At 65.3% G+C, this 56,585-nt stretch carries 52 protein-coding genes (2 of these 52 only partly in view); 32 read left to right on the forward strand and 20 right to left on the reverse strand.

Features of this window, described 5'->3' with window-relative positions; translation table 11 throughout:
- From DC363_RS01135 to DC363_RS01145, 3 genes are all read right to left on the reverse strand, one after another.
- Positions 1-450, reverse strand: the 5' portion of a protein-coding gene (locus DC363_RS01135) for a retropepsin-like aspartic protease family protein (protein WP_108639285.1). It extends 114 nt beyond the left edge of the window; 450 of the gene's 564 nt are visible here — the first part of the coding sequence; its start codon is at positions 448-450; the stop codon falls past the left edge of the window.
- Positions 451-466: 16 nt separating this feature from the next.
- On the reverse strand, positions 467-1,090 hold the full coding sequence (locus tag DC363_RS01140; protein WP_108639286.1) for a MarC family protein: 624 nt from the start codon (positions 1,088-1,090) through the stop codon (positions 467-469).
- 86 nt (positions 1,091-1,176) lie between these two features.
- Positions 1,177-3,039 carry an ABC-F family ATP-binding cassette domain-containing protein gene (locus DC363_RS01145; RefSeq protein ID WP_108639528.1) on the reverse strand — a complete coding sequence of 621 codons (1,863 nt, stop codon included), beginning with the start codon at positions 3,037-3,039 and terminating at the stop codon, positions 1,177-1,179.
- A gap of 252 nt (positions 3,040-3,291) precedes the next feature.
- Between DC363_RS01145 and ndk the strand changes: the two genes are divergently transcribed.
- On the forward strand, positions 3,292-3,714 hold the full coding sequence (gene ndk, locus DC363_RS01150; protein ID WP_108639287.1) for a nucleoside-diphosphate kinase: 423 nt from the start codon (positions 3,292-3,294) through the stop codon (positions 3,712-3,714).
- A 70-nt stretch (positions 3,715-3,784) separates the two neighbouring features.
- Positions 3,785-4,615, forward strand: a complete 831-nt coding sequence (locus DC363_RS01155; protein WP_108639288.1) for a DMT family transporter — start codon at positions 3,785-3,787, stop codon at positions 4,613-4,615.
- On the opposite strand, the gene DC363_RS01160 is transcribed toward DC363_RS01155, so the two are convergent.
- Positions 4,612-5,100 carry a lytic transglycosylase domain-containing protein gene (locus DC363_RS01160; RefSeq protein ID WP_108639289.1) on the reverse strand — a complete coding sequence of 163 codons (489 nt, stop codon included), beginning with the start codon at positions 5,098-5,100 and terminating at the stop codon, positions 4,612-4,614. The two genes, DC363_RS01155 and DC363_RS01160, sit on opposite strands and share 4 nt — an antisense overlap.
- 461 nt (positions 5,101-5,561) lie before the next feature.
- Here DC363_RS01160 and DC363_RS01165 point away from each other — a divergent pair, with 461 nt between their 5' ends.
- From DC363_RS01165 to DC363_RS01195, 7 genes are all read left to right on the forward strand, one after another.
- Complete coding sequence (locus DC363_RS01165; RefSeq protein WP_108639290.1) at positions 5,562-8,072, forward strand: heavy metal translocating P-type ATPase; 2,511 nt, start codon at positions 5,562-5,564, stop codon at positions 8,070-8,072.
- A 12-nt stretch (positions 8,073-8,084) separates the two neighbouring features.
- Complete coding sequence (cueR, locus tag DC363_RS01170) at positions 8,085-8,474, forward strand: Cu(I)-responsive transcriptional regulator (protein ID WP_108639291.1); 390 nt, start codon at positions 8,085-8,087, stop codon at positions 8,472-8,474.
- 66 nt (positions 8,475-8,540) lie between these two features.
- Positions 8,541-9,485 carry a DUF305 domain-containing protein gene (locus DC363_RS01175; protein ID WP_108639292.1) on the forward strand — a complete coding sequence of 315 codons (945 nt, stop codon included), beginning with the start codon at positions 8,541-8,543 and terminating at the stop codon, positions 9,483-9,485.
- A 14-nt stretch (positions 9,486-9,499) separates the two neighbouring features.
- The gene (locus tag DC363_RS01180) at positions 9,500-10,261 is read left to right on the forward strand and encodes a MauE/DoxX family redox-associated membrane protein (RefSeq protein WP_108639293.1); all 762 of its coding nucleotides are present in this window, start codon (positions 9,500-9,502) and stop codon (positions 10,259-10,261) included.
- A 177-nt stretch (positions 10,262-10,438) separates the two neighbouring features.
- Positions 10,439-12,394 (forward strand): bifunctional 2',3'-cyclic-nucleotide 2'-phosphodiesterase/3'-nucleotidase, encoded by a 1,956-nt coding sequence (locus tag DC363_RS01185; protein WP_108639294.1) that lies wholly within the window; start codon positions 10,439-10,441, stop codon positions 12,392-12,394.
- 204 nt (positions 12,395-12,598) lie between these two features.
- The gene (locus DC363_RS01190; RefSeq protein ID WP_108639295.1) at positions 12,599-12,985 is read left to right on the forward strand and encodes a hypothetical protein; all 387 of its coding nucleotides are present in this window, start codon (positions 12,599-12,601) and stop codon (positions 12,983-12,985) included.
- A gap of 127 nt (positions 12,986-13,112) precedes the next feature.
- Positions 13,113-14,351, forward strand: coding sequence for a PqqD family peptide modification chaperone (locus DC363_RS01195; RefSeq protein WP_146180723.1), 1,239 nt, complete (start codon positions 13,113-13,115; stop codon positions 14,349-14,351).
- Between the two features lie 64 nt (positions 14,352-14,415).
- On the opposite strand, the gene DC363_RS16780 is transcribed toward DC363_RS01195, so the two are convergent.
- Positions 14,416-14,559, reverse strand: a complete 144-nt coding sequence (locus tag DC363_RS16780; protein WP_158270813.1) for a hypothetical protein — start codon at positions 14,557-14,559, stop codon at positions 14,416-14,418.
- Between the two features lie 145 nt (positions 14,560-14,704).
- Between DC363_RS16780 and DC363_RS16785 the strand changes: the two genes are divergently transcribed.
- Genes DC363_RS16785 through DC363_RS01210 form a run of 3 tightly spaced genes read left to right on the forward strand, consistent with a single transcriptional unit; the run spans position 14,705 to position 16,952 of the window.
- Positions 14,705-14,938, forward strand: a complete 234-nt coding sequence (locus DC363_RS16785; RefSeq protein WP_108639297.1) for a PepSY domain-containing protein — start codon at positions 14,705-14,707, stop codon at positions 14,936-14,938.
- Complete coding sequence (locus DC363_RS01205; protein WP_108639298.1) at positions 14,938-15,603, forward strand: response regulator transcription factor; 666 nt, start codon at positions 14,938-14,940, stop codon at positions 15,601-15,603. The genes DC363_RS16785 and DC363_RS01205 overlap by 1 nt, the downstream gene beginning before the upstream one ends.
- Positions 15,600-16,952, forward strand: coding sequence for a sensor histidine kinase (locus DC363_RS01210; RefSeq protein WP_108639299.1), 1,353 nt, complete (start codon positions 15,600-15,602; stop codon positions 16,950-16,952). Before DC363_RS01205 ends, DC363_RS01210 begins: the two co-directional genes overlap by 4 nt.
- A 2-nt stretch (positions 16,953-16,954) precedes the next feature.
- On the opposite strand, the gene DC363_RS01215 is transcribed toward DC363_RS01210, so the two are convergent.
- Genes DC363_RS01215 through hutI form a run of 6 tightly spaced genes read right to left on the reverse strand, consistent with a single transcriptional unit; the run spans position 16,955 to position 24,234 of the window.
- On the reverse strand, positions 16,955-17,968 hold the full coding sequence (locus tag DC363_RS01215; RefSeq protein ID WP_241962888.1) for a GlxA family transcriptional regulator: 1,014 nt from the start codon (positions 17,966-17,968) through the stop codon (positions 16,955-16,957).
- 20 nt (positions 17,969-17,988) lie between these two features.
- Positions 17,989-19,029: an aromatic ring-hydroxylating dioxygenase subunit alpha gene (locus DC363_RS01220; RefSeq protein ID WP_108639301.1), complete on the reverse strand. Its 1,041-nt coding sequence runs from the start codon at positions 19,027-19,029 to the stop codon at positions 17,989-17,991.
- 3 nt (positions 19,030-19,032) lie between these two features.
- Positions 19,033-20,703 (reverse strand): urocanate hydratase, encoded by a 1,671-nt coding sequence (gene hutU, locus DC363_RS01225; protein ID WP_108639302.1) that lies wholly within the window; start codon positions 20,701-20,703, stop codon positions 19,033-19,035.
- Entirely contained in the window at positions 20,700-21,506 is an 807-nt protein-coding gene (gene hutG, locus DC363_RS01230) for an N-formylglutamate deformylase (RefSeq protein ID WP_108639303.1), read from the reverse strand. Before hutG ends, hutU begins: the two co-directional genes overlap by 4 nt.
- Complete coding sequence (hutH, locus tag DC363_RS01235) at positions 21,503-23,044, reverse strand: histidine ammonia-lyase (RefSeq protein WP_108639304.1); 1,542 nt, start codon at positions 23,042-23,044, stop codon at positions 21,503-21,505. The genes hutG and hutH overlap by 4 nt, the downstream gene beginning before the upstream one ends.
- Positions 23,041-24,234: an imidazolonepropionase gene (gene hutI, locus DC363_RS01240; RefSeq protein ID WP_108639305.1), complete on the reverse strand. Its 1,194-nt coding sequence runs from the start codon at positions 24,232-24,234 to the stop codon at positions 23,041-23,043. The genes hutH and hutI overlap by 4 nt, the downstream gene beginning before the upstream one ends.
- Before the next feature lie 76 nt (positions 24,235-24,310).
- Between hutI and DC363_RS01245 the strand changes: the two genes are divergently transcribed.
- A complete protein-coding gene (locus tag DC363_RS01245) occupies positions 24,311-25,681 on the forward strand; it encodes a formimidoylglutamate deiminase (RefSeq protein ID WP_108639306.1) in 1,371 nt (456 codons plus the stop codon).
- A complete protein-coding gene (locus DC363_RS01250) occupies positions 25,678-26,379 on the forward strand; it encodes a UTRA domain-containing protein (protein ID WP_108639307.1) in 702 nt (233 codons plus the stop codon). The genes DC363_RS01245 and DC363_RS01250 overlap by 4 nt, the downstream gene beginning before the upstream one ends.
- Before the next feature lie 22 nt (positions 26,380-26,401).
- Here DC363_RS01250 and DC363_RS01255 read toward each other — a convergent pair whose 3' ends face one another.
- Positions 26,402-27,106 (reverse strand): sugar transferase, encoded by a 705-nt coding sequence (locus tag DC363_RS01255; RefSeq protein WP_108639308.1) that lies wholly within the window; start codon positions 27,104-27,106, stop codon positions 26,402-26,404.
- A 185-nt stretch (positions 27,107-27,291) separates the two neighbouring features.
- Here DC363_RS01255 and DC363_RS01260 point away from each other — a divergent pair, with 185 nt between their 5' ends.
- Together DC363_RS01260 and DC363_RS01265 are read left to right on the forward strand one after the other, a co-directional pair.
- Positions 27,292-27,558 carry a spike base protein, RCAP_Rcc01079 family gene (locus DC363_RS01260; RefSeq protein ID WP_108639309.1) on the forward strand — a complete coding sequence of 89 codons (267 nt, stop codon included), beginning with the start codon at positions 27,292-27,294 and terminating at the stop codon, positions 27,556-27,558.
- Between the two features lie 180 nt (positions 27,559-27,738).
- Positions 27,739-29,391 carry a Na/Pi cotransporter family protein gene (locus DC363_RS01265; protein ID WP_108639310.1) on the forward strand — a complete coding sequence of 551 codons (1,653 nt, stop codon included), beginning with the start codon at positions 27,739-27,741 and terminating at the stop codon, positions 29,389-29,391.
- Positions 29,392-29,407: 16 nt separating this feature from the next.
- On the opposite strand, the gene DC363_RS01270 is transcribed toward DC363_RS01265, so the two are convergent.
- The gene (locus DC363_RS01270; protein ID WP_108639311.1) at positions 29,408-29,992 is read right to left on the reverse strand and encodes an exopolysaccharide biosynthesis protein; all 585 of its coding nucleotides are present in this window, start codon (positions 29,990-29,992) and stop codon (positions 29,408-29,410) included.
- Positions 29,993-30,109: 117 nt separating this feature from the next.
- On the reverse strand, positions 30,110-32,584 hold the full coding sequence (locus DC363_RS01275; RefSeq protein ID WP_108639312.1) for a vitamin K epoxide reductase family protein: 2,475 nt from the start codon (positions 32,582-32,584) through the stop codon (positions 30,110-30,112).
- Between the two features lie 297 nt (positions 32,585-32,881).
- Between DC363_RS01275 and DC363_RS01280 the strand changes: the two genes are divergently transcribed.
- From DC363_RS01280 to DC363_RS01315, 8 genes are all read left to right on the forward strand, one after another.
- Complete coding sequence (locus tag DC363_RS01280) at positions 32,882-33,688, forward strand: SDR family oxidoreductase (RefSeq protein WP_108639529.1); 807 nt, start codon at positions 32,882-32,884, stop codon at positions 33,686-33,688.
- Positions 33,688-35,568: a glycoside hydrolase family 15 protein gene (locus tag DC363_RS01285; protein WP_158270814.1), complete on the forward strand. Its 1,881-nt coding sequence runs from the start codon at positions 33,688-33,690 to the stop codon at positions 35,566-35,568. Before DC363_RS01280 ends, DC363_RS01285 begins: the two co-directional genes overlap by 1 nt.
- Positions 35,569-35,658: 90 nt before the next feature.
- Positions 35,659-36,165: a 2Fe-2S iron-sulfur cluster-binding protein gene (locus tag DC363_RS01290; protein WP_108639314.1), complete on the forward strand. Its 507-nt coding sequence runs from the start codon at positions 35,659-35,661 to the stop codon at positions 36,163-36,165.
- The gene (locus tag DC363_RS01295) at positions 36,162-37,145 is read left to right on the forward strand and encodes an FAD binding domain-containing protein (RefSeq protein ID WP_108639315.1); all 984 of its coding nucleotides are present in this window, start codon (positions 36,162-36,164) and stop codon (positions 37,143-37,145) included. The genes DC363_RS01290 and DC363_RS01295 overlap by 4 nt, the downstream gene beginning before the upstream one ends.
- Entirely contained in the window at positions 37,142-39,334 is a 2,193-nt protein-coding gene (locus DC363_RS01300) for a xanthine dehydrogenase family protein molybdopterin-binding subunit (RefSeq protein ID WP_108639316.1), read from the forward strand. The genes DC363_RS01295 and DC363_RS01300 overlap by 4 nt, the downstream gene beginning before the upstream one ends.
- A 340-nt stretch (positions 39,335-39,674) precedes the next feature.
- On the forward strand, positions 39,675-40,691 hold the full coding sequence (gene dusA / locus DC363_RS01305) for a tRNA dihydrouridine(20/20a) synthase DusA (protein WP_108639317.1): 1,017 nt from the start codon (positions 39,675-39,677) through the stop codon (positions 40,689-40,691).
- 42 nt (positions 40,692-40,733) lie between these two features.
- Positions 40,734-41,552: a sulfite exporter TauE/SafE family protein gene (locus DC363_RS01310; RefSeq protein WP_108639318.1), complete on the forward strand. Its 819-nt coding sequence runs from the start codon at positions 40,734-40,736 to the stop codon at positions 41,550-41,552.
- Positions 41,545-42,300 (forward strand): hypothetical protein, encoded by a 756-nt coding sequence (locus DC363_RS01315; protein WP_108639319.1) that lies wholly within the window; start codon positions 41,545-41,547, stop codon positions 42,298-42,300. Before DC363_RS01310 ends, DC363_RS01315 begins: the two co-directional genes overlap by 8 nt.
- A 227-nt stretch (positions 42,301-42,527) precedes the next feature.
- Here the strand turns inward: DC363_RS01315 and DC363_RS01320 are convergent, their stop codons facing one another.
- From DC363_RS01320 to ccmI, 3 genes are read right to left on the reverse strand one after another with little or no spacing between them, the layout of a single operon-like run.
- Entirely contained in the window at positions 42,528-42,791 is a 264-nt protein-coding gene (locus DC363_RS01320) for a DUF1289 domain-containing protein (protein WP_108639320.1), read from the reverse strand.
- The gene (gene ruvX, locus DC363_RS01325) at positions 42,792-43,265 is read right to left on the reverse strand and encodes a Holliday junction resolvase RuvX (RefSeq protein WP_108639321.1); all 474 of its coding nucleotides are present in this window, start codon (positions 43,263-43,265) and stop codon (positions 42,792-42,794) included.
- Complete coding sequence (gene ccmI / locus DC363_RS01330; protein ID WP_241962889.1) at positions 43,262-44,485, reverse strand: c-type cytochrome biogenesis protein CcmI; 1,224 nt, start codon at positions 44,483-44,485, stop codon at positions 43,262-43,264. The genes ruvX and ccmI overlap by 4 nt, the downstream gene beginning before the upstream one ends.
- Before the next feature lie 168 nt (positions 44,486-44,653).
- Here ccmI and DC363_RS01335 point away from each other — a divergent pair, with 168 nt between their 5' ends.
- From DC363_RS01335 to DC363_RS01360, 6 genes are all read left to right on the forward strand, one after another.
- On the forward strand, positions 44,654-45,898 hold the full coding sequence (locus DC363_RS01335) for a sarcosine oxidase subunit beta family protein (RefSeq protein ID WP_108639322.1): 1,245 nt from the start codon (positions 44,654-44,656) through the stop codon (positions 45,896-45,898).
- A gap of 193 nt (positions 45,899-46,091) precedes the next feature.
- Positions 46,092-46,301, forward strand: coding sequence for a hypothetical protein (locus tag DC363_RS01340; protein WP_108639323.1), 210 nt, complete (start codon positions 46,092-46,094; stop codon positions 46,299-46,301).
- Between the two features lie 93 nt (positions 46,302-46,394).
- Entirely contained in the window at positions 46,395-46,652 is a 258-nt protein-coding gene (locus DC363_RS01345; RefSeq protein ID WP_146180725.1) for a hypothetical protein, read from the forward strand.
- 105 nt (positions 46,653-46,757) lie between these two features.
- On the forward strand, positions 46,758-47,114 hold the full coding sequence (locus DC363_RS01350) for a sarcosine oxidase subunit delta (RefSeq protein ID WP_108639325.1): 357 nt from the start codon (positions 46,758-46,760) through the stop codon (positions 47,112-47,114).
- On the forward strand, positions 47,111-50,119 hold the full coding sequence (locus DC363_RS01355; protein WP_108639326.1) for a sarcosine oxidase subunit alpha family protein: 3,009 nt from the start codon (positions 47,111-47,113) through the stop codon (positions 50,117-50,119). Before DC363_RS01350 ends, DC363_RS01355 begins: the two co-directional genes overlap by 4 nt.
- On the forward strand, positions 50,112-50,639 hold the full coding sequence (locus DC363_RS01360; protein ID WP_108639327.1) for a sarcosine oxidase subunit gamma: 528 nt from the start codon (positions 50,112-50,114) through the stop codon (positions 50,637-50,639). The genes DC363_RS01355 and DC363_RS01360 overlap by 8 nt, the downstream gene beginning before the upstream one ends.
- Positions 50,640-50,862: 223 nt before the next feature.
- Here the strand turns inward: DC363_RS01360 and DC363_RS01365 are convergent, their stop codons facing one another.
- Together DC363_RS01365 and DC363_RS01370 are read right to left on the reverse strand one after the other, a co-directional pair.
- Positions 50,863-51,885: a glycosyltransferase family 2 protein gene (locus tag DC363_RS01365; protein ID WP_108639328.1), complete on the reverse strand. Its 1,023-nt coding sequence runs from the start codon at positions 51,883-51,885 to the stop codon at positions 50,863-50,865.
- A complete protein-coding gene (locus DC363_RS01370; protein WP_241962890.1) occupies positions 51,882-53,510 on the reverse strand; it encodes a glycosyltransferase family 2 protein in 1,629 nt (542 codons plus the stop codon). The genes DC363_RS01365 and DC363_RS01370 overlap by 4 nt, the downstream gene beginning before the upstream one ends.
- 238 nt (positions 53,511-53,748) lie before the next feature.
- On the opposite strand from DC363_RS01370, the gene DC363_RS01375 reads away from it, so the two are divergent.
- Positions 53,749-54,348 (forward strand): superoxide dismutase, encoded by a 600-nt coding sequence (locus DC363_RS01375; RefSeq protein WP_108639329.1) that lies wholly within the window; start codon positions 53,749-53,751, stop codon positions 54,346-54,348.
- Positions 54,349-54,411: 63 nt separating this feature from the next.
- On the opposite strand, the gene DC363_RS01380 is transcribed toward DC363_RS01375, so the two are convergent.
- Positions 54,412-54,972 carry an LOG family protein gene (locus DC363_RS01380; protein ID WP_108639330.1) on the reverse strand — a complete coding sequence of 187 codons (561 nt, stop codon included), beginning with the start codon at positions 54,970-54,972 and terminating at the stop codon, positions 54,412-54,414.
- 112 nt (positions 54,973-55,084) lie between these two features.
- On the opposite strand from DC363_RS01380, the gene DC363_RS01385 reads away from it, so the two are divergent.
- Positions 55,085-56,585, forward strand: partial view of a LysM peptidoglycan-binding domain-containing protein gene (locus DC363_RS01385; protein ID WP_146180726.1) — the 5' portion only. The gene runs 164 nt beyond the window's last position; the window shows 1,501 of its 1,665 coding nt (coding positions 1-1,501); its start codon is at positions 55,085-55,087; its stop codon lies off the right edge, out of view.

Here is a 56,585-nt window from a genome sequence, read left to right on the forward strand (position 1 = left end):
GCGGGTGTCACGGATGTCACCCAAGGTCACAGAATCGAGCCGCACCGGCGCGGTCGCAACCTCGCCATTCGCAGTGAACGCCGTGCCGATATAGGCCAGATTGCGCGGATCAAGGCCAATCCGCTCGGCGTCACGGGTCGAGAGCACGACCTGACTTGCGCCGGTGTCCACAAGGAACTCGACCGGCACGTCGTTGACCTGCAACGTCAGGCGGAAGTGGTTGTCGAAGCCTTTCGGCACCTCGATCCGGCTGTCGGTGATCACCGCCTGTTGCGGCAAAAAGCCCGCACGGACCGTGTCCCAGTTGTCGGCAATCGTATAGGCGCCTACGAAAATCACGCCCCACAGCAGCAGGTTGCGCAATTGGGTGACGTTGACGAAGAGCGACACCAGCAGCGGCAGAAAAACGATGCCCACAAGGGCGAGGATGATGAACTGGGACGGCTCCATGCCCCTCGATATAGGGTTAATTTCCCAAACCGAAAGAGCTGAGACCGTCGAGGACGAATTGCACCGAAAGCGCGGCCAGCAACATGCCCAGCAAGCGGGTGATGATGGTGATCCCGGTCTTGCCCAGCATCCGTTCGATGCGGGTCGAGGCAAGGAACATCACGAAAACCATCGCCATGATCCCCAAAAGCACCCCCATGACCGCCGCATAGCCCACGGTGTTGTCGGTCTGACCCACCAGAAGGATGATGGTGGTGATCGATCCGGGTCCCGCGATCAGCGGAATGGCCAGCGGGAAGACCGAAGGGTCATCCTCGTCCAGATCGTCTTCCTCCGCCCGGTCTTCGCGGCGTTTCTGGCGCCGCTCGAACAGCATGTCGAGCGCGGTCAGGAACAGCAGGATGCCCCCGGCGATGCGGAAGGCGGGCATGGAAATGCCCGCAAATTCAAGGATGTCGCTGCCCGCGAGCGAGAAGACAAACAGGATCGCGATGGAGACGGCGCAGGCGCGGATGCCGATGGCGCGGCGCTTGGCCGGGGACATGCCCGCCGTCAGGGCCACGTAAAGCGGGGCAAGGCCGATGGGGTCGATCACCACGAACAGGGCGACGAAAGCGGTGATGAGGAAAGACGGATCCATTGGGCAAACCCTAGCTCAGGTCGGTGCGGGCGGAAAGGGCGGATGCCTCCGGCGGGGATATTTGCGAAGCAAAGATGGGGCGGGGGTTAGCCCTTCTCTGCCTTGTCGAGCCGCTCAAGCGCGGCCATCCAGAGGCCTTCGGCCTTCTCGAGCGCGTCGCGCACCTCGGCGTATTTGCGGTTCCAGGTTTCCAGCTCACCCTTGCGGGTATCCTCGTACAGCACCGGATCGGCGAGCTTCTGGCTCAGCTTGTCGGCCATCTCGTTGATCTTGTTGACGCGGTCTTCGCATTTGCGCACGTCGGCGCGCATGGCCAGAAGCTGGTCGCGGGTGATTTTCGGCTTTTCCGGCTTGGGTTTGGCGGCGCGGGCCTTGTCCGCCTTGCGCGTGTCCGGCGCGAGCAACATGCGGCGATAGGCCTGCAAGTCATCCTCATAGGGTTTCACGCGCCCGTCCTTCACCAGCCACAGCCGGTCGGCCACGAGGGACAGCAGGTGCATGTCGTGGGACACAAGGATCACCGCGCCGGTGTAGCGGGTGAGCGCTTCAACCAGCGCTTCGCGGCTTTCGATGTCCAGGTGGTTGGTCGGCTCGTCCAGGATCAGCAGGTGCGGCGCGTCGATGGTGGCCAGAAGCAACGACAGACGGGCCTTTTGCCCGCCCGACAGGCGCCCGACCTCAGTCTCGGCCTGATCGGCGCCAAGGCCGAACCCCGCCAGCCGCGCGCGCAGTTTCGCCCCGCCTTCGTGACCCCGCAGCCGGAACAGATGGTCAAGGGGTGTCTCGTCCACGCGCAGCTCATCTACCTGATGTTGCGCGAAAAATCCGATGCGGAGTTTGTTGGAGGCGGTGAACTTCCCGCCCATCTTCTCAAGCCGGCCCGACAGCAGTTTCGACAGGGTGGATTTGCCTTCGCCGTTGCGCCCCAGCAGCGCGATGCGGTCGTCCTGATCGATGCGCAGGTCAAGCTGGCCCAGTACCGGCGTGCCGTCGTAGCCGACGCTGACGCCTTCGGTCGCGATGATCGGTGGCGGCAGCTCTTCGGGCTTGGGAAAGGTGAAGACCGTGCGCGCCGCGTCTTCGGGGGCGCGGATCGTCTCCATCTTTTCCAGCATCTTCACGCGGGATTGCGCCTGCTTCGCCTTCGACGCCTTGGCCTTGAAGCGGTCGACAAAGGCTTGCAGATGGGCGCGCTTGGCGTCCTGTTTCTTGGCCGCCGCGCTGAGGAGGGCGCGTTTCTCGGCCCGCTGGCGCACGAACTGTTCATAGTTGCCGGTGTAATAGGTCAGCGACTTGTCCTCGAGGTGTAGGATGCCGCCGACCGAGCGGTTGAGCAGTTCGCGGTCGTGACTGACGATCAGCACCGTATGCGGATAGCGCACGAGGTAGGATTCCAGCCAGAGCGCGCCTTCAAGGTCGAGGTAGTTCGTCGGTTCGTCCAGCAGCAGCAGGTCCGGTTCGGAGAACAGCACCGCCGCCAGCGCGACGCGCATTCGCCAGCCGCCCGAGAAGGCGGAGCAGGGTTGCAATTGCTCTTCTGCGGTAAAGCCCAGCCCCTTGAGGATCGATGAGGCGCGGGCCTCGGCCGACCAGGCGTCAATGTCCGTCAGGCGGGTCTGGATGTCGGCGATGCGGCCGGGATCGGTGGCGGTCTCCGCTTCGGCCAGCAGGGCCACCCGTTCCGTATCGGCCGCGAGCACCGTATCGATCAAAGAGACCTCATTGCCCGGCACCTCCTGGCTGACGCCGCCGATCTTCCAGCCCTTGGGGATGGAGATGTCGCCGGTGTCGAGCACCATTTCGCCGCGAATGATGCGGAAGAGCGTGGTCTTGCCCGTGCCATTGCGCCCCACAAGCCCGACCTTGTGGCCGGTGGGAATGGTGACCGAGGTGTTTTCCAGAAGGGTGCGCCCTTCGACGGAATAGGTGATATCCTGAATGCGTAACATGAAGGGGCAGTGCCACGGGGGGCAGGCAGGGTCAATCGCCGCTTTGGGGGGCAGCGCTGAGGATCGGTGGGCGCGGATGGTTTCGGGCACGGCGATCAGCAACAGCAAAGCGGCCGCGATGATGAACAACGGCCACGCGGGCACAACCGCTATTGCGCGCAGGGCAGGGCGCAAAGGCGCAGAAGGTGGCTTTTCAACGCCGCACCCCCGTGCTAGCAGGCGCGCAATTCATTCAACCCCTATGAGGTCCCCATGGCTATCCAGCGCACATTCTCGATCATCAAGCCCGACGCCACCAAGCGCAACCTGACCGGCAAGATCATTGCCAAGTTCGAAGAGGCCGGTCTGCGGATCGTCGCCTCCAAGCGCATCCAGCTGACGCTGGCGCAGGCGCAGCAGTTCTACGGTGTGCACAAGGACCGCCCCTTCTTTGACGAGCTGTGCGAGTTCATGATCTCCGAGCCGATCGTCGTGCAGGTTCTCGAAGGCGAAGACGCCATCGCGAAGAACCGCGAAGTCATGGGTGCGACGAACCCTGCCGACGCCGCCGAGGGCACGATCCGCAAGGAATTCGCCCTGTCGATCGGTGAGAACTCGGTCCACGGCTCCGACGCTCCGGAAACCGCAGCAGAAGAGATCGCGTTCTTCTTCTCGGGTCTTGAGCTGGTCGGCTAAGCCGTTTGATCCTGTCAGATTATAGCCCCGTCGGAGTGATCCGGCGGGGCTTTTTCGTGCCGGAGGGGCGATGAGGACGTTTTTGCTGGTCGCGGCAGCCATGGTCGCTTTTGCGGCCAATTCGGTGCTCAATCGTCTGGGCGTGAGCCAATTCGGGATGGACCCGCTGGCCTTCGCGGGCCTGCGTCTTGTGGCGGGGGCCGGTACCTTGCTGGCACTGATGCTGTGGCGCGGCGGCTGGCCCCGGTTCAGCCGCGCCCGGATCGCGGCCGCGCTCGCGTTGCTGATGTATATGGCGCCGTTTTCCATCGCCTATGTGATCCTGCCCGCTGGCGCGGGGGCGCTGATCCTGTTCGGAGCGGTGCAATGCACCATGTTTGCCGGGGCCGCACTGATGGGGCAAAGCACCACGGGCCGGCAATGGGGCGGCATGGTGGTGGCGATGGCAGGGCTCGCGTGGCTCATGTGGCCGCACCCCGGGGCACCCTCGGTCCAACTGGCCAGTGCGCTGGTGATGGGGATTGCGGGCCTGTCCTGGGGTCTGTTTTCGTTGATCGGACGCGGGTCGCGTGATCCCTTGGGGGATATGGCGGTGAGCTTTTTGCTGGTCTTGCCGTTCGCGCTGGGGCTTCTGGGGCTGGCCCCGACGCTGGCAACCCCGTGGGGCGGATATGCCGCGGCCCTGACCAGCGGCGCGGTGATGTCGGGGCTGGGTTATGCGCTTTGGTATCACGTCTTGCCGAGGATACCGGCGACCACGGCAGCGGTCGCGCAGTTGAGCGTGCCGGTGATCGCCGTGCTGGCCGGCGCATTGCTGCTGGACGAGGCGCTGACCTTGGAGGTGCTGGTCACATCGGCGGTCGTGCTGGGCGGGATCGCCGTGGCGGTGGCGGGGCGCTAGCAGTCGCGGCGCACCTCGCGGTCGCGCAGGCCGGTTTCGACCAACATGCAGCGGTTGCGGGCTTCGTAATAGTAGCCGCGCGCATACCATTGCACTGCGCGGTCGATGCTGCCGTTGGAGAGTAGCCAGGCCCCGCGCAGGTAGCGGCCCGCGTAAAGCAGGTTGGTTTCCGCATCCAGAAGGTCACTGGGCGCGCCGGAAAAGCCCATGCCGCGCGCGGTGGCGGGCAGGATCTGCATCAGACCGTAATAGGGGCCATTGCGGGCGCGGGGGCGATAGTCGCTTTCGCGCTGGATCACCGCGTGCAGCAGTTCTTCGGGGATGCCGTGATGGGCGGCGTATTTCCGCACCAGCTTGCGCATCTGCGGCGTCTCACCGGGATTGAGCGGGGCTTGCACCTCAACCGGCGGCGTTGCGACGGGGGCAGGGGCGGCGCAGGCTGCGAGCAGGGGCAGGAGCGGCAAAAGCAGGGCGTAAGGTTTCATGACCGCCGTTTTAAACCCGCCGCGAGTGTCACGCCAGCGCGTGGGTTTGCCCCGCGCGGGTTGCCGCCGATGGGGCGGCGCACGCCTTTGGCAGCCTTCCGTGTCGCTTGCGTCAGCCGCGCGGTATCAAATGCCTGCGAAGTCTTTGAAGACGACAGGCTTCGGCGGTCCGGGGCGCCGTTTGGTGCCATTGGGCGCAGGCCGGGGAGGGCCGGGAATGGGGGTTGGTGTCTGGGTCGGCATGGGGCCGCTCCTTCGCTCTGGTTGCCTCTGACGGTCGGTCCGCCCTGCGGATTGCCTGTTTCATCAGGCTTATATGAAACCTAGAACGTAAAATTTGGTTCCATGAGGGCCGGATTGTGGCGCAATCAGGGCGCAGCGGCGGGAAAGGCAGAAAACCCCTTGAGCTTCCAGTGACTGGAAGGGTTATCTCGGCAATAACTGGAACGAGGAGTCGCGTGATGGCTGAGTCGCAAACAATCACTCTGGCCGTTGAGGGCATGAACTGTGCCTCTTGCGTGGGCCGTGTCGAGAAGGCGTTGAACGGGGCCGAGGGGGTCGCGCAGGCGCGGGTCAATCTGGCCTCGGAAACCGCAACATTCGAGGTTTCGGACACCCACGCAGTCGCGCGGGCGCAAGAGGCATTGGCGCAGGCGGGCTACCCTGCACGCAGCGAACAGGTCACCATGAGCATCGACGCGATGAGCTGCGCGTCCTGCGTGGGCCGGGTTGAAGCGGCGCTGGCAGCGGTGCCCGGCGTGATGAATGTCGCGGTCAATCTGGCGGCCGAGACGGCGACGGTGGATTATCTGCAAGGGGCCACAACGGGCGCCGATCTGGTGCAAGTCAGCACCGACGCGGGCTATCCCGCCACGGTCGCGGGGGCCACGGCACAGGCCGACCGGGTGGACCGCAAGGACGCCGAAGCGCGACAGTTGCGCCGCCGGACGATGCTGGCCGCAGCACTCACGCTGCCGGTCTTCGTGCTTGAAATGGGCGCGCACATGATCCCCGGCTTCCATATGCTGATCGAGCGGACCATCGGGGTGCCGACCACGTGGCTGATCCAGCTTGTGCTGACGACGGTGGTGCTCTTCGGGCCAGGGCGCGCGTTCTTTGCCAAGGGCGTTCCCGCCCTGACGAAGGGTGCGCCGGACATGAACAGCCTTGTGGCGCTGGGCACCGGCGCGGCCTGGGGCTATTCCGTGGTGGCGACCCTGCTGCCGCAGGTCCTGCCCGAAGGCGTGCGCGCGGTCTATTTCGAGGCGGCGGCGGTGATCGTGGTGCTGATCCTGATCGGCCGCTGGCTGGAAGCCCGCGCCAAGGGGCGCACGGGCGCGGCCATTCAGGCGCTGCTGGGGCTGCAGGTCCGCACCGCGCGGGTGATCGCGGACGGGGACACGCGAGAGGTGGACATCGACAGCCTGCAGGTGGGCGATGTGATCCTCGTGCGGCCGGGCGAGCGGGTGCCGGTGGACGGGGAGGTGCTCGACGGCACCAGCAACGTGGACGAAAGCATGATCACCGGTGAGCCTTTGGCGGTCGGCAAGGCGGCCGGAGACGCGGTCACCGGCGGCACGGTAAACGGCACCGGCAGTCTGACATTCCGGGCCACGCGGGTGGGGGCGGACACGACACTGGCGCAGATCATCCGCATGGTGGAAGAGGCGCAGGGCGCGAAACTGCCCATTCAGGGACTCGTGGACCGGGTGACGATGTGGTTCGTCCCCGCGGTTCTGGGACTCGCGCTGCTGACCGTGGCGGTGTGGCTGCTGGTGGGCCCCGATCCGGCATTGACGCTGGCGCTGGTGGCCGGGGTCTCGGTGCTGATCATTGCCTGCCCCTGCGCCATGGGGTTGGCGACGCCGACCTCGATCATGGTGGGCACGGGGCGCGCGGCTGAGATGGGCGTGCTGTTCCGCAAGGGCGATGCGCTGCAACGGCTGAGCGAGGTCGATGTGATCGCCGTGGACAAGACCGGCACCGTCACCGAAGGGCGCCCGACGCTGACGGATTTCGTGACCGCGAACGACTGGACCCGCGCGGCGGCTTTGCCCCTTGTGGCGGCGGTCGAGGCGCAGTCGGAGCATCCGGTGGCCGAGGCCATTGTCAGCACCGCCCGCAGCGAGGCCCTGACCCTGCCCGAGGTGACAGCGTTCCAATCTGTGACGGGCTACGGCGTGCAGGGCAAGGTCGCGGGCCGTACCGTTCTGGTGGGCGCGGACCGCTTCATGGCGCGCGAAGGGATCGACACCACCGTGTTGCAAATGCAGGAGCGCGCTTTGGCGGCCCGGGGGCGGACCGCGCTTTACGCCGCCATCGACGGGCAGATCGCGGCGGTGATCGCCGTGGCCGATCCGGTCAAGACCTCTTCGGCGGCCGTGGTCACTGCGCTTCATGCGCGGGGGATCGAGGTGGCGATGATTACCGGCGACAAACAGGAAACCGCTGATGCCATCGCCCGCGAGGTCGGGATCGATCAGGTCGTGGCGGGCGTCTTGCCCGACGGCAAAGTCGCGGCGCTGGACGAATTGCGGCAGGGCGGGCGAACCGTGGCCTTTGTGGGCGACGGGATCAACGATGCGCCCGCGCTGGCCCATGCGGATGTGGGCATTGCCATCGGCACCGGCACCGACGTGGCCATCGAAAGCGCCGATGTGGTGCTCATGTCGGGGGACCTGCGCGGCGTCGTCAACGCGGTGACGGTGTCGCGGGCCACCCTGCGCAACATCCGCCAGAACCTCGGCTGGGCCTTCGGCTACAACGCCGCGCTGATCCCGGTGGCGGCGGGGGTGCTTTATCCGGTGTTCGGCGTGCTCTTGTCGCCGGTCTTCGCTGCGGGTGCCATGGCGCTGTCGTCGGTCTCGGTCCTGACCAACGCGTTGCGGCTGCGGCGGCTGTCACCGGCCATGGACGAGCGGCGCGAGGTTGGCGCCGCCCGTCCGTTTTCCACCACGCAACCGGCAGAATAGGAGGGGCCGCACATGAATATCGGAGAAGTCGCCAAACGCGCCGGACTGCCGCCCAAGACGATCCGCTATTATGAGGATATCGACCTGATCCGCCCCCAGCGCAGCGCCAACGGCTACAGGTCGTTCCGTGAAAGCGATGTGCACAAGCTGACCTTTCTGGGCCGCGCCCGTGCGCTGGGCTTTACCATCGAGGATTGCCGCATCCTGCTGGGCCTTTACGAGGATGAGACCCGCGAGAGCGCGCAGGTGAAAGAGATTGCCGCCCAGCATCTGGTGTCCATCGACGAGAAGATCGCGCAGCTTCGGTCCATGCGCGACACGCTGGCCGAACTGGTGCGCGCCTGTCACGGGGATGACCGGCCCGACTGCCCGATCCTGTCGGACCTGTCGGGGCAGGGATAATTTTCGGAACCCTCCTGCGCTGGAAACCCGTTGAGTCGGTAAATATGGCCAACACAGGAGGGGGACATGCCCGACGAGACCGACACAAACGCCCACGACAAGACCAGTCACGGCAAGACTGGTCACGACGGGGGCGGCGGGCACGGATCGTCCTATGGGCGGTTCTTCGCGATGGTCGGCACATCGACCGCGCTGATGTTCGTGCTGATGTATCTCAACACTTATGCCATCGAACACGTCTTCTGGAGTGAGACACGGTTCTACATGACCTTCGTCATGGGCGCGACCATGGCGGTGGTGATGCTGTTGTTCATGTGGAGCATGTATAAGAATAAGACCGTGAACGCGGTGATCATTGCCGCGTCAGTCGTCGTGTTTGGCGGTGCGCTCTGGCTGGTGCGGTCGCAAGCCACCATCGCGGACGAAGCCTGGATGAGCGCGATGATCCCGCATCACTCCATTGCCATCATGACCAGTGAACGGGCCGAAACCTCGGACCCGCGTGTCCATAAGCTCGCGCAGGAAATCATCGACGCGCAGAACCGCGAGATTTCCGAGATGCGGTTTCTGTTGAACGACATTGAGGCCCGTGGCGAAGCGGGTGCGGACTGGCCACTGGGTGAGGCCGAGGGGCCAACCCCGATCGCGGCGCTGTCCGACGCCCTTGCCACGCCGGTCATCGCGGGCATCCGCCCCGCACCCCTGTCGCGCGACGAGATCACCCGCGGGTTGGACGCAGCGGAGGCCTGCACTTTCGTCCGAGCGGTGAACGCACGGCCGATCCTTGCGACGGACGCCGAAGGCACCGGGCTTGCCAAGATCTCGGGCGCTTTGGTGCGGTTCGAAGCCGGTGGCGATCTGCGGGACGGCGGCGTGCTTGAAGCAGACGGCGGCCGCCTGACGCTTGAGCCCGGCGACGCGGACGGAGAGGGGGCCACCCTGCTGTTCGAGCTGACCGAAGAGACACCGCTGGCCGTGGGCTTTGACGGCTATTGGACCTGCAACGGCTAGGAAGGGACGCACCCATGGCGACGGATACAGCACACAAGACGGCGCGGCTTTACCGGATGGTGATGCCGGAGCATACCTGCCCTTACGGCCTGAAATCCAAGGACCTCCTTGAGCGCAACGGCTACACCGTTGAGGATCACCACCTCACCACGCGCGAGGAGACCGACGCCTTCAAGGCCAAGCACAAGGTCGAGACCACGCCCCAGACCTTTATCAGGGACGAGCGGATCGGCGGGCACGACGCCTTGCGCGAATACTTCGGGGAAGAGGTCAAGGACGAGGACGCGACAAGCTACCAGCCGGTGATCGCGATCTTCGCGGTCGCCGCCCTGATGGCGCTGGGCCTGAGCTGGGCGTTCTTCGAAGACCTCTTCACGCTACGGGCGTTCGAATGGTTCCTTGCGATTTCCATGTGTTTTCTGGCCACCCAGAAGTTGCAGGACATCGAGAGCTTCTCGACCATGTTCCTCAACTATGACCTGCTGGCGCAACGCTGGGTGCGCTACGGCTATCTCTACCCCTTCGGAGAGGCCACGTCGGGCATTCTGATGGTCGCCGGAGCGCTGGTCTGGATCAGCGCCCCCATCGCGCTGTTCATCGGGACGATCGGCGCGGTCTCGGTGTTCAAGGCGGTCTATATCGACAAGCGGGAATTGAAATGCGCCTGCGTGGGCGGCAATTCGAACGTGCCTTTGGGGTTCGTCTCACTCACCGAGAACCTGATGATGATCTTCATGGGCCTGTGGATGCCCGCGCGGGCGCTGGGCTGGTTCTAGCCGGACGGGCGGTGGTGTCGCCCGCTGCCGGGCGCCGTGGTGTCGCCCGCTGCCGGGCGCGGTGGTGTCGCCCGCCACCGGGCGCGGTGGTGTCGCCCGCCACCGGGCGCGGTGTTGTCGCAGAATGGTTAACCTGTAAACTGAACGCAGAGTTCACCTCACAGGGAGACAATAAAAATGACACTCACACTCAACCGGCGCGGCTTTCTGGCCAGCACCGCAGGCTTCATCGCCCTGCATCCGTTTTCCGCCAACGCCGCTGCAAATCAGGCGCATTTGCGCATCATGGAGACGACGGACCTGCACGTGCACGTCTTTCCCTACGACTATTACGCCGACAAGGAGAGCGACACTGTAGGTCTTGCCCGCACCGCAAGCCTGATCCAGCAGGTGCGCGACGAGGCGTCCAACTCGCTGCTGATCGACAACGGCGATTTCCTGCAGGGCAACCCGATGGGCGATTACATCGCCTATGAGCGGGGCATGGCCGAAGGCGACAAACACCCCGTCATTCAAGCGATGAACACGCTGGGCTTCGACGCCTCGACCCTAGGCAACCATGAGTTCAACTACGGCCTTGATTTCCTGATGAAGTCCGTGGCCGGGGCCGAGTTCCCCATCGTCACGGCCAACGTCGCGCTTGAAACAGGCAGCGATCCGACCAAGGACAAGACGCTGATCCAGCCCTTCGTGATCCTTGATCATACCGTGACGGACGGGGACGGAACCGAGCATCCGATCAAGGTGGGGCTCATCGGCTTTGTGCCGCCGCAGATCATGAACTGGGACCGCCGCCATCTCGAAGGCAATGTGCAGGCCCGCGACATCATCGAAACGGCGAAAGCCTATATTCCGCTGATGAAAGAGCAGGGGGCCGATATCATCGTGGCCCTGTCGCACTCGGGCATCGGTGAAGCGGACGCCCACGACGGGATGGAGAATGCTGCCGTGCCGCTGGCGGGGCTTGACGGGGTGGATGCGGTGCTCACGGGGCACAGCCATCTGGTGTTCCCGTCGCCGACCTATGCCGATTTCGCCGGCGCCGACGTGGATGCGGGCACCCTGATGGAGACGCCCGCCGTGATGGCCGGCTTCTGGGGCAGCCACATGGGTCTGATCGACCTGCTGCTGGAACGGGACGGCAACGCATGGCGCGTGATCTCGGCGGAAACCGAGGCGCGGCCGATCTCCATGCGGGGCGAGGATCGCTCGATCACGCCGCTGGTCGAAAGCGATCCGGAGGTGCTGGCCTCGGTGCAGCAGGAACACGACGAGACACTAGCCTATGTGCGCCGCGCCGTGGGCAAGACCGACGCGCCGCTGCACAGCTATTTCGCGCTGGTCGCCGATGATCCGTCGGTGCAGGTCGTCTCGAACGCGCAGCGGTGGTATATTGAACAGATGCTGCAAGGGACCGAGCATGAGGGTCTGCCGATCCTCTCCGCTGCCGCGCCGTTCAAGGCTGGTGGCCGTGGCGGGCCCGAGTATTACACGGACGTGCCCGTGGGCGATGTGGCGATCAAGAACGTCTCGGACCTCTATCTTTATCCCAACACCGCCCGCGCGGTCCGGGTGACGGGGGCGCAGGTCAAGGACTGGCTGGAACGCTCGGCGGGGATGTTCAATCAGGTCGAGAAGGGCGCGCAGGATGCCGTCCTGCTCAACCCTGAATTCCCCAGCTACAACTTCGATGTGATCGACGGGGTCGAATACCAGATCGACCTCTCGCAGCCGTCGAAATATGACCGCGAGGGGGAGGTGATCAACCCCGACGCCAACCGCATCGTCAACCTCACTTACGAGGGAGAACCCGTTGACATGGATGCGGAATTTATCATCGCGACCAACAACTACCGCGCCAGCGGTGGCGGAAATTTCCAGGGTGCCACGCCCGAGACCACGGTTTTTGAAGGGCCCGACACCAACCGCGACGTGATCGTGCGCTACATCGTCGAGAAGGGCACCATCAACCCCAAGGCCGACAACAACTGGTCCTTCGCGCCGCTGGACGGCACGACGGTTCTGTTCGACACCGGCCCCGCGGCCTCGGCCTATCTCGATCAGGTGGACATGGACATCGAGGAAGCAGGCGACGGGCCGGACGGCTTCGCGCGGTTCCGCATCACGCTCTAGGGTGGCGCGCCGGTTGGTCCGGCGCTGCACGCAACGACCCACAAGGCCACGGCGCAGGCGCGTCGTGGCCTTTTTGCGCGTCCCCCCGCGCGAACCTGACAATTCGCTGACAATCGGATTCAGGTCCGTGACGGGGGCCTGCGGTAGATACGATTCGAACCCGGGCCACAGGTATGCGCCTACACAACAAAAAAGGAGACAGACATGACCGATCAGACCGACAAGAGCCTTTCGCGCCGCAAGGCCATCGCCCGCCTCGGCGGGGCCGCCCTTCTGGCCTATACCGTGCCCACGTTCGCCGCCCTCTCTGCGGCTGAAGCGGCCTCCTCTGCCAGCCCTGCCTCCGACCCCAGCCCCGCATCGGACCCGAGCCCCGCATCCACGCCCAGCCCCGCGTCCGACCCCAGCGCAGCCTCGACCCCGAGCGAGCCTTCGGCGGCCAGCGATCCGTCCACGCCGTCGACTCCAAGCACGCCAAGCACCGCGAGCGGCCCCAGCGGCCCGCGCGTGATGACGCAGGACGAATGCGAATCCGCCGGTGGTTCGGTCGTCACCCGCGCTGACGGCGTCCGTATTTGCGATTTGCCCTAGGGACACCCCCAACTCACGGAACTAGGGAAAACGAGGGCCGGGCGGTGCCACAGGTATCGCCCGGTCAGCGGCCTTTGCAGTGGGCCGAAAGTTCACTATGCATCAGACGACGCAAGGTAGGGCTATGGTGACCGAGACGACTTTCGTGCAATTCGACGGGCTGGATCATCCGGTGGCGCTGAACGGCGCATCGGACCTTCTGCCCTTGATCGCGGACATCGCGACGGCCTGTCCGCACCGGCACAGCCGCTCGGCCCGCGCCGCCCCGTTCGCCACGCTGGCCCCGGCCGAAGGCGGCGACTGGACGCTGACCCCGGCCGACGCCCCGGACGCGCCGCGCCGCTGGGATGGGGTCAATGCGGTGTGCGATCTGGTGGCCGAAATGGCGTGGGAACGCATCCGCTCGCACCCCGACATGCTGTGCCTGCACGCGGGCGGGGTGGCCTTTGGCGGGCGCCTGGTGGCCTTTCCCAACGGGCGGCGCGCGGGCAAAAGCACGCTGACCGCCGCGCTTGCGCATCTGGAGCATGAGGTCTTTACCGACGACGTGCTGCCCGTGCGCAAGGACATCGACAGCGGCACGTTCCACGGCATCGCCAATGGCGTCGCCCCACGGGTGCGTCTTCCGGTGCCCGACAGCTTCGACGCCGCGCTCTCGCAGTGGGTTGCGCAGGATTTCGGGCCGTCGAACCGGCAATACAAATATGTGACCACCGCGCCCATCGCGCGGGCGGGGGCCACCATGCCGCTGGGGGCGATCGTGCTGCTGGACCGGCAGGAGACGCCCTGCGCGCCGCGGCTTGATCCGGTGACCGAGGATGAAGCGCTCGCCACCCTGATCACCCAGAATTTCGCCCGTACCCTGCACGCCAGCATCATCCTGTCTTCGGCCGAGGTGTTGGCGCGGCACTTGCCAGTCTACCGCTTGACCTATGCTTGCGGTCAACAGGCGGCGGCATATTTGTCGGCGCATGAGGCCCTGCAGGACTTGCCCGTGGCGCGGCACGACGCAACCGCGCCCGAGGTCCGGCAGGCCCCGTTGGAAGAGCGGAACCGCCCCGCGCCCGCCTTCGATCCCGCCGCGTCCTATGTCCGCCGCGACGGCGTCACCGAAACCCGCGCCGGAGAGGCCTGGTTTCTGGCCGACAGCAGCGGGATCGCGATCTATCACCTCAATGGCAGTTCGGCGGCGATCTGGCGGCTTCTGGCCGAGCCGATCACTTTGGCTGAGGTCTGCGAGGTGCTGTGCGCGGCCTATCCGCAGGTTGATCCGGCGGCGATCCGCACGGACAGCGAAGCGCTGCTGCAAAACCTCGCCGCTGCCCGCCTGATCGAGACCGTCCCCGCGCAGGAGCCTGTGGAATGAGCGGTCGTAACCCCCTTACACGGCGCGCGGCACTGGCGCGGCTGGGGCTCGGACTGGCGGCGGCCTATGTCGCGCCGACCGTCACGGGGCTGAGCGTGGCCCATGCCTCGACCCCCTCGGACGCCTCGGCCGCAAGCCGCGCCTCGCCCGCGTCGAAGCCCAGCCCGGTCAGCCCGCCAAGTCCAGCAAGCCCGCCGACGGCGCCCACCGCGGCCAGCCGTCCGTCGCCCGTCAGCGGGCCCTCGCGCCCCGGGACGGGGTCGACACATTCGGCGCCTTCGGCCCCCTCAGCCGCATCGGGCCCCAGCGGTCCGGGGAGCTGTTCTGGCGCGCGCCTGCCCGATGGCGGCCAGATGTCCCGGCGCGATTACGAACGCGCGCAACAGGCGATCCAGCGCGGGCAGGCGCGCCCCCTGCGCGAGGTGCTGACCCGTGTGCAAGCCAGCCATCCCGGTACGGTGATCCGCGTCGGCTTCTCAAGCGATGGCGGATCGTTCCGGGTGCTCACGGTCAACAACTCCGGCGCTGTGGTCTCCGTGCGGGTGGACGCGGCCTCGGGCCGGATCACCGGAGCGCAGGCCTGTTGATGCGCATTTTGATTGTCGAAGACGAGCGCAAGATCGCCGAACTGGTGGCCGATGTGTTGACCGCCGAAGGCATGATCCCCGAGATCGCCTCGGACGGGGAGGAGGGCTGGTTTCTGGGCAGCACGGAAAGCTATGCCGCAGCTATTCTGGACATCGGCCTGCCCAAGCGCGACGGGCTGTCGGTGCTGCGCAACTGGCGCGAAGAAGGGCTGGACCTGCCAGTGATCCTGCTCACGGCGCGCGCCAACTGGAGCGAACGGGTCGAGGGGATCGACGCGGGCGCTGACGATTATCTGGGCAAGCCCTTCCAGATGGAAGAACTGATCGCCCGTCTGCGCGCCTTGTTGCGGCGCGCCAGCGGCCAGAAGACGACGACTTTCGAGGCCGGACCCCTGCGCATGGACCTGCGCCAGATGCGTGTCTCGGTCGATGGCAAGCCGCTGAAGGTCACGCCGCTGGAATACCGGCTGCTCAATTACCTGATGCACCAGCGCGGCAAGGTCGTCAGTCAGGAAGAGCTGATCGAGAATGTCTATTTTCGCGACCATGAGCCCGACAGCAACGCGGTCGAGGTCTTGATCGGGCGTCTGCGGCGCAAGATCGGCGGCGGCGTGATCGAGACGCGGCGGGGCTTCGGCTATCTGATTGCCGAGGACCTGTCGTGAGGACCGCGCTGAACCTGCGGCTGTTTCTTGCGGCGGTGATCGCCACAGCGGTGGCGCTGGTGGCGACGGCGGTGGTGCTGAACTTCCTGTTCCGGCTGTATTTCGAGGACCGCCTGCGCGACGAGCTTGAGACCTATCTCATCCAGCTCAGCGGCAATGTCGCCGTCACCGACAGCGGCGAGGTCGAGGTTGGCCCGCTCGCCGATCCGCGGTTCAACAATCCGTTGTCGGGCTATTACTGGCAGATCGAGGTCGCAGGTGCCGATCCGGTCCTCTCGCCGTCGTTCTGGGGCGCGCCCATGGCGTTGGAGCGGCCCGAGCAGCCCGGTGTGATCCGCGTTCAGGACATCAACATCGGCACCGAAGAGCCTCTTGCCGTAGCCCATTGGGTGATCCTTACTGGTCAGGACGCAGCACAGCGCAGCCTGCATCTGGCGGTGGCGCTGGACCGGACGGATCTCGACGTTTCGGTCGCAGGTTTCCGTTTGAACTCAACGCTTTGGCTGGCGGTTCTGGGGGCCTTCCTGCTGATCGCGAGCGCCGTGCAGATCCGGCTGGGCCTGCGCCCGCTTGAGAAGGTCCGCTCGGAGGTGAACCGCGTCAGCCGCTCGCCCGCGGGGCGTTTGTCCGACGACTATCCGACCGAGGTGCTGCCGCTGGTGGAAGAGGTCAACCAGTTGCTTGACACCAACGCCGCCACGCTTGAGCGGGTGCGGGCGGGGGCGGGCAATCTGGCCCACGGGCTCAAGACCCCGCTGACGATCCTGCACGGGGTAGAGCGCAAGCTGCGCAAGGCGGGGCAAGACCTTCTGGCCGACGAGTTGCAGACCGAGATCGCCAGCATCGAACACATCGTCGAACGGGAATTGGCGCGGCACCGCGACAGCGGCCAGTCTCGACAGGTCTGCGAGGTTGCCCCGGTGGTGAGGCGGCTGAGTGACGCGCTGAGCCAGCAGCCCGGGTCCGAGCAGATCCGCTGGTCCGTCGAGGTGGACGAACGATTGCGCGCGCCGTTTGACGAATTCGATCTGACCGAACTGGTGGGCAACCTTCTGGACAATGCGATGAAATGGACCGACGGGCGGATCGTCGTGCGCGGCGCGCTGTCGGGCACCGTGGCCAGCCTGACGGTCTGCGATGACGGGCCGGGGTTGAGCGACGCGGGGCACGAGATCGTGCTGGGGCGTGGGCGCAAGGCCGATCCGGAACGCTCGGGCACCGGGCTGGGCCTGAGCATCGCCGACGAGATGGCGCAGGCCCATGGTTGCGCGCTCACGCTGGATCGCAGCGACATGGGCGGGCTTTCGGTGATGCTGGCGTGGGAGCAGGCAGAGGCCGCCCCGCGCTGAGGTCAAGCCTTGCGCCGGTGGCCGTAGGGGCTTTCGCCGAACCGCGCCTTGAAGTGACGGGTGAAGACGTTGTTGGAATTGAACCCCGCCGCCATCGCCACCTCGGACACCTTGAGATCGGTTTCCATCAACAGCGCCCGCCCGCGGTCCAGCCGGATGTTGCGATAGATCCGGGCCGGGGGCTCACCCATGAGCTGGATGAACAACCGCTCCATCTGCCGGCGCGAGACATGGGCGTGTTCGGCCAGCTCATCCAAGCTCAGCGGTTCTTCGATGTTCTGATACATCAGCCGCAAAATGGCGAGGATGCGCGGATTGCGCGAGTTGATCGCCTTGGCAATCGAGGAGCGCTGTTCGCCGGTCTGCGACACGTCGGGCCGGTTCAGGCACATGTCCGACACCGCCAGCGCGAAATCCTGCCCGTAATCCTCGGCAATAAGCGACAGCATCATCTCGGTCGAGGCAACGCCGCCGCCGCAGGTGAGAAGGTCTCCGTCGCGCTCGAACCGGTGCCGGGTGGGGGTGAGGTGGGGGAAGGTCTCGGTGAAGCCCGGCTGGTTTTCCCAGTGCAGGGTGAATTCCTTGCCCTCAAGCACGCCGATCCGCGCAAGGGTCGAGGCGCCGGTGCAGATGCCCCCCAACGCGCCGCCGAACCGGTGATGCCGGCGCAGACGGGACAGGACCGCATCGCTGGCCACGCGGGTGCCGTTGTTGCCCGAACAGACAAACAGGTAGTCGCTGTCCTGCAATTGATCGAGGCTCCCATGCACCGCCAGATCGATGCCGGTGGACGAGGCCACGGGCGCGCCCGTCTCGGAGAGCACCTGCCAGCCGTAAAGGGGCTTTTGCGCAAGCTGGTTGGCGATGCGCAGCGGGTCGAGGGCGGCGCTGAAGGCCAGCAGCGTGAACTCGGGCAACAGCAAAAAGCTGAACCAGCGCGTGGGTTTGGGCGTGTCGATGGGAAAGCTGAACGCGCCAGAGGGCACCAGATCAGGGCGCTGCATTGATGCGGTCACGTGATCCCCCAAGGTTGCCGCTACTCTGCCATCTGCCGATCGACCTGCTGTTCTTCGTTGATCATCGCTTGCAGTTGGCGTCGGAACCTCAGTTGCCCGCCGTCGATGGGCAAGTCAATATGCGGCGTGGTCTTGTTCGTCATCCCCTTTTGCACTTCGTTAAGCACGGCGCGATCCTCTTCAAAGGCATGTTGCACATCCTCGCTCATCATTTTTGACAGCGCTTCGTCGTCCGGGCGGATGTTGCGCAGCTGGAACCAGTAGTAGCGGGTGCGCCCTTCGTCCGTAGGGGTCATGAAGTTGTAGCTGTCCATGATGAAGGTTTTCTCGTGCAGTGGCCCGTCCGGCCCGCCGGTGCCCGCAGGGGTGAACACCGCCTTGATCAGCGCGTGGGACGGATAGCGCACCTCGTAGTGCTGTAGGCGGTCGCAGTTGCCTTCGAACTCCACCACCTTTTTGTAGAAGGGCGCGGGTTCGTGGTCCATCATCCAGCGGTGCACGATCACCCCATCGTCGGTCTTCTTGATCCGCAGGGGGGCGTCCTTGGTCTGGTCCGAGCCGAAGCTGCTCTGGTGCACCCATGCGACGTGTGTCGGGTCGAGCAGGTTGTCGCACATCAGCAGATAGTTGCAGTCCAGCTCCATCGCCGCGCCGCGGTTGATGCCCCAGGCGGGATCGTCGTAATGCTCGATCTCGAAGATGTCCGAGGGGTCCGCCAGCGCGGGGTTGCCCATCCAGATCCAGACCAGCCCGTATTTTTCGTGGCAGGGATAGGCGTGGACCTTGGCGTTCGACGGAATCCCGCTGGACCCCGGCGCCCAGACGCATTGGCCAACGCAGTTGAACGTCAGCCCGTGATAGCCGCATTCGACGGTGTCGCCCTTGATGCGCCCCTTGCTGAGCGGCAGTTTGCGGTGCGGGCAGGCATCCTCAAGCGCCACAAGATCGCCCGCTTCCGTGCGGAAAATGCAGACTTTTTCGCCCAGCACCATGATCTGCTGCAACTCGCGCGTCACCTCATGATCCCATGCGGCGACGTACCATGCGTTTCTGAGAAACATCCCTTACCCCTTCAGAATTCCCGGCAGATTAAGCCCTTGTTCGCGGGCACAGTCCAGCGCTTCTTCGTAGCCCGCATCGGCGTGGCGCATGACGCCGGTGGCCGGGTCGTTCCACAGCACATTGGCGATGCGGCGGTCGGCGTCCTCGGTCCCGTCGCAGCAGATCACCATGCCGGAATGCTGGCTGAACCCCATGCCGACGCCGCCGCCGTGGTGCAGCGACACCCAAGTGGCACCCCCCGCGACGTTGAGCATCGCGTTGAGCAGCGGCCAGTCGGACACGGCGTCGGAGCCGTCGCGCATCGCCTCGGTCTCACGGTTGGGAGAGGCGACGGAGCCACTGTCGAGGTGGTCGCGCCCGATCACCACGGGGGCGCTGAGTTCGCCCGTGCGCACCATCTCGTTGAAGGCCAGCCCCAGCTTGTGGCGCAGGCCAAGGCCCACCCAGCAGATGCGCGCGGGCAGGCCCTGAAACGCGATCCGCTCGCGCGCCATGTCGAGCCAGTTGTGCAGGTGCGGGTCGTCGATCAGCTCTTTCACCTTGGCGTCGGTCTTGTAGATGTCTTCGGGATCACCCGAGAGGGCGCACCAGCGGAACGGGCCCACGCCGCGGCAGAACAGCGGGCGGATGTAGGCGGGAACGAAACCGGGGAAGGCAAAGGCGTTCTCCAGCCCCTCTTCCTGCGCGACCTGCCGGATGTTGTTGCCGTAATCCAGCGTCGGCACGCCCGCGTTCCAGAAGTCGACCATCGCCGCCACCTGCACCTTCATGCTGGCACGGGCGGCTTTCTCGACCGCTTTCGGATCGCTTTCCTGCTTTTCGCGCCACTCGGCCACGCTCCAGCCCTGCGGCAGGTAGCCATGGACGGGGTCGTGGGCGCTGGTCTGGTCGGTCACGATGTCCGGTTTGACGCCACGTTTGACCAGTTCAGGGAAAATATCCGCCGCATTGCCGATCAGCGCGACAGACTTCGCTTCACCGGCCCTGGTCCAGCGGTCGATCATCGCCAGCGCCTCGTCCAGATCGTGGGTCTTTTCGTCCACATACCGCGTGCGCAGGCGGAAATCGGCGCGGGTCTCGTCACATTCCACGGCCAGACAGCAGGCCCCGGCCATGACAGCGGCCAAGGGCTGCGCGCCGCCCATGCCGCCCAAGCCACCGGTCAGGATCCAGCGGCCCTTCAGATCGCCGCCATAGTGCTGACGGCCCGCTTCCATGAAGGTCTCATAGGTGCCCTGCACGATCCCTTGGGTGCCGATGTAGATCCACGACCCGGCGGTCATCTGGCCATACATCGCCAGACCCTTCTTATCGAGTTCGTTGAAATGCTCCCACGTGGCCCAGTGCGGCACGAGGTTGGAGTTCGCGATCAGAACGCGGGGTGCGTCCTTGTGGGTGTTGAATACGCCCACGGGCTTGCCCGATTGCACCAGAAGGGTCTGGGTGTCGTCGAGGTCTTTCAACGCGGCAACGATGGCGTCGAAATCCTCCCATGTCCGGGCGGCGCGGCCGATGCCGCCATAGACCACCAGCTCATGCGGGTTCTCGGCCACGTCCGGGTGCAGGTTGTTCATCAGCATCCGCATGGGCGCTTCGGTCAGCCAGCTTTTCGCGGTGATCTCGGGGCCCGTGGGCGGATAAATGTCGCGCTGGTTGTGGCGGGGATTGGTCATGTCGTGCCTCCGTGAGAGTGGGCCAGTGTGGGGGCCAGATCGGCCAGCGTGTGCAGGATCTCGGCCAGATAGGGGCGCAGGCGGTCGGCTTTGCTCGCGTCATAGCGCCAGGGCGGGCTTTCCGCGGCAAGATAGGTGGACTGCGCAAGCTCCATCTGAATCGATTCCACCCCCGGCACGGCATAATGCCGCGTGGTCCAGCCGCCCTTGAACCGGCCGTTCACGACATGGCTGAACGGGGCCGCCTGCGCGCAAATCCGCGTGGTCGCCGCTCCGATCGCAGGGCTGCAGGTGGTGCCGTTGTTGGTGCCGATGTTGAAGTCGGGCAGGGTGCCGTCGAACAGGAACGGAATGTGTGAGCGGATCGAATGGCAGTCATACAGAATAGCCACCCCGTGGCGCGCGCGGACGCGGTCGATCTCGGTCTGCAGCGCAGCGTGGTAGGGGGCGTGGAACCGTGCCAGCCGGTCGGCGATGGCGTCGGAGTCGGGGGCCGTGTTCCAGATGGGCCGCCCGTCAAAATCCGTGAGCGGCACCAGCGTCGTGGTGTTCTGCCCGGGATAAAGGCTCACGCCGTTGGGGTCACGGTTCACGTCGATCACGTAGCGGTGGGCATTGGCCCGCACGGTCGTCACACCCTCAAGCAGCCCGTCATAGAGCCGGTCGATGTGCCAGTCGGTGTCGGCCAATTGCCGGCCTGTCTCGTTAAGGGTGTCCCAAATGGCGTCGGGGACATAGGTGCCGCAATGGGGCAGGCCCAGGATCACCGGACCGTCGCCCGCCTGCACGGTGACCGGCGTCATGGGGCATCCCCCGTCACCGCGTCCGGCAGATCGACCGATCCCGCCAACCGTCCCTCGGCCACCAGTGCCGCGGCCGCTTCAAGCGAGGGGGCCATGTAGCGGTCCTGTTCCAGCGTCGGCACCTCGGCCCGCAAGGTGTCGATGGCCGCCTTGAGAGGTGCGCTCGTCCCAAGGGGTGCGCGGAATTCGATCCCTTGCGCGCCGCACATGGCTTCCACCCCGAGGATTACGTTCAGGTTTTTGTTCATCCGTGCAAGGCGATGGGCGGCGTGGGCGGCCATGCTCACATGGTCTTCCTGATTGGCCGAGGTGGGCGTGCTGTCGGTGGTGCAGGGATTGGCGAGGTGCTTGTTCTCGCTCATCAGCGCGGCGGTGGTGACCTCGGCGATCATCAGGCCCGAATTCAGGCCCGGATCGGGGGTCAGGAACGGTGGCAGGTCGCACGATAGGGTTGGGTCCACCATCAAAGCCACTCGCCGCTGGGCGATGGCGCCGATTTCGGACAGGGCGACGGCGATCTGGTCGGCGGCGAAGCCCACCGGTTCGGCATGGAAGTTCCCGCCCGAAACGATCAGCCCCTCCTCGACCAGCACCAGCGGATTGTCGGTCACGGCGTTGGCCTCAACCTCAAGCGTGCGGGCGGCGAAGTGCAGCAGGTCCATCGCGGCACCGGTCACCTGTGGCTGACAGCGGATGCAGTAGGGGTCCTGCACGCGGGTGTCGCCCTCGCGGTGGCTCTCGCGGATCTGGCTGCCCGCCATCAGGGCGCGTTGCGCACGGGCCACGGCGATCTGGCCGGCATGGCCGCGCAGGGTGTGGATCGCATCCTGCAGCGGCGCGGTGGAGCCCATGATCGCGTCCGTGGACAGCGCACAAGTCAGCACAGAGGTCGCCGCGTTGCGCCACGCGCCCCAGAGGCCGACGAGTGCGCAAGCGGTGGAGAATTGCGTGCCGTTGATCAGCGCCAGCCCCTCTTTCGGGCCAAGCACGATGGGGGTGATGTTTGCCCGGGACAAGGCCTGCGCCGAAGACATCCGTTCGCCGTCGTACATGGCCTCGCCCTCGCCAATCATGGTGGCGGCCATGTGGGCGAGGGGGGCAAGGTCGCCAGACGCCCCGACCGAGCCTTGCGCGGGGATCACCGGGGTGACGCCGCGCGCCAGCATGTCTTGCAGGATTTCGACCGTGGTCATGGCCACGCCCGAGGCACCCCGGCCCAGCGACAACAGCTTAAGCACCATCATCAGCCGCGTGGTGGCGACGTCCAGCGCCTCGCCCACGCCGCAGCAGTGCGACAGGATCAGGTTGCGCTGCAGGGTGGCCACGTCCTCGGGCGCGATCTTGACGCTGGCAAGCTTGCCGAAGCCGGTGTTGACGCCATAGACCGCCGCGTCCCCCGCCGCCGCCTTGGCGACCAGCCTGTGGGCCTGTTCGATGCCATCGTGAAACGCCGGATCAAGGGTCACGGCGCGGGCATTGGCCCAGACATCCTTGAGTTGGCCAAGGGTCGCGGCCCCGGGGGTGAGGGTAACGGTCATAACGTGCCTTTGAAAATGCGGGCGTGAAGCGGGTTGAAGCCGATGCGATAGGCGAGCTCGGCCGGGTGGGCGATGTCCCAGACACACAGGTCCGCGCGCAGCCCCGGCGCGATGCGCCCCCGGTCGGTCAGCCCAAGGGCGGCGGCGGCATGGGTGGTGACACCGGACAGCGCCTCAAACGGGGTCATGCGGAACAGGGTGCAGGCCATGTTCATCGTCAGCAGCAAAGACGCCAGCGGAGAGGAGCCGGGGTTGCAATCAGTGGCCAGCGCCATGGGCACGCCGTGGTCGCGGAAGGCCTGTATCGGCGGCGCTTGGGTTTCGCGCAGGGTGTAGAACGCGCCCGGCAGGACGGTCGCCACGGTGCCCGCTTTGGCCAGCGCACGCGCATCCGCCTCGGTCGCGTATTCCACGTGATCGGCACTCTGCGCCCCGTAGCGCGCCGCAAGCTGCGTGCCGCCAATGTTGCTGAGCTGCTCGGCGTGGAGTTTCACGGGCAGGCCAAGCGCACCGGCCACGTCGAAGACGCGGGCGATCTGGGCGGGATCGAAAGCGATGCCTTCGCAGAACCCGTCCACCGCATCGACCAGCCCCTCGGCATGGGCTGCGCGCAGTGTGGGAATGCAAACCTCTTCGATATAGGCGTCGGGCCGGTCCTTGTAATCGTCTGGCACCGCATGGGCGCCCAGAAAACTGGTGCGCACCTCGATCGGGCGGGCCATGGCGATCTGCCGCGCCACCCGCAACATCTTGAGTTCGGTGTCGCGATCCAGCCCGTAGCCGCTCTTGACCTCGATCAGCGTGACCCCCTCGGCGATCATGGCATCAACGCGGGTGAGCGCGTCCGCCAGCAGCGCGTCGTCCGGGGCCGCCCGGGTCGCGGCGACGGTCGAGACGATGCCGCCGCCCGCGCGGGCAACCTCTTCATAGCTGGCCCCGTTGAGCCGCAGTTCGAACTCCGCCGCGCGGTTGCCGCCAAAGACCACATGGGTGTGACAGTCGATCAGCGCAGGCGTCACCAGCCGCCCGCCCAGGTCCTGCACCGGGCCGTCGCGATAGGGTGTGGGGATGTCGTCCATGGGACCGGCCCAGGCGATCCTGTCGCCCTCCATCGCCACGGCCCCGCGCGGGATCAGGCCGTAATCCCCCCCGCGGGGCAGGGTGACAAGGTGCGCATTGGTCAAAAGCATGGGCGACTCACTTGCTTCATGTTGTGTTTAATGCGATTATGTGCAGACATAATAACCCTGTCAACCGGAGTGGACGATGCAGACGATTTGGGCGGAAACGGCGTTGTTGCCGCAGGGCTGGGCCAGTGATGTGCGGATCGGGATCGACGGCGACGGCCGGATCGACACGGTCGGAACGCGAATGACGCCGCAGGCCGGAGATGCCCGTGTGCCACTCTTGCTGCCCGCGCCGGTGAACCTGCACAGCCACGCGTTCCAGCGGGCGATGGCGGGCCTGACCGAACAGCGCGGCCCGGACCCGCAGGACAGTTTCTGGACATGGCGACAGCTTATGTTCCGCTTCCTTGACCAGCTCACCCCCGCGCAGATCGAGGCGATCACCGCCTTCGTGCAGATGGAAATGCTCGAAGCGGGCTACGGCGCTTCGGTGGAGTTCCACTATCTGCACCATCAGCCCGGCGGTGCGCCCTACGACGATTTGGCGGAAACCTCGGCCCGCGTCGTCGCAGCTGCGGACACCAGCGGGATCGGTCTGTGCCTGCTGCCGGTGCATTACCAGTTCGGCGGCTGCGACGGGCGCGCACTGGCGCAAGGGCAGGCGCGGTTTGGCAATGATCTTGACCGATTTCAGGCGCTGCATGACGGGGCGAAAGCGCACCTTGCCCATGCAGCGGCGGATGCGACGCTGGGGGCGGCCCCCCATTCGATCCGCGCCGTGGGCGTTGAAGACCTGCGCCGCTATTCTGACCTCTTCCCAACCGGACCGCTGCACATGCATCTGGCCGAGCAACGGGCCGAGGTGGAGGAGGTGCAGCAGCATCTGCGCGCCCGCCCCGTGGATTGGGCGCTCGAAAATATGGCGCTGGACGACCGCTGGTGCCTGATCCATTGCACCCAGATGACCCCCGAAGAGACCGTGGCGCTGGCCGGGACCGGTGCGGTGGCCGGGCTGTGTCCGATCACCGAAAGCAGCCTTGGCGACGGGATTTTCGACGCCGTGCGCTGGCTGCACCACGACGGCGCGATCGGCATCGGATCGGACAGCAACATCCGCGTGGCCCTGTCCGAGGAACTGCGCACGCTGGAGTATTCGCAACGGCTGCGCGACGGAACACGCGCGGCACTCGCGACCGCAGACCGCTCCACCGGTCGCCGCCTGTTCAGCAGCATCTGTGCGGGCGGCGCACAGGCCGCAGGGCGCAGGACCGGGCGGATCGAGGCCGGTTTTTGGGCGGATCTGATGACGCTGGACACCACGTCGGAACACCTGTGGGGGAAGACCCGCAACACGGCGCTCGACGCATGGATCTTCGCGGGGGATGACCGGCTGGTGCGCGATGTCTGGTCCGCCGGGCGCCATCTGGTGACGGACGGCCAGCACATCGCACGCGGCCCCATTGTCGCCGCCTACAAGCGCGCGCTGGATGACTTGAAGGACGCCCTATGAGCGCGCCCCGGCTCAACAACTGGCAGGCGGTGCAGGACGAGGTTCTGCGCCGCATCCATGCCCGCGAATGGCCCCCCGGCGCGTTGATCCCGAACGAAGCCGACCTCGCCGTTGAGTTCGGATGCTCCCGCGCGACCGTGAACCGTGCGCTGCGGGCCCTGGCCGACAGCGGGTTGCTGGACCGACGGCGCAAGGCGGGCACCCGTGTCGCGGCGCAGCCGGTGGCGAAAGCGACGCTCGATATCGCGGTGATCCGGCATGAGGTTGAGGGGCGGGGGCAGGCCTACGGCTACCAGCGTTTGAGCCGCGCAGAAGCGGTTCCGCCCGCCGCCGTCTCCGGTGCCATGGGCACGGCGAGCGACCGGCCGCTGCTGCATATCCGCGCCCTGCATCTGGCGGACGGCCGGCCCTATGCGGTCGAGGATCGTTGGATCAACACCGGCGTCGTTCCACTGGCGCGGGCCGAGGGGTTCGAGACCGTAAGCGCCAACGAATGGCTTCTGGAGCACGCGCCCTATACCCATGGCGACATCGCGTTTTCCGCCGTAATGCTGGGGGCCGAGGACGCCGGGACGCTGGACGTGGCCCCGGCTGAGGCCGCATTCGCCATCGACCGGTTGACGCGGGACGGGCCGGCCGCGGTGACGAAGGTCCGGTTGCTGTTCCCGCCGGGCTATCAGTTGCGGACAACACTTTAGAAAGCGGCGCAAGGGCCGGGGGTCAGTTCCCGGTCATGCGCAGGAGCACCTTCAGGGTCTTGGCGGTGATCCGCAGGTCTTCGCGAAAGGACAGGCGTTGCACATAGGCGCGATCAAAGGCGATGCGCGACAGGAACGAGGAATCGCCGCGTCCCTCAACCTGCCAATTGCCGCTGATCCCGGGGCGCACTTTGAAGTAATGCTGTCCACCCGCGGCCATATACATCGCCTTCTGCGAGGCCATGAATGGGCGGGGGCCGACGAAGCTCATGTCGCCGCGCAGCACGTTGAACACCTGTGGCAACTCATCAATGCTGGTCTTACGCAGAAATTTGCCCCAGCGGTTAACCCGCGGGTCGTTCGCCAGCTTCTGGTTGGTCTCCCATTCCTCGGCGATCGCGGGGTCGGAGGCACAGAGCTCGGCCAAGCGCTTGTCGGCATCGACCACCATCGTGCGGACCTTGATGCAACGGAACACCCGCCCGTCCTTGCCGATGCGATCCTGCAGAAAGAAGACCTGCCCGCCGGTGAACAGCCCGACCACGACGACCGGAAGCAGAATGGCGATCACGAAAGGAAGCGCGATAAGGCTGAGAACGATGTCAAACGCCCGTTTGCCGTAAACATTGTATAATCTGGAGGGCCCTTGTTCGTTGTCTTTTTCGAACTGTTTTTCAAAAGAAGTACTGTCCGGTGCCAGTGGCACCTCGACGTTCTGATCCAGCATAAGTCCCCACAGGTATTAAAATACAAACCGTTCCAGCAACGGGTGCGCGTTTGGGGCGGTGTTGCGCGGTCCGCGCGCGGTCCAGTTACTGCGGCTTAAACGCCAAGGGCTAGGGTCCTCTGACAGCCAATATCGGCGGCCCCTGATGCGTTCAGGTCACGCCGCCCTGCAAACAGGAATGTGCCATGACCGACCCCTTCGAAGACCGCGTTCTCAGCCTGAACGGCCCGGCGACAGACATCGTGCCTGTTACGCCCTCGGATACGGTGAACCTTGGCCGCGTTGCGGTCGCACTTTATGTAGAGACGGGCGGCGCGCTCTCGCTGGTGACGCAAGCCGGAGAGACCCGCAGCGTCACCGTGGCCGACAATTCGTTCCTGCCCGTGGCCGTGCGCCGGGTCAACGCGAGCGGCACGGCCGCTGTGGGGATTCATGCATTGATGGTGGGCTAACGCGGCGCGCCGGGGGCTGCCCGCCCGCTGCACGTCTGCGTTGAATGGACATCCGTCCGACCGCTCTGATAAGGAGGTGCGATCATGTATTGACGCTGCCGCCTGGTGCCGGATCATGGCAGTGATCCGCGCGCGGCTGGTGCGCGGGCAGCGGGCTGAGCAGTCTCGGAAAGTAGAAATTTGAACGAACCCCATCTTGTCCAATTCATCCTGAACATCGCCGGCGCGGCCGCGCTGTTGATCTGGGCCGTGCGTCTGGTGCGCACCGGCGTCGAACGCGGCTTTGCCGCGCCGTTGCGCTTCTGGCTGCGCCATTCCGCCCGCAACCGGTTTCTGGCCGCGGGCACCGGCATGGTGACGGCTGTGTTCCTGCAAAGCTCGACGGCGGTGGCGATGCTGGTCTCCAACTTCGTCGCCAAGGGCGGGCTGGTGCCTGTGGCCGGGCTTGCGATCCTGCTGGGGGCGGACGTGGGCTCGGCGCTTGTGACGCAGGTGCTGGTGATCCAGCAGGGCGTGCTCGTGCCGCTGTTGTTGCTGGCCGGCGTCGTCGTGTTCCTGCGGGCCGAGGGCAGTACGCGGCAGGTGGGGCGCATCCTGATCGGGCTGGCGTTGATCCTTGTCTCGCTGGACATGCTGCGCGCGGCGACGGGGCCGATGGTGGATCACCCAGCGGCGGGCACGATCATGGCCTATCTGGGCCGCGACCTGATGACCGCCTTCGTGATCGGCGCGGTCTTTGCCTGGGTGGTGCATTCCAGCGTGGCGGCGGTGTTGCTGGTGGTCACGCTGGCCGGGCAGGGGGTCCTGCCCGTCACCGGGGCCGCCGCGATGATCCTGGGCGCGAACCTTGGTGGGGCGTTCATCGCCTATGTGCTGACGCTCGCGGCGCCCCTGTCGGCGCGGCGGGTGATCATGGCCAACCTTGCCCTGCGCGGCGGCGGCGCTGTGGCGGCGACGATGTTGCTCAGCATGATGCCTGAACTGATGTCCTATCTGGGTGCCACGGCGGGCCGACAGGCGATCAACCTGCATCTTGCGTTCAACGTGGCCTTGGCTCTTGTGGCCTTGCCCTTGAGCGGGGTGATGATCGATCTGCTGACCCGCATCGTGCCCGAGCGAGCCAAGGCGGCTTCGATTCAGGCCGAGGTGTCGGCACTGGATCACGGGGCGCTGGACCGGCCGCAGCGGGCTCTGGATTGTGCGGCGCGCGAAATCCTCAATATGGGCCAGAAGATCGAAGCGATGCTAGTGGCGGTCGAGCCGCTCTATGACAAATGGGACCCCGCCGGCGCGACCTCGATCCGTGAACAGGATGCGGCGATCAAGAAGACCCATCTGGACGTGAAACTGTATCTGGCGCGACTGGGCAAACAGGAACTCGACGAGGATCTGAGCCGCCGGTCGATGGACCTTGCGTCGCTCTCCAACAGTTTCGATGCCGCGTCTGATGCGATCGGACGCAGCATGCTGGATCTGGCGCAGGAATTGCACCGCAAGAACCTTCGGTTCTCGCCGCAGGGGCGCTCGGAGATCGGGGATTTCGCAGACCGCGTACAGGGCAACGTGCAGCTTGCCCTCAACGTGATGCTGAACCAGAACCCCTCCGAGGCGCGCGAACTGGTTGCCGCCAAGGAGAAGGTCCGCAAGATCGAGGCCAAGCTGCAACGCAACCATATCGGCCGTCTGCGCGAGGGGCTGGTGGAGAGCATCGAGACGAGCAACATCCATCAGGAAACCCTGCGCGCCTTGAAACAGGTGAACACGGCCTTTTCGCTGGTCGGCTATCCCATCCTGCTGAAAAGCGGCGACATGCTCAAAAGCCGGCTGGTCTAGGGCGCGGCCCCCGCGGTCACAGCCAAAGGTAGATCCCGACGGGCAGGATCGACAGCAGCGCGAGCGAGATCAGCGCCAGCACGCCGTCGCGGGTCAACAGGCTGGCGGCGAACAACGCGATGATCGCCGAGGCGATGGAGCCGGAGGTGGGCACGATTTCCATGAACGGCATGAACAGGGTCAGGCCCATCACAAGCGTCAGTGGAAGCCACATCCACGGGCGATGGAACAGCCACGTCAGGCGGGGCTTGAGGAACCGCTCGACAAACCGGACAGGCTTGCGCAGCCAACGGATGCCCTTGCACAGCGTCTTGGTCGAGAGCCGCCGCCGTGTGACAAACCGCGGCAGCCAGACGCTTTTCCGCCCCACGATCATCTGCGCCACCAGCACGAAAACCAGCGCCGCGACAACGGCGGTGATCCCCGGAATGGCGCTGGCCGGTGAGGTGGACACCAACGAGAACGCGAGCATCAGCGCCGCGAAGGAGCGCCGCCCCAGCGCCTCTACCACGTCCTCGACAAGGATCTCCTCACCCTCGACCGATTGCTCGAGCTCATCGAGCACGTCGCTGAGCGCATGGGTTGGTTCATGGTGCGTCATCGGGTTCCCCTGTCACCGCAGATTGAACAGCGGCACCACGCCGCCAAGATAGACCACCGCCGCGCTCTGCAGACAGCGCGGCGATGGTCGTGAGGGACAGAGCGGCAAACCTGCCCATCAGACCACCACGCGGGACCAGCCGCCGTAGCTGTGGCGCACCGGTCCGCGCGGCAGGCTGACCAGCATGAGCGCGACGCCCGCCACGATGTCAGCGCCGCTTTGCAGCCAGCTTGCCTCCATCACCAGCGCGCAGATCACCAGCGCTGCGCCCAGACAGACGTTGAGGAATCGGGCCGCACGAATGCTTTCGGCCATGGCGCTGACGGCGATGGTCAGGGCCAGCGCGCCGATCAGATGGTCGGTGTTCGCCAGCGTGCCTTCGGTGCCCAGCGTCAGGCGGGTGAACATCAGCCACAGGCCGATTGCCGCGCTGGCCGCCAGGCCCCATGTCACGTTGACGCCGCCGCCCAACATGTCACGGAGCACTGTGCCGACGGGCCGCTCGAAGCTTTCGTCGCGCCGGTCGTCCGGGCCGTCGTCGGTGTCGCCGGTCAGCAGCACCCGCAGGACAGGCGCGCCCGCCCGTTTGCGGCGGCCCAGGAACTGACAGGTGGCGATCAGCTCATCCACCGCGTAAGGAATCTGGATCAGCATGGCGGCGGCGGTGATCAGGCACAGCGTGCACCACGTGCCCAGAAGGATCGGCTGGATGATGATGAAGGTGATCGAGACCACGCCCAGCGGCACGATCATGATCCCGAAGATCAGCACCAGCCATGGCATCGTCCGCCAACGGCGGGCCGAGCCGACGAACCCGATGAGGATCTCAAGAAGGTAGGTCAGCGCGCCAAGCCCCGCGTCGGGCACAGGCCAGGCTTCGGAAATATCCGAGGTGATAATCTCTTCGGTGCCGTTCTTGGGGTTGTCCGGCGCGCCGGCGAAGAAAGGCTCCCACACGCCGCCGACGTGGTCCATCTGGTAAGCGGCAAGGTAGCGCGACACGAACAGCCCGATGAAGGCCAGCGCGATCACCGGCATCCGCTGGGTCCAGTCCGAGGGGGAATAGTCCCACCCGGGCGGGATCGTGGGACCGGTGGTCGCGGCCATGGTGCCCACCCCGGGCGCAGGCCGCACACAAACCGCAAGCGCGAAAATCACCGCCCCCGCCAACGTGCCGTTGAGGTAGGCCGCCGCACTTTCGGTCCAGAACAGCAGCGGGGCGGTCATGATCCAGACGGCCACGGCGGCCACCCCCCAGCGGACCAGCGCCGCGCGCCACGACAGCGCCAGAAAGCTGCCGATCATCACCAGAAGCCCCGCCGCCATGTCGCTCACCAGCAAGCCTGTCAACTGGGTGTAGCCAAGGATCACCGGCGCGGTCATCATCCATGCGCCCAGCCCGATGTTGAGGAAGTGCGCCCAGATGTTGCGGGCGTGGGCGGTGCGGAACGCCTCTTCGGCGCGTGTGCGCAGTGCCTCGGGGTCGTCGCGCCCCTCCGCCGCTTGCAACCAGTGCGGTTTGGTCAGCCCATTGGCCTCATACCAACCTGCGGGGTCCTGTTTCATGTTGGCGATCATGGCCGGCAGAGTCTCGCGCAGAGAGTGTTTCGGCCTCCAGCCCAACAATTCTTCCGCGCGCGAGATATCGAGCTCATAGTGGTCATCCGCCATGCGGATCATGAAGGGTTTGATAAAGGGTTCTTCGCCCTGATCGAAGTCGTCGGGCACCACCGGCTCGGCCTTGACCTGCGCCCAGGCGCCGGCGGCGGCGATGGGTTTGGGGACCGACAGGGTCTCCCAGTCCTCGGTGCCGTGGATGAGCTGCGCGATGCGCCGTTGCAGCGCGTCGTAGCCCATGGCCTCCCGCTCTCCGATCAGGATCGTCACTTCTTCGGGGAGGTCCGCGCGGCGGTCCACCGTGCGGGCGAAGGCCTCAAGCATATCAGCGCGGTGCAGGAACGCCTGACCGGTGGACAGATCGCCGGAATAGGCGTGCGACTTCGGGTCCCGCTCATAGATCCGGCGGATCTGCTCGGCCAACGTGGGCACCGCGGTCTGTTCGTCGTAAAGCCCCGCCAGATGCAACAGCGCATAGGGGATGCCGCCGTGTTCCGCGCGGATCACCTCTTCCGTGCGCGCTTTGGAGGCGGGATAGGCCCAGCCCGGCTCGATCGGGGTGTCTTCGGTGATGGGAATGCCCGGAGCGGACGGGCGGTGCAACAGCATGGTGCCGGAATAGATGAAGCGGTCGACGCGGAACCCCTGCAACGCCTGCAACAGATGGCGCGTGCCCTTTTCGTTGACCTGTTCGTAAAGCGGGTTCTCCTCACCCGAGAAATCGAAATAGGCTGCAAGGTGGATAACCGCCGCAAGGTGATCGCCGTGCTGCGCGCGGACCTTCTCCAACGCGCTTCGCACCGTCTCTTCCTCCGTGATGTCGAAGGCAAAAACATCCTCGCCTTCCTCGCGATCAAGCCCGATCACGCGGTAGGTCTCGGCCAGACGTTGCGTCAGGGCCGAGCCGAGATTGCCCGATGCGCCGGTGATCAGGACGACGGGTTTTTGCGGATCCTGGCCAATGGTGTCGTTCATGCCGTTCCTCGTGATGCCCCTTGTGATGTCTTGGCGGACGGTGCTGCGGCGCGTGATGCGGTGCCACCCGCCGATGCGATGCGATCTGTTGGGGAAACGATGTGCAGTGCGGATCGTTCCGCGTCAGCCGCAATGCGGCACATGTGCGGGGCCGGGACGCGGGCAGGGGTGCAAGCCGCGCGGAACCCGCGACACGCTCCGGTCGTTGATAACCAGAGACCGCAGGGGGCCTGTCGGGTTGCCGGATTACACCGCACCTCCGGGCCAGCCTCATGCAAATGAAAAGGGGGAGAGGTCATGCCGTCATCACCACTCGAACATGCGCGTGCGATCGTCACGGGGGCCAGTTCCGGGATCGGCGAGGGGATTGCGCGGGCTTTTGCCAAGGCGGGCGCGTCTGTCATCGTCAATTATCACTCCGATGCCGAGGCGGCCGCGCGCATCGTCGGCGACATCCGCGACGGAGGCGGTCAGGCCGAGGCCGTGCAGGCCGATATATCCACGCCCGAGGGCTGCGAAACCCTGTTCGACGCAGCCGAGGAGCGGTTCGGCGGGCTGGACGTGCTTGTCTCGAATGCCGGCATCCAGCGCGACGCCGCCTTCACTGAGCTGACCCTTGAGGACTGGCGTCAGGTGCTCGACGTCAACCTGACCGGCCAGTTCCTGTGTGCGCAGGAAGCGGTCCGCCGGTTCCGGGCTCAGGGGCACGCCCCCGACCGTTCCCCGGCGCTGGGAAAGATCATTTTCACCAGTTCCGTGCATCAGGCCATCCCCTGGGCGGGGCATACGAACTACGCCACGGCCAAGGGCGGGGTGAAGCTGCTGATGGAGTCGATGGCGCAGGAACTCGCCTGCGAGAAAATCCGCGTCAACGCCATCGCGCCCGGGGCCATCAAGACGTCCATCAACCGCGACGCGTGGGAGGATGAGGCCGCAAAAGAGCAGCTTCTGAAGCTCATCCCCTACGGTCGGGTGGGCGAGCCCGAGGATGTGGCACAAGCTGCGGTATGGCTCGCTTCGGATGCCTCGGACTACGTGGTGGGCACGACGCTTTTCGTGGATGGCGGCATGACGCTCTATCCCTCCTTCCGCGAGGGGGGCTGATGCCGGCCCGCCGGGACGGATACCTGCCGCTGCGCGATTACGCCCTGCTGGGCGATTGCCACGGGGCGGCGCTGGTGGGACGTGACGGGGCGGTGGACTGGTTCTGCCCGGGCCGGTTCGACGCGCAACCGGTCTGCTGGGCTTTGCTGGATGCGACGAAAGGGGCCACCTTCCGCATCGCACCCACCGAAGCCTACGACAGCGCGCGCGCTTATCTGGACGGCACCAACATCCTTTGCACCACCTTTACCACGCCCGAAGGCCGCGTGACGGTCACCGACTTCCTGCCGGTGCACGGCGCGCCTGACGGCCCCGATCCGTTCGTCGATCTCGACGCCAAAGGCTGGCTGGTGCGCGTGGTCGAAGCGTCGGACAGCCCTTGCGAGCTAAGCGTGATCTTCGATCCCGGCGATTGTGCCTTCGATCCGGGCGCGGAACCCGTGGCGGAGATGCGATTGTTCCAGCCGGATGCGCCAAGTGCGACACGCGTGGCATCGACTGTCCGGCTCGCCGCTGGTGAGCGACGCGCCTTCATCCTTGCGCCAGCTTCCGCCGAGACCCAAAAGCCGCTTGAGCAAGCGGAGCGGCTGTTGCAGGAAACGACGGAGTTCTGGCGCGGTTGGTCTGAACAATCGCGGTATCGCGGGCCGTATCGCGCGGCGGTGCAGCGCAGCGCGCTTGCGCTCAAGGCGCTGACCTATGCGCCCACGGGGGCCATCGTCGCCGCGCCTACAACCTCTTTGCCCGAGGACATCGGGGGCGAGCGGAACTGGGACTATCGCTACAGCTGGCTGCGCGATTCCGCTTTCGTCCTGCAGGCCCTTGGCGGGTTGGGATACGACGCAGAGGCGGGCCGATACTGCGAGTTCCTTGGAAGCTGCCACGTGCAGACCGTGCCGAAACTGCATGTCCTTTACGGGATCGAAGCGGAAAGCACGACCGGCGAGCGGTGCCTTGATCACCTTGACGGCTATGCGGGCTCGCGCCCCGTGCGCGTGGGCAATGCGGCGATCGATCAGGCGCAGCTCGACATCTATGGAGAGGTGGCCGACTGGGCGCTGGCTTACCGCGCCTTGGGCGGGCCGATCGACGAGACGCTGCACGCCATGCTGGAGCACATCGCCGATCACGTGGTCTCGAACTGGGACAAACCCGATCAAGGCATCTGGGAAATGCGAGGCGCGCCCCGCCACTACGTGCACGGGAAAGCCATGGCATGGGTCGCGCTGGATCGCGCCATTCGCTTGCTGGGCGAGCGGGAGCCATGGGCACAGGCGCGGCGCGAGATCTTTGAAGCCTTGCGCGCCCACAGCGAGGACGGGGACGGCGGCGGCTTCCGGCAGACGTTCGCGGATGGCGGCATGGACGCGGCGCTGCTGCTTTTGCCAATGCTGGACCTGCCGCTGCCAGACGACGCGCTTGACCAGACGGTGCGCGGGGTAGAGCGGGCCTTGCGCTGCGGCGACTATGTCCTGCGATACGATCTGGAAAATACCGACGACGGTCTGGCCGGTGACGAAGGGGCCTTTCTGATCTGTTCGTTCTGGCTGGTCGACGCGCTGCTGTGCACCGGTCGCGCGGATGAGGCCCGCGCCTTATTCGAAAGCCTGCTGGAGAAGGCGAACGACGTGGGGCTTTACGCCGAGGAGATCGATCCGGACAGCCATACCTTTCTTGGCAACTTCCCGCAGGCGTTCACACATCTGGCGTTGATCAACAGCGCCATCAATCTCGACCTTTACGAAACCTGCGGCCCCGACGCCCTTCGCGGGAGCCACGCAGACCGGATCATGCGCACGATCTCGCAGGCAGACCCGCAGACGGATGGCAAGCCATCCGGGCCGCGAACCCGCGATGTCGCTGCGGGGCCAGATGAGTGATGCCTCCTGCGCGGACCTCGAAACTTCGGAACCATTGGGCAGGCGTGGGGTTGGTTTACGAAGATCGACACAAACCGGAAAGAATTGCCTGTGCAGACATGCTTGACGATCAACGGCACGCAACACAAGTTGGATCTTGATCCCAGGACGACGTTGCTGGATGCCTTGCGCCACCACCTCGGGCTGACCGGAAGCAAGAAGGGCTGTGATCACGGACAATGCGGCGCCTGCACGGTGATGGTGAACGGGCGGCGGATCAATGCCTGCCTGACGCTCGCCTGCATGCACGACGGGGATGAGGTGACGACGATCGAAGGGCTCGGCCAGCCCGATGCCCTGAACCCGCTGCAAGAGGCCTTCGTGCGTGAGGACGGGTTCCAGTGCGGCTATTGCACCCCCGGTCAGATCTGTTCAGCCACAGCGATGCTGCAAGAGATATCAGAAGGGTGGCCCAGCCACGTGACGCAAGACCTTGAGGCGGGGGCGGAGCTTACGCCCGAAGAAATCTCGGAACGGATGAGCGGCAACCTGTGCCGGTGCTCGGCCTATCCCAACATCGTTGAAGCCATCCGGGTCGCCGCAGGGAAGCAGGCATGAAGCCGTTCGATTACATCCGCGCCGACAGCCCCGATCAGGCCAGCGACCATGCCGCACAGGGGGGCGTGTTCATCGCCGGGGGCACCAATCTGCTTGACCTGATGAAGCTTGAGGTCATGACCCCTGACGCGCTGATCGACATCAATCGGCTGGACTTGAACCAGATTGACGAGACCGACGACGGCGGCTTGCGCATCGGGGCCTTGGTCAGCAACAGCGATCTGGCCAATGACACTCGCGTGCGCCGCCATTGGCCGGTGCTGAGCCGCGCGTTGCTGGCCGGGGCCAGCGGGCAGCTGCGCAACAAGGCAACCACCGGGGGCAATCTGTTGCAGCGCACGCGGTGCCTGTATTTTTATGATCGCGCCATGGCCTGCAACAAACGCGAGCCCGGCAGCGGCTGTGCGGCGCGGGACGGGTTCAACCGCAGTCTTGCGGTGCTGGGCACCTCTGAGCATTGTATCGCGACCCATCCCAGCGACATGGCCGTGGCCATGCGCGCGCTGGGCGCCGAGGTTGAAACCCTGACGCGAGAGGGGGAGACACGCCGCCTCACGCTCGATCAGCTTTACCGTCTGCCCGGCGACCGCCCGGACATCGAAACCGTGCTGGCCCCGGGCGAGTTGATCACGGCCGTCGTCCTGCCCGCACCGGTCGAGGGACGGCAGACCTATCGCAAGGTGCGCGACCGCGCGTCTTATGCCTTCGCGCTGGTCTCGGTCGCGGGCATCGTCGAGATGCAGGATGGCCGTATCGCACGGGCCGATCTGGCCTTTGGCGGTCTGGCCCCGAAACCCTGGCGCGACGCTGACGTTGAGGCCGCGCTGCAGGGTGAAGCTCCGTCCGATGCGCTGTTCAAGAAAGCGGCCGATGTGTTGCTGCGGGACGCGCAGGGCTTTGGCGAAAACGATTTCAAACTCCCCCTTGCGCGGCGCACGCTTGTGTCGGTGCTCGAGGAACTGACAGAGGCCCGCAGATGACCGAACCTTTTCAGATGGATCACCCCGCAACGGATCGACGGCTGGACGATATGGCACAAGGCCTTGTGGGCGCGCCGCTCGACCGGCCCGATGGCCCCCTGAAGGTCACCGGCACTGCAACCTACGCCAACGAGTGGCAGGTTGAGGGGATGGTGCACGGCGTCATGGTGCGCGCACCGGGCAACAGTGGCCGCGTCGTGTTGTCGAACACAGCCGAGGTGGCGCGGATGCCCGGTGTGCTGTCGGTGGTGCAGGACGACCGGATGCTGCGCAACCCCGCGCAGGGCGGTGCCAATGAAGCGCCGGTGCAGGGGCCCCATCACGCCGCCTACTTCGGGCAACTGGTCGCCGTGGTCGTGGCCGAAAGCTTTGAGCAGGCGCGCCATGCGGCCCAAAGCCTCAAGGTCACGCTGGACGATGCGGAACAGGTGGCGGTGACACCGGAGGGCGCTGCGGTTGAACGTCAGACCGACAAGACGCTGGATCAGGGCGATCTTGACCGCGCCATGGATGAGGCCGCGCACAGTGTCGATGTGGTCTATACCACGCCGTCGCATTCAAGCTCGCCTATGGAGCCCCATGCCTCCATCGCGTCGTGGGAGGGGGAGGACCTCACCCTGCGCGGCAGCTATCAGATGCTGAAGTTCAACCGCAACGAGCTGGCGGATTCCCTAGGCATCCACCCCGACCGGGTGCGCATCCTGTCGCCTTACGTCGGTGGCGGGTTCGGCTCCAAGCTAGGGCTGGCGCCTGAGGCCGTGGCGGCCGCGGTTGCCGCAAAAGCGGTCGGGCGGCCGGTCTCGGTCGCGCTGCACCGTCAGCAGGTTTACGAGGCGACGATGCGTCGCTCGGAAACCCGCCAGCGCCTGCGCCTTGCCGCCGATGCCGAGGGGCGGCTCATCGGCTTCGGCCATGAGGCGCGGGTATCGAATCTGCCCGGTGAGACCTTCGCCGAGCCGGTGTTGCAGGCCTCGCATTTCCTTTACGCCGGGGCCAACCGCAAGATGTCGCTTGATCTGGCGCGGGTGCACCGGCTTTGCGCCGGCTCCGTGCGCGCCCCCGGTGAGGCGGTCGGCGTCACGGTCGTAGAAAACGCCATGGACGAGCTGGCCCATGCGGCAGGTCTTGATCCGGTTGAGCTGCGCTTGCGCAACATCCCCCCGACCGATCCGGAAAGCGGCAAGGAGTATTCGTCGCGCCGGTTTCGCGAAGCGCTGGAAAGCGGGGCGGAGATTTTCGGCTGGTCCGACCGCCCCGGCGTGAAAGAGAGGCGCGAAGGTGACTGGCTCATCGGCTATGGCATGGCTTCGGCCGCGCGGGTCAATGTCCTCAAGGAAAGCGAGGCTCGCGTGACCCTGTTGTCAGATGGCACCGCGCGGGTGGAAACTGACATGACCGACATCGGCACCGGCACCTATGCGATCCTTGGGCAGATCGCGGGCGATATGCTGGGCTTGCCCCGCGACAGCGTCGAGGTGGTGCTCGGCGACACCAATCTACCCTCGGGTTCTGGCTCGGGCGGGTCCTGGGGCGCCTCCTCAAGCGGAAGCGCCGTTTACCTTGCCTGCGCGGCCATCCGGCAGCAGATCGCGCAGCGGCTGGACGTCGACGAGCATGATTTGTTGCTGAAGGACGCGCAGGCGACCTTCAACAACCGAACCGAAACGCTGGCGGACATCCTGCAGGGGCACGAGATTGCGAAGCTCGGCCACGTGAAGCCGGGCGATACGTCCGACGCGGTGCGGCAAGCCACGTTCGGCGCCTATTTCGCGGAAGTCGGCGTCAATGCCGTCACCGGAGAAACCCGCGTCAGGCGCATGCACGGCACCTTTGCCGCCGGACGGATCCTGAACGCCAAAACCGCACGCTCGCAATGCCTTGGGGGGATGACCTTCGGCATCGGCATGGCCCTGATGGAAGAGGTGGCCTTCGATCCCCGCGACGGCCACGTGGTGAACCACAACCTTGCCGAATACCACATCCCCGTGAACGCGGACGTGCCGCAGCTGACGGTGGAGCTTCTGGAGGAGCGTGACGACTGGGCGAGCCCGGTGCAGGCCAAAGGCATCGGAGAGCTCGGCATCTGTGGCGCCGGTGCGGCCATCACCAACGCGATCTTCAACGCCACCGGCGTGCGCGTGCGGGATTATCCGGCCACCTTGGACAAACTCATCGCAGAGCTGCCCTAACGATAGATGCGCCTGCGTTGAATTTTCAGGCAGCGGCTGCTCTGAGCCTTGTTAGGCAGTCTTGGCACAGGATGGCCCACGTCGTGCCCCTTATCATCAGTGGGGCGTCAGTTTGATCTGGCCGGAAACCAAGCAGATGAGATAAGTCGAGGCCTGACCCGAATCGCGGGTGAAGCGAACGCTGGTGGTCTTGCTAGGGCAGTTGCGCGGTTGTCGCTTTGCTTTCGGGCCAACGAAGTTGAAAAACCCTTGGACGCCCAAATATCGTGAGTGAATGGCAGGACATACACTCCACTCACTCCGGTGGGCGGGGGTCGGATAACAGGTTAAGTAGGTTTATATGATCGACAACTTTGCATCACGCCTCTCTGTCGCACCCATGATGGATTGGACCGATCGTCACTGCCGCTATCTGCATCGTCTGCTGAGCAAGCGCGCGTTGCTATATACCGAGATGGTAACTGCGCCTGCCTTGGTGCGCGGCGGGGCGCGGCATTTGTTGCGCTTCGATCCTGCGGAGCAACCCGTGGCGCTGCAACTTGGGGGGTCCGATCCGGAGGAGCTCGCCCGGGCGGCCGAGATGGGGGGCGCTGAGGGCTATGGTGAGGTCAATCTCAACTGCGGGTGCCCCTCGGACCGGGTGCAATCGGGGGCCTTCGGTGCGGTTCTCATGCAGCAACCGGCCCTTGTGGCGCAGTGTTGCCGGGCCATGATCGCCGCGACCGATGCGGAAATCACCGTGAAGTGCCGCATCGGGGTGGATGACCAGACCCCCGAGGAGGTGTTGCCCGAGTTCCTGTCCCAGATCGTGGCCGCCGGGGTCGAGCGGGTGACGATCCATGCGCGCAAGGCCTGGCTTCAGGGGCTGAGCCCGAAAGAGAACCGCGACATTCCTCCGCTCGACTACGATCTGGTGTTCGAGATGAAGCAGCTCTTTCCCAACCTGCATATCTCGCTCAACGGCGGTATCGCCACGCTGGCGCAGGCCCGGGATCTGCTGGATGCGGGGATCGACGGGGTGATGATCGGGCGCGCGGCCTATCACACGCCCACCGACATCTTGCGCGCGGCGGACAAGGAGATCTGGGGCGGCGAGATGGGGCCCGATCCGGTGGACGTGGTGCTGCAGATGCGCCCCTATATCGAAGCACATCTGGCCGATGACACCCCCGGGGGCGGCAAGCTCTCGGCGGTGACCAAACACATGCTGGGGCTCTTTGCCGGACGTCCGGGGGCGCGGCAATGGCGGCGGCACCTGTCGGAACACGCGCACCGTCCCGGCGCCGGCTGGTCGGTCGTCGAGGATGCGCTGGCGGCGATGGAGCAGGCCGCGCCCCCCAGGGTTGCCGCGCCCTAGAATGTCGGGCAAAGCTGGCGCAAACTTTCGAAGGGACGCGCCATGCCGGACATCATGACACTTCTGCCGCAAGCAGGCTTGTTGCTGGCCATCGGCGCGCTTGCCGGCGCGCTCGCGGGGTTGTTGGGCGTGGGCGGGGGCATCGTGCTGGTGCCCGCGTTCTTCTATACCTTCTCAGCCCTCGGCTACGACAGTCTGCAACTGATGCAGATCTGTCTGGCGACCTCGCTTGCGACCATCGTCGTGACCTCGCTGCGGTCGCTCAATGCCCATCACCGCAAGGGCGCCGTGGAATGGCCAATCCTGCGGCGCTGGGGCCCGGGGATTGCTGTCGGGGCGGTGGTCGGAATGGTGGTGGCGACGCAATTGCGCTCGGACGTTCTGCAAGCGCTTTTTGGCGGGATTGGCGTGGTGATCGGCCTCTACATGGTGTTCGGCCGCACCGATTGGCGCTTGGGCACGCAGATGCCCGGCGGGATTTTCCGCATCGTGCTGTCACCTCTGATCGGGTTTCTGTCCGTGCTCATGGGCATCGGCGGGGGCAGTTTCGGCGTGCCGACGATGACGCTGTTCGGCGTGCCGATCCACCGGGCGGTCGCCACGGCCAGCGGGTACGGCGTGATCATCGCGCTGCCTGCGGTCATCGGGTTTCTGTTTGCTGATGTGGCGGTGGCCCCGCCGCTGACGGTCGGGACGGTCAACCTCGCCGCCTTCGGTCTGGTGGTCTGCATGACCCTGATCACCGCGCCCTGGGGGGCGGCCTTGGCGCACCGGATGAACCCCAAACCGCTGAAGCGGGCCTTTGGTGTGTTTCTCATCGTGATCGCGCTGAACATGCTGCGGACGGTGATCAATGGATGATCTGGCCGCCCGTTTTGACCGCGACGGGTTCGTCGTCTTCGATCACGATCCGCGTGTAGCCCGCTGGGCGGCGGCGGCCTTGCCGTTTGCGATAGAGGCCAGTCGCGATCCGCAGTTGCGCGAGACGTGGATGCGGCAGGGCGGCACGTGGTTTGTCGGGGTCGATGTCCTGCTCAACGGGGCGGATGGCGCGATTGGCGGCATGCCGCTTGAGGGGCCTTGGGACAGGCTCGTAGCGCCGCCGCCCGAGTGGCATCCGGCGCAGGTTTCTGTGACCTATCCGGGGTATCCCAGGCAGGATGCGACGGAGTCGGACGCGGCGCACCGGTTCCGCCTGCGCCGGGACGCGGCCCATGTGGACGGGCTGCATCTGGAGACTGGCCGGAGGATCTTGCGTGAGGCGCATATGTTCATTCTGGGCACGCCGCTCAACGAAAGCGATGCCTCGCCGCTTGTGGTGTGGCAGGGCAGTCACCGGCCAATGGCGGCGGCGCTGACAGCGGATCTTGCGCCTGGGGTGATCGGCACCGACGTCACCGAGGCCTATACGCAAACACGGGCGGAGGTGTTCGAGGACTGTGCCCGTGTCGAAGTGCCGATGCGGCCGGGGCAAGCGGTCCTGTTGAACCGGTTCCTGCTCCACGGCGTCGCCCCCTGGCGCGCGGAGATGCGCGCCCCGCCGGAGGGGCGCATGATGGCCTATTTCCGGCCGGAGTTTGCCAACCCGCGCCTTTGGCCAGATCTCTGACCGGCCCTTCGGGGAGAGTTTGTCGGGTCAGATGAAGCGGGGGGCGCGTTCATTCTTTCTTAACCATGACCCCGGATGCTGGACCCGCTTGGCAGACTGGAGAGTTGAGCCATGTGTCAGGTGAAGCTCCTACTGCAGTTGCTGATCCCGAGCGGCGTGCCGGTTGCGGGAAATCTCTGCGGATAGGAGTGGACCGGCACGGTTCCCCTTCATCTGACCAGATAAACTCAATCCTTGCCGGTCGGCCGGGGGCCACGTTTCAGGCGCGCGCTGCGGCCGCCGCGACGTTTGCGCAGCAGGGGTGCGCGGGCGGGCAGGTCGGCGAGCACGGCACGGCGGGCGTCCGGGGGCAGGCGCGACCACTGGGAAATCTCGTCGATCGAGCGCAGGCAGCCGGTGCACAGGCGCGTTTCCGGATGGATGACGCAGATCTTGATGCAGGGGCTTTCGACCTCGTCCCGTGTCCAGATCTCGTCGCTCTCGTCTGTCATTCAGGTGGCCTTCAGGTTGCGCAGGCGGTCCAGCAGTCCTTGCAGGATAACACCGGCGGCCACGTGGTCGATCACCTCACCGCGACGTTTGCGGGACGTATCCGCCTCAAGCAGGGCGCGTTCTGCGGCGACGGTGGAAAGCCGTTCGTCCCAGAAGGTGATGGGCAGATCGGTGAGCCGTGCGAGGTTGCGGGCAAAGGCGCGGGTCGATTGGGCGCGCGGGCCTTCAGAGCCGTCCATGTTGCGCGGCAAACCCAGCACGACGCCGGCAATTTGCCGGTGGTCGACGATCTTGAGCAATGCCGCCGCATCGACCTGGAACTTGCTGCGTTTGATGGTCTCGAGCGGGGTCGCGATCATGTGGCCCGCGTCGCTCACGGCGACGCCGATGGTCTTGGTCCCAAGGTCAAGGCCCGCAAGCGGAGCGTAGCGGGGCAGGGCGGCGGCGAAGTCGGCGGGGTCCTCGTGGATCATTCTATGAGCTCCGCTGCGCGGGCGGCTTCCCGGATCAGGGTGACGGCCTGCACGTCGCCGCCGAATGTCAGCTCGGCTTCGTTCAGGATGGCCCGGGCGCGGTCTTCTTCACCCAACACCGTCAGCGCGGTGATCAGACGGGCCCAATCCTGCGGCGGGCCGCCTTCGGTGGCTAGACGGTCGGACAGTTGCTGCACCATCCCCTCGACCATCGCCTGCCGGTCTTCGGGGGCCATATCCTCGGCTGCGGCCAGATCTTCGGCCGAGGGGCCACGGCGCGAGGGCAGGGCGTAGTCGATACCCAGTTGTGCGGCGACATCCTCGATCTGGCCTGCGGCAAGACGCCAGTGGAACACGTCCTGCTCGCCGTTTTCCACGATGGGTCGCCAAAAACTGAAAGCCCGGTCGGGGCGGTCGTTCTGGGCGTTCACCAGCCCCATGTAATACTGCGCGGGCAGGTTGTCAGGCTCATCGCGCAGGATGTTGCGGGCGATGGTTTCGGCCTCGGGCGAGACATAGCCGCGTGTGCCGATCACCAGAAAGTCGAGCAGCCGGACAAGGTCGGCCGAGGTCACATCCTCGCCCAGCAGCGAGATGGCCTTTTCCTGCGCGCGCGCGGCGCGGGTCATGTTGCCGATGCTGGCTTCGACCTGTGCCAGATAGACGTAGGCGGTGGCGTCGGTGGGGCGCTCAAAGGCGGCGGCGCGCAGAGCCTGCAGGATCTCGCGCGTCTCATCTCCGGCCTGGGCGATGGCGTCGGGCTGTTCGGCCAGGGCTTCCGCCTCAAGCTGTCCGGGGCGCGTGGCGCGCCGCTCTTCCGCTGCCGCGAGGCGCACGGCGCGGGGCACATCGCCATAGCCGAAGTTGCCCAGCGTGGCGTAGAGCCCGACAGCCCCTGCGACAATCGCCAGCCCGGCCAGGCCGGCCGCGATGCGGCTGCCCCGGGGCGGCGCATCGACCGCCCCTTTGCGCGCGGCGGCGTCGGCCTGCAACAGACGTCGCGAGACTTCGGTCCGCGTGCGCTCGGCCTCGGCCTTGTCCAGCACGCCGCGGGCAAGGTCGCGGTCCACCTCAGCCAATTGGTCGCGGTAGATGTCGATATCCGTCATGCGTTTGCCTGCGCCGGGCGCAGCCCGCCAGAGGGGTTTTAAAAGGGCGAGGCCCACCAGCAGCACCAAGGCGCCGCAGATCAGCACGAAGATCATCCATTCCGTATCCATGGCACTGGTTTAGGGGCCTTTGACGGGCTGGAAAAGCACCAATGACCGCTTTCCCTGTGACGTTTGAACACAGTGTCGTTAATTGGTGGTTTCATGTCGCGGGGGGTATCCTCAAAACCGGGCGGACCTCGCAAAAGGATTCTATCGATATTGCAACGGGGACCCGCCATGCGCCGCTTTTCTGCCTTCGCCATCGCCCGAGAGGCCGCCCGGTATCACACGGGATGGGAGCGGCACTGGCGCTCGCCCGAACCGAAGAAGAAATATGATGTGATCATCGTCGGTGCGGGGGGCCACGGGTTGGCCACAGCATGGCATCTGGGCAAGCACTACGGGATCACCAATGTGGCGATCATCGAAAAGGGCTGGCTGGGCGGCGGCAACACCGGGCGCAACACGACGATCATCCGCTCGAACTACCTGCAGGACCCGTCGGCGGCGATCTACGAGAAGTCCCGCTCGCTCTATGAAACGATGAGTCAGGACCTCAACTACAACGTCATGTTCAGCCCCCGCGGCGTGATCATGCTGGCGCAGACCCATCACGAGGTGCGCGGCTACAAGCGGACGGCCCATGCCAACGCCCTGCAAGGGGTGACGACCGAATGGATCGAGCCTGCGCGCGTCAAGGAACTGTGCCCAATCATGAATATCGACGGGCCACGTTACCCGGTGCTGGGGGGGCTGTGGCAGGCCCGCGGCGGTACGGCGCGGCATGATGCGGTGGCCTGGGGCTATGCGCGCGCCTGTTCCGACATGGGCATGGACATCATCCAGAAGTGCGAAGTCACCAACGTGCGCACCGAAGCTGGCCGCGTGGTCGGCGTGGACACCACCAAGGGTGCGATCGACTGTGACAAGCTCGGCATGGTCGTCGCGGGCCACGCCAGCCACCTGGCCGAGATGGCGGGCTTCCGTCTGCCAATGGAGAGCGTCGCCCTGCAAGCGCTGGTGTCCGAGCCGATCAAGCCTTGCATGGACATCGTCGTGATGGCCAACACGGTGCACGGCTACCTCAGCCAGTCCGACAAGGGCGAGATGGTGATCGGCGGCGGCACCGACGGGTTCAACAACTACACCCAGCGCGGCTCCTTCCACCATGTCGAGGAAACCGTCCGCGCCCTGAACGAGACCTTCCCCATCCTGTCGCGGTTGAAGATGCTGCGCCAGTGGGGCGGGATCGTCGATGTGACGGGCGACCGCTCTCCGATCCTGTCGAAAACCCCGGTTGAGGGCGTCTTCGTCAACTGCGGCTGGGGCACCGGCGGCTTCAAGGCGATCCCCGGATCGGGCTTTGCCATGGCTGAGCTGATGGCCAAAGGCGCATCGCCGCTCACGGACGAGTTTTCGATGTACCGCTTCCGCGAAGGCAAGTTCATCGACGAAAGCGTCGCCGCCGGGGTCGCACACTAATGACGCGGCGGACCCGATCCCAAAGCGAAGTCTTGTCCGGACGCAAGCGGTGCGGCGCGACCTTGGCCGGTTCCTGCGCATTGCGACGGCCCAATCTGGCCGACCGCCGCCCAAACCGCTTGGCCAATCCGGCATCGGTTCCGTCTGCCGCGCGTTTCGCCATGGTGCGCCCAGCATCGCAAAAGGACATACCATGGCAAACTACGATCTTTCCAAACCCGCACCCGACAAGCGCAGCCTTATCGACGCAGGCTCGCCCATCGGGGGCATCGGCCTTATCATCCTCGGCTCGGTCATCATCCTCACCCTGCTGTACTTGGTGTTCGGCACCGTCGGCCCTGCGGACGACCGCAGCGTCGATCAGGGCGCGCCGGGCACCGTCCAGACCGACGCCACCGGCTGAGTCGGCGGCAACGGGGGGCTTCGGGAACAAATCCCACACCGCGCGCGTTGCCTCTGTGTATCGTTATTCTGAATACACAGGAGATCTGACATCATGGCCGATCCACACAATACACCACCACCGGAGCGGGTCACCACGACCACCACGACGACTGACAAGAGCAGTAGCTCCATGGGGTTCATCCTCGGCATCGTCGTTGTCGTCGTTGCCATCCTCGCGTGGTTCATGTTCGCGGGCAGCGACGCGGGCGACGGCGTTGATGATGTCAATGTCACCGTTGAAGGGGCCAGCGATCCGGTTGAAAGCACAGGCGAGGCTGTTGAAGGGTCCGTCGAAGGCGCAACCGACTAAGCCGACCCCACCTTTGTTTGCACTCTCTCAGGCTGATGCCCCTTCGGGCGTCGGCCTTTTTGCGTTCGCACCCCCTGTTTTCCCCTGTCTGATCGGAGCACCCCCATGCTGACCCTTTCGTGCCCTTATTGCGGCGTGCAATGCGATGAAACCGAACTTGCGGCGGGGGGTGAGGCGCATCTGAAACGCTACGGACCCGAAAGCTCGCCCGAGGAGTTCGAAAGCTATCTGTTCGTGCGCGAAAACCCCAAGGGGGTGCATCTTGAGCGGTGGCGCCATGCCCACGGCTGCGGCAAGTGGTTCCACGCCGCCCGTTGCACCATGACGCTTGAGGTCTTCGGCACCTATCCGGCGCAAACCCTCGCACCGCCGCAAGAGCTGGTCGAGAAAATTCTGGCCAAACGGCCCGGCTGGACCTGGCGCGAGTTCGGCCAGTCCGACATGGAAGGAGCACAGGCATGAGCACACGTCTGGCAAACGCGGGGCGGCTGATCGACCGCAGCAAACAGATCTCGTTCAAGTTCAACGGCAAGACCCTGCGCGCCTATGCGGGCGACACGCTCGCCTCGGCGCTGCTGGCGAACGACCAGATGCTGGTCGGGCGGTCGTTCAAATACCACCGCCCCCGGGGCATCGTGGCCAGCGGCGCGGAAGAGCCCAACGCGCTGGTGAACCTTGGCACCGGCGGGCATTTCGAGCCGAACCAGCGCGTCACCACGCAAGAGGTGTTCGACGGGCTCACCGCGACCTCCCAGAACCACTGGCCGAGCCTTGAGTTCGACGTGGGCGCGGTGAACGCGCAGCTCAGCCGGTTCATGCCGGCGGGGTTCTACTACAAAACCTTTCTGTTCCCGCGTCCGTTCTGGAAGCACCTGTACGAGCCGGTGATCCGCAAGGCCGCCGGGCTGGGCAAGGCCCCCAAGGACCGCGACGCCGATGTCTATGAGTATTTCTACGCCCATGTGGACGTGATGGTCGTGGGCGGCGGGATCGCCGGGCTTGCGGCCGCGCTGGCGGCGGGCCGTGCGGGCGCGCGGGTGCTGCTGGTGGAACAGACCGCCCATTGGGGTGGCCGCGCGGCGGTGGACGGCGCACAGATCGAAGGAGCTGACGCGCAAGACTGGATTAATTCCATCGTGCAAGAACTTGAAAGCATGGAAAATGTCACCTTGGTGACACGCTGCATGGGCGCGGGCGTCTATGATCACGGCTACGCGCTGGCCTATGAGCGTCTGACCGACCATCTGGCCGAGAAGACCGGCCCGCGCCACCGGCTGTGGCGCATCCGCGCCAAACAGATCGTCACCGCCACCGGCGCGATCGAGCGGCCTTTGTCCTTTGCCGGGAACGATATTCCGGGCGTGATGCTGGCCAGTGCCGCGCGGGACTATCTGGTGAACTACGGCGCGTCGGTCGGGGACCGCACCGTGGTCGTGACGAACAACGACGACGCCTACCGCACCGCCATCGCGCTGGTGCAGGCCGGGCTTTCGGTGCCCGCCATCGTGGATGCCCGCAAGACCGCCGGGCCGCTGGCGGATGAGGCGAAAGCCCTCGGGATCAAGGTGATGCACGGCAAGGGCATTGCATCGGTGAAGGGCGGCAAACGGGTCACGGGCGTGGCCATTTGCAATCAGGCCGGCGAGGGTGCCGTGCTTGAGGAAATCGCCTGCGACGCGGTGGCCATGTCCGGCGGCTGGTCGCCCGTGGTGCACCTGTGGTCGCACTGTGGCGGCAAGCTGATCTGGGACGAGGGGCAGAGCCATTTCCGCCCGGACGCCGCACGCCCGCCCACCGGCGCGGATGGAGAAGGCTTCGTGATCCCCGCCGGGATCGCTGATGGCGCGATGCTGACCGGCGACGTCTTGACCAATGGTCACGAGGCGGGTGCCGCTGCGGCCAAAGCCGCCGGGATCAACGGTGCAGCCGGCAGCGCCCCCCAGGGCGACCTGGCCGAGGAAGCGCCGATGGAAGCGGTCTGGATGATGCCGCAGGGCGCGGGCTACAAGCTGCGCTCGAAAATGTGGCTCGACTACCAGAACGACGTGAAAGTGAGCGACGTGCAACTGGCCGCGCAAGAGGGCTATGAAAGCGTCGAGCACACCAAACGCTACACCACGCTCGGGATGGCGACGGATCAGGGGAAGTTGAGCAACATCAACGGCTTGGCGGTGCTTTCTGATGCCTTGGGTCAGGCCATCCCGGCCACCGGCACCACCACCTTCCGTCCGCCTTATACGCCAATCTCGCTGGGCTCTATCGGCGGGGAAGCCAGCCGAGAGCTGTTCCAGCCCCTGCGCAAGACCCCGATCCACGACTGGTCCGACGCCAACGGCGCCTATTGGGAGCCGGTCGGCCACTGGCGGCGCGTCTATACCTACCAGCGCGACGGCGAGAGCATCGAGGACGCAGTCAATCGCGAGGTCAAGAACACGCGCGAGAACCTCGGGCTGCTGGACGCCTCGACCCTCGGCAAATTGATCGTCAAGGGCCCGGATGCGGGCAAGTTCCTCGACATGATGTACACCAACATGATGTCCAACCTGAAGATCGGCAAATGCCGCTATGGGCTCATGTGCAACGAACAGGGCTTCCTGATGGACGACGGCGTTGTCGCCCGGATGGATGAGGACACCTGGCTGTGCCACACCACCACTGGCGGTGCGGAACACATTCACGGTCACATGGAAGAATGGCTGCAGACCGAATGGTGGGACTGGGATGTCTATGTCGCCAATGTCACCGAGCAATATGCGCAGATCGGCGTCGTGGGTCCAAAGGCCCGCAAGCTTTTGGAAAAGCTGGGCGGCTTGGACGTCAGCGCCGAGACCTTGCCCTTCATGCAATGGGCCGATGGCGAGATCGGCGGCTTCACCTGCCGCGTGTTCCGCATCTCGTTCTCCGGTGAGCTGAGCTACGAGATCGCGGTGAAAGCGAGCGAGGGGGAAGCCTTCTGGAAGATGCTGTATGAGGCCGCGCAGGAATTCGGCGTCATGCCTTATGGCACCGAATGTCTGCACGTGCTGCGGGCCGAGAAAGGGTTCATCATGATCGGGGACGAAACCGACGGCACGGTCATCCCGCAGGACCTTGGGTTGAACTGGGCGATTTCCAAGAAGAAAGAGGATTTCTTGGGCAAACGCGGCCAGCAGCGCAGTCACATGCTCGACCCCGACCGCTGGAAGCTGGTGGGGCTGGAAAGCACCGACGGCTCGGTCATCCCCGATGGTGCCTATGCCGTGGCCGGGGGAGAGAACGCGAACGGCCAGCGCAACACCGAAGGGCGCATCACCTCGACCTATTATTCCGCAAATCTGGAACGCGGGATTGCCATGGGGCTGGTCAAGGACGGGCCGCAGCGCATGGGCGAGGTGATCACCTTCCCGAAAATCGATGGCACGCAGGTGCAGGCGAAGATCGTCAACGCGGTCTTCTATGATCCGGAAGGGGAGAAGCAGAATGTCTGAACTGGCGACAATCACCCGACACGCGGAACGGGGCATGATCACGCTGCGCGCGGACCTCTCAGACGGAACCGTGGGAGAGGCCGTGCGCGCGGCGACGGGCCATGCAATCCCCGCTGCGGGCAAGATCGCGGGCGACGGGACCAAGGGCGTGCTCTGGATGTCTCCGGACGAGCTTTTGATCATGGTGCCTTATGACACTGTGGACGCGGCGCTGGAGCAGATCGTCACGGCCCTGTCCGGGGTGCACCATCTGGCGGTCAATGTCTCGGACGCGCGGGCAGTGTTCACCGTGGCCGGAGACGACGCGCGCGAGGTTCTGGCGCGTTTGTGTCCGGTGGACTTGCATGCGCAGAGTTTCGGGGTGGGCGATTTCCGGCGCACTCGGCTGGCGCAGGTGCCTGCGGCCTTTTGGCAGCATGAGACCGGGTTTGACGTGGTGTGCTTCCGCTCGGTCGGTGACTACGCTGAAGGTGTGTTGCGACGGTCCGCGCAGGGCACGCCCACCGGTGCGCTGGGGTGAACGGCCGGGGGCTGTCTGCCCCCGGACCCCCGAGGATATTTGAAAAGCAAAGATGGGTAGGGCCGGCGGCTCAGGCGGTCTGCGCCGCAGCGGCGAGCCGTTTTGCGCGGTAACACTGCATGAAGGGGATGGTCTGCCCATTGCTGATGGCGCGGAACACCTTGCGCCTCCAGATCGTGCCGGTCTTGTGATGGGTCAACGCAAAGAAAACGGGCGGGCGGGGTTATGAGGCAACCTCTTTCATCGGGGTGAACAGGCCGGTGTCGATGAAGGTGCGAAACTCGGGCACGGTAAGCTGATAGTCGAGCACCCGCTGCGAACAATCCGCGCAGGCGCGGGCGAGGGCGGCGAGATCGGGATCGGCCAGCCAGGCGTCCATCTGGGCGCGGATGCCGTCGGTGCGGATTGTCGTATCCTCATGGGTGTTGATGTCGTATTTGTCCCAATAGTCCATGTCGATCCGGCCCTTGTTCTTGGAATTGGCCGTGCCGCGCAGCCGTTTGAGTAAGAAATCCTCGCGCGATTTGATGGCGTAGTGGTTTACTTGCGCGAATGCGTTGCTGACGTTCTCGGCATTGCCGCGCCAGCCTTTCTGCAGGTATTTCTCGCCCATGGGCTGGCCGGCGGCATTGGTCCAGGTCACCATGTTGGGGGTGATTTCGGTCTTTTTGTTGAATTTCGGGCGGTGAACGCCGAAGAAATCGAACTTTGCCGGGCGGAACAGCGTCTTGAACCCCCAGACAAGGCCGTTTTCCGGCGCCTCGAAGGACGAGCCGCGGGTGAACCGTTCGGTGACAAGGTCGCCCTTGAACGGATCGATGGACATTTTCGACTGTCCCTGAGAGCCCATGAGCCGCCAATTGACGGAGATCGCGTCAGGGTGGCCGCAGGCTTCGATCAAAGCGTCGATGCTGCGGTCGCCCACGTGGATATTGAGGAATTCATCGGCATCGACGATCAGCACCCAGTCGGCGGATTTGACCCAGTCGAGCTTGTTGGCGCGCGAATAGGCCGAGCGTTGCGGGTCCATGCGGGGGCCTTGCGGGTTGTCGTAGTGCTTGACGACGCCCATCTGATCCAGCCGGTTCAGCATCAGGTTCGTGCCATCGGTGCAATCGTTTGAGAAGATGCAAAAATCCGTGATGCCGATGCTTTTGTGATAGGCCAGCCATTCCAGCAGATAGGGGCCTTCGTTCTTCATCGTCGAGACGAGAACCTTGCGGGATCGGGCGGGGGCGTCGGTCATTTCGGTGTCGCTTTCTTCGGGGCCACCCGTGTCGTGGCGGCCTTTGGTTTCGCGGCGACTTCGTCGGGGGCGGAGGCGACGGGAACGGTGTCGTTGGGGCTTTCGACCGAGGTCGAGGCGTCGAGGGTCACTTCGTCCACGATCCGCGCGAGTGGTGGGGCCGGCTCATTGATGTCGACGACCGCCTGTTCGGGCGCTGCCGCAGGCTCTTCGGTTTTTTTTTGCGCTTGCAATACCTTGCGGGCGGTCTCGACCTTTTGCAACAGCTTCGCCGCGTCCTTGTCATTCGGGTCGGCCGCTTGAGCGGCCAGGGCGATTTTCTGTGTCCGCTCGTTCATCAAGGGCACGCCGAGACCGGCGGCGGCGTCAGTGTTCATGAAGGGGTTGTCTAACGTGTCGCCCGTGGCGGATTTGTCTTTGAGCTGGTGGGCGTCGAGCTTTTCTTCGGCGTTCTCGCCCGCAGCCTCAAGCAGGGCCCTGCGCGTGTCGCCTTTCTTGGCTGTCTGGGTCTGGGCGATCATCTTGGCGATCTTCTTGTCGGGGATACCCGCAGCCTGCAGCTCCTTGACCTTCTCTTGCCATTCCTTGGGCAGGTGCTGGGTGAACAGAACCTCGTCCAACTGCTCCAGCGGGATTTCCGACGCCGCTTTCAGATCCGCAAGCCATTGGTCGTATTCGCCGGAGCTGCGCAACATCTCGACCCGTTTGGCGTGGAACTCCAACGCCTTGTCCTGCAACTCGCGCATGATCGGGTCGCTGAGGATTTGTGCCATTTTTTTCTTGGTGCCCTTGGCGTGGCGGGTCGCGTTCATGTGCTCTTCTTCGTTGCGGTCGAAAAGCGCGAAGTAGGCTGCGTTGTATTTGTCTTCCTTGTTGTTCACGTTGCCGCGCACCCGGCGCAGCAGATAGGCTTCATAGGACTTCACCGCATAGTGGTTCAGCTCGGCCCATTTGTAGCCCAGCGTCGGCTTGGTGGAGCGCCAGCCGGACAGCGAAAATTCGTCCGGCATCGGTTTGCCCGAGCCATTGAGCCATAGCTGATCGAACAAAAGCTTTGCGTTCGCAGGCTCTTGCTTGGCTTTCTTGATGTGGGGGCGGTGGATGCCGAGCTTCATGTCGCGGTAGGGTTTGAACAGGGTTTTCACGCCCCAGCCTTTCTTGAACATGTCCGGCGCGGCGCGGGTGTAATTCTCGATCACCAGCCCGGGGTTCCAATCGGTGATGCCGTTGGCCCCGAAGAACCGCCATGTGATCGCCATCGCCGAGGCTTGCGGGTCCATCCGCTCTTCCAGATCGGTGATCCAGCCGCGCCCGACCTTGATCGACAGAAACTCGTCCGCATCCATGGTCAGGATCCAGTCGGAGTCCGTCACCTCGGGGTTCTGGGTCGCCAATGCCAGCGCGTTGGGCTGGGGTTTCTTGCCTTCGGGGACGTCGTTGCGGAAATGCTGGACCCAGCCCAGCTCTTCCAGCCGGATCAGCATCTCATCGGTGCCGTCGCCGCAATTGTTGGTATAGACGCAGATGTTATCGAAGCCGATGTGCTTGTGATAGGCGACCCATTCGACCAGCGAATGACCTTCGTCCTTCATCATCGAAAGGATTGTGAACTTGTGTTTGGCCATCAGATGCGGCCCCGCTGGATCATGGTCACGATATCTGCCTTGTCGGGTGGCCCTGCCACCCCGTTGGCCGGTTGTCCCGGCGTTGGCGGGCACCATAACAACCCGTTGCTTCAAGTCCACCGGGGGGCGGGGGGATTTCCCTGCGATTGCGACCAATTTGATGCAATCTCACTTGACGAAAGAGTTTTGGGGGCTTTGTTAGGGGGAGAGACTGCAACACAAAGAAAGAGGTTTTCTCATGGCTTTCGAACTTCCTGATCTTCCCTACGCCCACGACGCGCTCGCCGATAAGGGCATGTCGAAAGAAACCCTCGAATACCACCACGACAAGCACCACAACGCCTATGTCGAGAACGGCAACAAGGCGATTGTCGGCACCGAGTGGGAGGGTAAGTCCCTCGAAGAAATCATCAAGGGCACCTATGATCCCAACGCCGTGGCGCAATCGGGCATCTTCAACAACATCAGCCAGCTTTGGAACCACAACCAGTTCTGGGAAATGATGAGCCCCGAGGACAGCAAGATGCCGTCCGAGCTGGAAAACGCGCTGAAGGAAAGCTTCGGCTCCGTCGACAAGTTCAAGGACGAGTTTTCGGCCGCCGGTGCGGGTCAGTTCGGCTCAGGCTGGGCCTGGCTGGTCAAGGACACCGACGGCAGCCTGAAGGTCACCAAGACCGAGAACGGCGTGAACCCGGTCTGCTTCGACCAGACGGCGCTTCTGGGTTGCGACGTGTGGGAGCACTCCTACTACATCGACTTCCGCAATGCGCGTCCGAAGTATCTCAGCAACTTCCTCGACAACCTCGTGAACTGGGAAAACGTCGCCTCGCGCATGTAATCTTCACGGGTCCGAGTGATTTTCAGGGCGTCCCGGATGCGGGGCGCCCTTTTTGCTGTGCGCTCAGGCGAGGCGCAGGGACTTGAGCGCGGCTTCCAGAGCGGGCACCGTGTCGATCACCTCGGCAAACCCGGCAAGCGTGCCATCCGCGAAGCCACGTGCGATGATCTGGTCCATCAACGCCAGCAGCGGATCCCAATAGCCGTTGATGTTGAGCAGGTAGATCGGCTTGTCGTGCAGGCCGAGCTGTCGCCATGTCAGAGCCTCGAAAAACTCGTCCAGAGAGCCCGCACCACCGGGCAGCACCACGACCGCCTGCGCGTTCATCAGCATGACCTTTTTGCGCTCGTGCATGGTCTCGGTGATGATGAAACTGGTGAGGTCGGTCTTGCCCACTTCCCAATCCATCAGGTGCTTGGGAATCACCCCGAAGGTATCGCCGCCCTCGGCCTGAGCGGCCCGCGCCACGCGCCCCATCAGGCCGACGTCGCCCGCGCCGTACACCAGCCGCCAGCCGTTGCGGGCCAGCATCGTGCCGCAGACGTCGGCCGCTTGCGCAAAGGCCGGATCGTCGCCGTCGCGCGATCCACAATAGACACAAACGGAAAGGGGGGATGCGGTCATAAAATCTCCGGTCTGGCAGGATGGTCACAGGGGCGCGGGGACTGCGGGATGCAGCTTTGACCCCTGATAAGCACGTTGCTACAGTCTGCCAACTGCTTGGGGAGGATCAATCTTGCGGACAAGGACACTCGTGCTCGGCGGCGGTGCCATTCTGGCGCTGGCCGTGGCGCTTACCCTGTATCTGCGTCCCTTGCCTGAGGGCGGCGGGGGCGCGCAGGATGGGAGCGGGGCGGACGGGCAAAGCGTCACTGTCGCCGCGCAAGACGGGCCGGGCACGGACGCCGGCACCGCCACGATGGCCGCAGTGACACCCGGCGATGCGCCGGCCGTGGCCGGTGATGAAGTGCCACCCGAACCTGCGACACCTGACACCGCCGATGCTCAGCCCGGGCTGCCGACAGACGTGCCCGCTGCGACTGCGCCGGAGGTCCGAGACATCGCTGCCACCGCGTCCGAGACGGAAGAGGCTCCTGCGACCGCACCCCAGACGACCCTACCGGTTGACGAAGGGGCAGAGGCTGCGCCCACGGCCCCGACCGCCGCTGCACTGCAGGCTGATCCCGCCACCGCAAGTGAGCCGGTGCCCGTCGCATCGGCCGCGCCGGTGATCACCGACCGGCGGATCGAACCGGACGGCAGTTTTCTGTTCTCGGGCCGCGCGACGCCGGGCCGCACCGTCGCCGCCGTGGTCGATGGGGAGGTGGTGGAGCGCGTGACCGCCGGGCCGGACGGGTCCTACATCCTCGTGGGGTTTCTGGGCCCCTCAGACGCGCCGCGCGTGATTGAGGTGATCAGCGATCCGGAAGGCGCGGCGCTGGCCGCAGGCCGTCGCTTCGTCGTCGCCCCCACGCCCGCGCCGCAAGAGGTTGAGACTGTCACCGCCCGTGTTGACGCGACGCCCCCCGGCGAGGGCACTGCCGCTTTGGCCGAGACGCCCGTGATCGAGACCGCGCTGCAAGACGCGGATGAGGCCGGCGCGTCCGTCACAGGCTCCGACACCGTCGCGCCCGAGGGGGAGGCCACTGCGGCAACCAGCACGTCTGCCGCTGCGCCTGCATCGGACCCCGCCACCGCGCCGGACGCGCGCACACAGGTTGCGGACGTCGACGCTCCGGACCCCGCCACGCTGTCCACCCCGGTGCCGGATGCGCTTGAGCCGACGGACACACCGCCGGCACCCGACGCGCCAAGCCCGCCCGCCGTGCTCGAGATCACCGACAGCGGCGTCAGCGTTGTGCAACCGGGCGGCCCGGCCAGCCAGGCGCCCGAGGTCATGTCCGTCGTCGCCCTCGACACCATCACCTATGACCCTGAAGGCAAGGTCGAACTGAGCGGCCGCGCGGTGGGTGAGGGCTTCGTGCGCGTCTATGTGGACAACGCCCCGGTCAGCCGTCTGCCCGTCGACACGGACGGCACCTGGCGGGGCACTTTGCCGGACGTCGATCGCGGGGTCTATACGCTGCGGATTGACGAGGTTGACCCCCAAGGCGATGTCGTCAGCCGGATTGAGACGCCCTTCCTGCGCGAGGACCCGCAAGAGGTTGCCGCCGCGATGGCCGATGAGGTAGCGGACCCGGGCTTCTCGGTCGCGACGCGCACGGTCCAGCCCGGTG

Origin of the sequence: Thalassorhabdomicrobium marinisediminis (genome assembly GCF_003072065.1) — a bacterium.
Classification (GTDB): Bacteria; Pseudomonadota; Alphaproteobacteria; order Rhodobacterales; family Rhodobacteraceae; genus Octadecabacter; species Octadecabacter marinisediminis.

Excerpts from the sequence above, each read along its gene's own strand:
- DC363_RS01140 (WP_108639286.1), bottom strand. The coding sequence starts at position 1,090 with ATGGATCCGTCTTTCCTCATCACCGCTTTCGTCGCCCTGTTCGTGGTG.
- DC363_RS01145 (WP_108639528.1), bottom strand. The coding sequence starts at position 3,039 with ATGTTACGCATTCAGGATATCACCTATTCCGTCGAAGGGCGCACCCTT.
- ndk (WP_108639287.1), top strand. The coding sequence starts at position 3,292 with ATGGCTATCCAGCGCACATTCTCGATCATCAAGCCCGACGCCACCAAG.
- DC363_RS01155 (WP_108639288.1), top strand. The coding sequence starts at position 3,785 with ATGAGGACGTTTTTGCTGGTCGCGGCAGCCATGGTCGCTTTTGCGGCC.
- DC363_RS01160 (WP_108639289.1), bottom strand. The coding sequence starts at position 5,100 with ATGAAACCTTACGCCCTGCTTTTGCCGCTCCTGCCCCTGCTCGCAGCC.
- DC363_RS01165 (WP_108639290.1), top strand. The coding sequence starts at position 5,562 with ATGGCTGAGTCGCAAACAATCACTCTGGCCGTTGAGGGCATGAACTGT.
- cueR (WP_108639291.1), top strand. The coding sequence starts at position 8,085 with ATGAATATCGGAGAAGTCGCCAAACGCGCCGGACTGCCGCCCAAGACG.
- DC363_RS01175 (WP_108639292.1), top strand. The coding sequence starts at position 8,541 with ATGCCCGACGAGACCGACACAAACGCCCACGACAAGACCAGTCACGGC.
- DC363_RS01180 (WP_108639293.1), top strand. The coding sequence starts at position 9,500 with ATGGCGACGGATACAGCACACAAGACGGCGCGGCTTTACCGGATGGTG.
- DC363_RS01185 (WP_108639294.1), top strand. The coding sequence starts at position 10,439 with ATGACACTCACACTCAACCGGCGCGGCTTTCTGGCCAGCACCGCAGGC.
- DC363_RS01190 (WP_108639295.1), top strand. The coding sequence starts at position 12,599 with ATGACCGATCAGACCGACAAGAGCCTTTCGCGCCGCAAGGCCATCGCC.
- DC363_RS16785 (WP_108639297.1), top strand. The coding sequence starts at position 14,705 with ATGTCCCGGCGCGATTACGAACGCGCGCAACAGGCGATCCAGCGCGGG.
- DC363_RS01205 (WP_108639298.1), top strand. The coding sequence starts at position 14,938 with ATGCGCATTTTGATTGTCGAAGACGAGCGCAAGATCGCCGAACTGGTG.
- DC363_RS01220 (WP_108639301.1), bottom strand. The coding sequence starts at position 19,029 with ATGTTTCTCAGAAACGCATGGTACGTCGCCGCATGGGATCATGAGGTG.
- hutU (WP_108639302.1), bottom strand. The coding sequence starts at position 20,703 with ATGACCAATCCCCGCCACAACCAGCGCGACATTTATCCGCCCACGGGC.
- hutG (WP_108639303.1), bottom strand. The coding sequence starts at position 21,506 with ATGACGCCGGTCACCGTGCAGGCGGGCGACGGTCCGGTGATCCTGGGC.
- hutH (WP_108639304.1), bottom strand. The coding sequence starts at position 23,044 with ATGACCGTTACCCTCACCCCCGGGGCCGCGACCCTTGGCCAACTCAAG.
- hutI (WP_108639305.1), bottom strand. The coding sequence starts at position 24,234 with ATGCTTTTGACCAATGCGCACCTTGTCACCCTGCCCCGCGGGGGGGAT.
- DC363_RS01245 (WP_108639306.1), top strand. The coding sequence starts at position 24,311 with ATGCAGACGATTTGGGCGGAAACGGCGTTGTTGCCGCAGGGCTGGGCC.
- DC363_RS01250 (WP_108639307.1), top strand. The coding sequence starts at position 25,678 with ATGAGCGCGCCCCGGCTCAACAACTGGCAGGCGGTGCAGGACGAGGTT.
- DC363_RS01255 (WP_108639308.1), bottom strand. The coding sequence starts at position 27,106 with ATGCTGGATCAGAACGTCGAGGTGCCACTGGCACCGGACAGTACTTCT.
- DC363_RS01260 (WP_108639309.1), top strand. The coding sequence starts at position 27,292 with ATGACCGACCCCTTCGAAGACCGCGTTCTCAGCCTGAACGGCCCGGCG.
- DC363_RS01270 (WP_108639311.1), bottom strand. The coding sequence starts at position 29,992 with ATGACGCACCATGAACCAACCCATGCGCTCAGCGACGTGCTCGATGAG.
- DC363_RS01275 (WP_108639312.1), bottom strand. The coding sequence starts at position 32,584 with ATGAACGACACCATTGGCCAGGATCCGCAAAAACCCGTCGTCCTGATC.
- DC363_RS01280 (WP_108639529.1), top strand. The coding sequence starts at position 32,882 with ATGCCGTCATCACCACTCGAACATGCGCGTGCGATCGTCACGGGGGCC.
- DC363_RS01285 (WP_158270814.1), top strand. The coding sequence starts at position 33,688 with ATGCCGGCCCGCCGGGACGGATACCTGCCGCTGCGCGATTACGCCCTG.
- DC363_RS01295 (WP_108639315.1), top strand. The coding sequence starts at position 36,162 with ATGAAGCCGTTCGATTACATCCGCGCCGACAGCCCCGATCAGGCCAGC.
- DC363_RS01300 (WP_108639316.1), top strand. The coding sequence starts at position 37,142 with ATGACCGAACCTTTTCAGATGGATCACCCCGCAACGGATCGACGGCTG.
- dusA (WP_108639317.1), top strand. The coding sequence starts at position 39,675 with ATGATCGACAACTTTGCATCACGCCTCTCTGTCGCACCCATGATGGAT.
- DC363_RS01310 (WP_108639318.1), top strand. The coding sequence starts at position 40,734 with ATGCCGGACATCATGACACTTCTGCCGCAAGCAGGCTTGTTGCTGGCC.
- DC363_RS01315 (WP_108639319.1), top strand. The coding sequence starts at position 41,545 with ATGGATGATCTGGCCGCCCGTTTTGACCGCGACGGGTTCGTCGTCTTC.
- DC363_RS01320 (WP_108639320.1), bottom strand. The coding sequence starts at position 42,791 with ATGACAGACGAGAGCGACGAGATCTGGACACGGGACGAGGTCGAAAGC.
- ruvX (WP_108639321.1), bottom strand. The coding sequence starts at position 43,265 with ATGATCCACGAGGACCCCGCCGACTTCGCCGCCGCCCTGCCCCGCTAC.
- ccmI (WP_241962889.1), bottom strand. The coding sequence starts at position 44,485 with ATGGATACGGAATGGATGATCTTCGTGCTGATCTGCGGCGCCTTGGTG.
- DC363_RS01335 (WP_108639322.1), top strand. The coding sequence starts at position 44,654 with ATGCGCCGCTTTTCTGCCTTCGCCATCGCCCGAGAGGCCGCCCGGTAT.
- DC363_RS01340 (WP_108639323.1), top strand. The coding sequence starts at position 46,092 with ATGGCAAACTACGATCTTTCCAAACCCGCACCCGACAAGCGCAGCCTT.
- DC363_RS01345 (WP_146180725.1), top strand. The coding sequence starts at position 46,395 with ATGGCCGATCCACACAATACACCACCACCGGAGCGGGTCACCACGACC.
- DC363_RS01350 (WP_108639325.1), top strand. The coding sequence starts at position 46,758 with ATGCTGACCCTTTCGTGCCCTTATTGCGGCGTGCAATGCGATGAAACC.
- DC363_RS01355 (WP_108639326.1), top strand. The coding sequence starts at position 47,111 with ATGAGCACACGTCTGGCAAACGCGGGGCGGCTGATCGACCGCAGCAAA.
- DC363_RS01360 (WP_108639327.1), top strand. The coding sequence starts at position 50,112 with ATGTCTGAACTGGCGACAATCACCCGACACGCGGAACGGGGCATGATC.
- DC363_RS01365 (WP_108639328.1), bottom strand. The coding sequence starts at position 51,885 with ATGACCGACGCCCCCGCCCGATCCCGCAAGGTTCTCGTCTCGACGATG.
- DC363_RS01370 (WP_241962890.1), bottom strand. The coding sequence starts at position 53,510 with ATGGCCAAACACAAGTTCACAATCCTTTCGATGATGAAGGACGAAGGT.
- DC363_RS01375 (WP_108639329.1), top strand. The coding sequence starts at position 53,749 with ATGGCTTTCGAACTTCCTGATCTTCCCTACGCCCACGACGCGCTCGCC.
- DC363_RS01380 (WP_108639330.1), bottom strand. The coding sequence starts at position 54,972 with ATGACCGCATCCCCCCTTTCCGTTTGTGTCTATTGTGGATCGCGCGAC.